Origin of the sequence: Geodermatophilus sp. CPCC 206100, from assembly GCF_048569675.1 — a bacterium.
Lineage (GTDB): Bacteria > Actinomycetota > Actinomycetes > Mycobacteriales > Geodermatophilaceae > Geodermatophilus.
In genome coordinates this window covers 1-56,389 of sequence record NZ_JAQISV010000044.1, presented here as the reverse complement: position 1 = coordinate 56,389, position 56,389 = coordinate 1, and the positions used below count along the sequence as shown (strand labels likewise).

The window sequence follows — 56,389 nt, the reverse complement described above, 5'->3', positions numbered from 1 at the left end:
GCTGACCGGGGTGCCGCGCAGGGACCGGGCCGCGGGCAGCACCTCGCGGGCGAACAGCTCCAGGCTGGCCCGCGCCTGGTCGTAGGGCATCCCGCCGAAGCACGGCGCCACGACCAGCTCGAAGTCGCCCAGCACGTCGCGGATGGCCTCGATCTGGCCCAGGATCCGCTCCGGGTCGCCCCACAGCGCGGTGGCGGCGTAGTCGTCGGCCGCCTTCTCCAGGCCGATCTCGCGCAGGTGGGCCGCGGTGGCCGCGTACCGCTCGTGTCCCTTGGTGGTCGCGAAGTGCTCGCCGGCCATCTCGTAGTGGTCGACGTTGGACATGAAGAACCGGTTGACGTACTCGAAGTGGCGCTCGCGGGCCAGCGCGTCGTCCTCGTGGCAGTACATGTTGACGTTGAGCGAGATGGGCGGGGCCACCCGGCCGTGCTCGGCCTCGAACAGCTCCCGGTAGCGGGTGAAGCCCGGCATGAGGTCGGGCACCGGCCGCACGATGAACGACATCATCTGCGCCTCCAGCCGCGCCGCCATGACCAGCGAGTCCGGCGAGCCGGCGACGACGTAGCGGCGGCCGCGGAAGCCGCCGCGGGGCCGGGGCCGCAGCTCGGCGCGGGGCTGGGGGTAGTAGGGGCCGGCGCCCTCGATGACGCCGGTCTCCAGCGCCTCGAAGATCATCGGCGCGGCCTCGTCGAAGCGGTCGCGGGTCTCGTCCAGCGTGACGCGGAAGGGGACGTACTCGCGGCGCGAGAGGCCGCGGCCCAGGCCGAGCAGTAGCCGGCCGCCGGAGATGGTGTCGAGCATGAGCGCCTTCTCGGCTACCCGGAGGGGGTCGTTCCACGGCACGATCACCGCTCCCGTGCCCAGCTTGACCTGCCGGGTGCGGCCGGCCAGGTGGGCCAGCAGGAGCAGGTTGTCCGGGCAGAGGGAGTAGTCCTCGAAGTGGTGCTCGACGGCCCAGACGCTGTCGTAGCCGAGCTCGTCGGCGCGGACGGCGAGGTCGATCTCCCCGGCGTACATCTCCTCGTCGGTGAGCCCGGGGTCGAGCTTCCCGAAGCCGAGGTTGATCCCGATGCTGAGCTCCACTGCGCCTCCTGGCCGTTCCGGGTGTGACCGGCGTCCACCCGCCGCAGGGGACGCTAGGCGACACCGGGGGGCCCGGCGTCTCAGTTTGAGACGCCGGCCTCCCAGAGGACACCGGGGTTCATGATCCCGAGCGGGTCCACCGCCGCCCGGACCCGCCGGGTCAGGTCGAGGACGTCGGCGCCCACCTGCTCGGCCAGGACGTGCCGCTTGGCGCGGCCGACCCCGTGCTCGCCGGTGACGGTTCCGCCGGCCGCGATCGCGGCCCGCAGGACGGCGGTGAAGGCCGCGTCCGCCCGCCGCCGGGACGCCGCGTCGCCGGCGGTGTAGAGGATCGCCGGGTGCAGGTTCCCGTCGCCGGCGTGGGCGAAGACGGGGATCTCCACGCCGTGCGCGGCGGCGATGGCCTGGATCTCGGCCAGGACGTCGGGCAGCCGGTCGACCGGCACGCAGACGTCCTCGGGGAGCAGCGGCCCGCGGGCGTCGAGGGCGGGGCCGGTCGCCCGCCGCGCCTCGAGGAACGCGTCGCCCTCGGCTGGGTCGTCGGTGGCCAGGACCTCGCGGGCACCGGCGGCCCGGCAGCACTCGGCCATGTGCTCGGCGTCCGCGGCGCGGGCGGGACCCGGCGCGTCGGACTGGGCGATGAGCAGCGCGCCGGCGGTGCGGTCCAGGCCCATCGGGCGGAAGTCCTCCACGGCGTTGACCGCGGCCCGGTCGAGCAGCTCCACCATCGATGGCCGCAGGCGGGCGCCGATGGCCACGACGGCCCGCCCGGCGTCCTCCGGGGTGTCGAACCAGGCGACGACCGTGGCGGCCGGCTCCTGCGCCGGCACCAGCCGCAGGACCACCCGCGTGACGATTCCGAGGGTGCCCTCGCTGCCCACGAACAGCCGCAGCAGCGGCAGCCCCGCGACGTCCTTCACCGTGCGACCGCCGAGGGTGACCAGCCGCCCGTCGGGCAGGACGACGTCCAGCCCCAGCACGTAGTCGGACGTGACGCCGTACTTCACGCAGCAGATGCCGCCCGCGTCGGTCGCCACGTTGCCGCCGATCGAGGAGATGCGGAACGAGCCGGGGTCCGGCGGGTACCACAGGCCATGCGCCGCGGCCGCCTCCTTCACCGCCGAGTTCAGGGCCCCCGGCTCGGCGACCGCGGTGCGGGTGCCGCGGTCCACCTCGATCGCGGTCATCCGCTCGGTGCTCACCACCACGCAGCCGTCGACCGCGGTCGCGCCGCCGGCCAGGCCGGTGCCGGCGCCGCGCGGCACCACCGGCACCCGGTGCGCGCTCGCCCAGCGCAGCGCGACCTGCACGTGGGCGGCGGACTCGGCCCGGACGGCGGCGACGGGCTGCCCCGCCTCGGCGGCGCGGGTCCAGTCGTGCCGGTAGCGGTCCAGGCGCGCGGCGTCGGTGACGACGACGCCCTCCGGCAGGGCGTCGGTGAGCTCGCGGAGGGCGGCGTCGTCCATGTGCCCAGCCAACCACCGGCCGGCCGGCGGGACAGCTCCGATGCGGGCGACTACGCCGCGCGACGCCGCGCGCCCGCCCCGCGGGTTTCCCGATACCGGCCGGTTCCGGCGGCTCCGCAACGCCCCCTAGCGTGCGCGTCGGCCATCGCACTCGGGAGGGGAGTTCCATGGGGACGCTGCGCAGGTGTGCCGTGGGGACCACGGCGTTCGCACTGGTCGTCGCTCCGGCGGCCGTCGCCCAGGCCGGCGGCGAACACGACGGGGGCGGTGGCGTCGTCGAGGTCGCGGCCGGCCTGTCGGGGCCGCGGGGGCTCGCCGACCACGAGGAAGGCGGGCTGCTCGTCGCCGAGTCCGAGACCTCGGAGGTGTCGTCGGTCGACCCGTGGACCGGGGACGTGCAGACCGTGATCCGCGACGTGCAGAACGTGCAGGGGGTCGACTACCGGGACGGGCTCGTCTTCGTCGCCGTCGGGTCCGCGGAGCCCGAGCCGGGTGCGGCTCCGCCGCCGGAGCCGCCGGGGGTCGGCGAGGGCGGGCCCGGACTCCTCGTGTTCGACACCGACGGGCGCGAGCTGCACGAGGTCGACACGCTCGCCTACGAGCTGGCGCGCAACCCCGACGGGCAGGTCCAGTTCGTCGAGGGAGCGCCGGTGGACGCGCTGTCCAACCCGTTCGCGGTCCTCGCCCAGCGCCACCGGGTGCTGATCGCCGACGCCGGCGGCAACGCCGTCCTGGCGGTGGACACGGACGACGGGGAGGTGAGCACGTTCTTCGTGCCACCGACGGTCACCGACGTCGAGGGCTGCGAGAACGCCAACCCGGGCACCCAGGGCTGCGACCCGGTGCCGACGGGCGTCGTCGAGGGGCCCGACGGGCTGATCTACGTGAGCACGCTGGGTGCCGAGGTGCCGGGCGCCGCGCGGGTCTACGTCCTGAGCCCCCGCGGCGACGTGGTGCACGTGATCCCCGGCCTGCACGCCGCCACCGGCGTCGAGGTGGACCGGCGCGGGAACGTCTACGTCTCCGAGCTGATCGAGGGCGCCCCCGAGACCGAGGTGCCACCGCCGGGCTTCGACCTGTCCACCGTGGGCCAGGTCGTGCGCATCGCGCCCGACGGGGACCGCAGCTACGCGCAGGTGCCGCTGCCCACCGGCCTGGCCATCCAGGACGGCGAGCTGTACGCCTCGGCGTGGAGCCTGCCGCTGGACCCGGCCCAGGCCGGCCGGGTGGTCCGCATCGGGGACGACGCCTTCACCGGCTGACCGCTCCCGCTCCCGCACAGGGGGCGCCGGCCCGCGGGCCGGCGCCCCCGTCGCGTGCGGGCCGGGGCCGGCGCGCCGCTACGCTCCCCGGGTGCCGGGCAAGCCGCTGCCGGACGTGATCGCGCCCGGGCTCGACGTGCTGTTCTGCGGGATCAACCCGTCGCTCACCTCGGCGGCGCGCGGGCACCACTTCGCCCGGCCCGGCAACCGGTTCTGGCCGGCGCTGCACCGGGCCGGCCTCACCCCGCGGCTGCTGACCCCGGACGAGGACCGCGAGCTGCTCGCCTCCGGGCTCGGGGTGACCAACCTCGTCGACCGGCCCACCCGGACGGCGGCGGAGCTCTCGCCCGACGAGCTCCGCGACGGCGCGGTCGCGCTCGCCGCCCTGGTCGCCCGGTACCGGCCTGCGGTGCTCGCCGTCCTGGGGGTGACGGCCTGGCGGCAGGCCACCGGCCGGCCGCGAGCGGCGCTCGGGCGGCAGGAGGAGCGGGTCGGGGGAGCGGTGACCTGGGTGGTCCCCAACCCCAGCGGCCTCAACGCCCACCACCAGCTGCCCGACCTCGCCCGGCTCTACCGGCAGCTGCGGCCGGGCTGAGCCGAGCGGCCGCTCCCGGTCAGGCGGGGGCCGGTGCCGGCCGGCGGCGCAGCGGGCCGGCCACGGCGTAGGTGCCCTCCTCCGCCGTCAGGGTGGCGCCGGGCAGCAGCCGCCGGACCAGCCCGACCACGCGGTCGTTGTCGGCCTGCACCGAGGCGGTGACCGTGGTGACGCCGCGGCGGGCGGCGAGCTCGCCGAGCTCGCGCAGCAGCTGGCGGCCGACCCCCACGCCCTGCCAGCCGTCCTCCACGACGACGGCGACCTCGGCGGTGGCCGGGTCCCCGGGCGTCCGGTCGTACCGGGCCACGCCGACGACCTCGCCGCCCACCACCGCGACCAGTGCCTCGCGCCGGTCGTGGTCGACGCTGACCAGGTGGGGGAGCGCGCCGGCCGGGGGCTCCCGCAGCGGGGCGTGGAAGCGGCGGTACACCGTCTCCCGGGACAGCCGGCTCCACAGCCGGCAGAACAGCGGCCCGTCGTCCGGGCGGACCGGTCGGGTGGGGACCCCGATCTCCATTGCCGACCTCCTGGGTTCGAGATGTGAACCCTCCACCCCCCTGCATCGGTTCGTCAAGCGAACCCAGAAAGTTAGACTGGCGTGGTGAGCGAAGCCCTGTGGGACCGGTCGCGGTGCTCGGTCGCCGGCACGCTGGCCGTGGTGGGGGAGAAGTGGAGCCTGCTGGTGCTGCGGGAGGCGTTCCTCGGGGTGCGCCGCTTCGCCGACCTCCAGCGGGTGCTCGGGGCGCCGAAGGCGGTGCTGACCGACCGGCTCCACACCCTGGTCGACCACGGGATCCTGCGTCGGGTGCCCTACCAGGCGGAGGGGGCGCGGCAGCGGCACGAGTACCGGCTGACCGAGAAGGGCCTCGACCTGTACCCGACGCTGGTGGCCCTCATGCAGTGGGGCGACCGCCACCTGGCCGGCCCCGGCGACGTGCCGCTGGAGCTGCGGCACCGCGACTGCGGCGAGCCGGTGCACCTCGCGCTGGTCTGCGCGGCGGGGCACGAGCTGGCCGGCGCCCGGGAGGTCCGCCCCGTGTCGCGGGGCTGACCGGTCGTTCCCGCTGGCGGAAGGCGGCGTGCCCGGCGCCCGCGGGCCCGGACACACTGGCCGCCATGCCGGTCCCGGGGGCCTCGAGCCGCCTGTCCACCCTGTCGCTGCCCCACACCACCGTCGACTCGGTGGTCGACGACCCGGGGGACGACACCACCCCGGCGTCCTGCCGCGTGCAGCTCACCGTCACCCACCCGCCGGCCGGGGACCGGGTCACCGTCTGGGTGCACCTGCCGGCGGAGACGTGGAACGGCCGCCTCCAGGCCCGCGGCGGCGGCGGCTTCCTCGGCGGCTCGCCGGACTCCCTGCTCGAGCCGCTGCGGAACGGGTACGCCTGCGCGGCCACCGACGCGGGGCACCCGGGCCCCTCCGCCGACTTCGCCCTCGACGCCCGCGGCCGGCTGGACTGGCAGGCGATCCGCGACTTCGGCCACGTCGGCGTCCACGACATGACGGTCGCCGCCAAGGCGGTGGTCACCGCCTACTACGGGCAGCCGCCGGCCTTCTCCTACTTCCACGGCTGCTCGACCGGTGGCCGGCAGGGGCTGATGGCGGCTCAGCGCCACCCGGCCGACTACGACGGCGTCCTCTCCGGGGCGCCGGCGATCAACTTCCCGAAGATGCAGGTGGGCCAGATCTGGGGCCAGCTGGTGATGCTGGAGCGGCGCAACCCCGTCTCCGCCGCGAAGTTCGAGGCGGCGCTGGCCGCGATCGTCGAGGCGCACGACCTGGTGGGCGACGGCGTGCGGGACGGCGTCATCGGCGACCCGCTGGCCGTCGACCCCGACCTGGGCGCCCTGGTCGGGCTGCCCACGCCGGACGGCCCGCTGACCGAGACCGACGTCGAGGTCCTCCGGCTGATCGGCCAGGGCCCACGGCGGCGGGACGGCAGCTTCCTCTGGTACGGCCTGGCGCCGGGCGTGCCGTACGCCGGCCTGCACGACACCGCGGTCGTCGACGGCGAGCTCGTCGGGCAGCCGTTCGTCTTCGACCTGTGGTGGATCGGCCTGTTCCTCGAGCAGGACCCCGCCTGGGACTGGCGCACGCTGACCCGCGAGTCGTTCGAGGCCCTGTTCGACCGCTCGGTGGAGATGTACTCCGCCGTGCTGGCCGCCGACGACCCCGACCTCTCGGCGTTCGCCGACCGCGGCGGCAGGGCCCTGGTCTGGCACGGCGCGGCCGACTTCGGCATCCCCTTCCAGGGCACCGTCGACTACTACGAGCGGGTCCGGGCCCGGCTGGGCGCCGAGCGCACCGACGAGTTCCTGCGGCTGTTCCTCGCGCCCGGGGTCGGGCACTGCGGTGGCGGGGGAGGGCCGCAGCCCACCGGGCAGTTCGAGGCCCTGGTCGCCTGGGTGGAGCACGGGACGGCGCCGGAGGAGCTGCTCGCGGTGGGCACCGGAGCCGACGGCGCGGTCCGGCAGACCCGCCCGCTGTACGCCTACCCCGGGGTGGCGCGCTGGACCGGCGAGGGCGACCCCGCCGACGCCGCCGCCTTCACCCGCGCCGAGGGCACCCGGCTGGTCCCGCCCGCCCGCTGACCCGCTCAGTCCACCCCGGCCGCCCGGAGACCGGCGGTGACCGCCGCCGCGGCGAGGACGGCGACCAGCACGTGCGCCCGCCGCCACAGCAGCAGCCCGGCGGTGGCCACCCCGGCGGTGTCGGCGCCGACGTGCAGCTCACCACCGTCGGCCAGGGCCGAGGTGACGACCAGTGCGGCCAGCAGCGCCGAGGAGAGCAGCAGGACCACCCGCACCGCCGCCGGCGGCAGCTCGCGGCCCCCGGTCGCCGCGGGGCCGAGGCCGCGGGTCAGCGCGGTGGTCACCACGCACAGCCCGACCAGCGCCCACCACCCGCCGGCGCTCACCGCGGTGCCCGCAGTCCGGCCAGCGCGGCCGCGGCGGCGACGAGCACCGGGAGACCCGGCGGCGCCACAGGCACCAGCGCGAGGGCCAGCGCCGCACCGGCCAGCGCGACGGCCAGCCGCAGCCGGTCGCGGACCTCGGCGACCAGGAGCGCCAGGAAGAACGCCGGGAAGACCGCGTCCAGCCCGAGCGCGCGGACGTCGAGCTCGGGCACCGCGACCCCGACCCCGGTGCCGAGGACCCACAGCACGTACTGGATCGCGGAGTGGCCGAACAGGTACTCGCGGTCGTAGCCGCCGTCGCCGCGCGCGGCCATCGCCCACGACGCGTCGACCGTGGCCTGCCCCTCCACGGCCCGCCGCAGCCGCCCGCCCCGCAGGGAGGGCCCCAGCGCCAGCCCCATCGGCAGGAACCGCGAGCTGACCAGCGTCGCGGCGCCGACGGCGGCGCCCACCCCGCCCCCGGCGCCGACGATCCCGAGCGCGGCGAACTGGCCCGAGCCGGAGTACACGAGCACCGACATGACGACCACGGCGAGCGTCGGCATCCCGGCGTCGGTGGCCACCACGCCGAACGACGCGGCCAGCACGAACGTCGCCGCGCCGAAGGGGGCTCCGTCCCGCACGCCGTCCCGCCAGCTCCGGCGCGGCTCCGCGCTGTCGTCCACGCACCCTCCCGGTCCCGCGACCCCCGCCGGCCCCTCGCTCGGGCGGCGCTGCCGGGGACGACCCTGCCAGGAGCCGGGAGGCGGGGCAGCGGGCATCCCCCCGCGGCGGACCGCCCGGCCGGACCCGCCACGTTCGGCGGCGGGTCGCCGCGTCCCCTAGCGTCCCGGGACGTGGGCACGCGGGTGGTCGTGGTGGGCGGGGACGCCGCCGGGGGGAGCGCCGCCTCCCAGGCACGCAAGCGGCAGCCGGGGCTCGACGTCGTCGTGTTCGAGCGGGGCCGGGCGACCTCGTACTCGGCCTGCGGCATCCCCTACTGGATCAGCGGGGCGGTCGAGTCGGAGGCGGCCCTGATCGCCCGCACGCCCGAACAGCACCGGGCTGCCGGCATCGACGTCCGGATGCGCACCGAGGTCGTCGGCATCGACCTGGACCGGCGGGTGGTGCACTGGCACGACCTCGAGGGCGGGGGCACCGGGATCGAGCCCTTCGACGAGCTGGTCTACGCCACCGGCAGCGTGCCCATGCGCCCGCCGGTGCCGGGCATCGACGCCACCGGCGTCTACGGGGTGCAGGTCCTGGACGACGGCGTCGCGCTGCGGGCCGAGTTGGACAGCGGGCGCGTGCGGCGGGTGGTCGTGGTGGGCGGCGGCTACATCGGGCTGGAGATCGCCGAGGCCTGCCGGGTGCGCGGGCTGGCGGTCACCGTCGTCGACCGCTCGGCGACGCCGGTGGGCACCTTCGACGGCGACGTCGGCGAGTTCATCTCCGAGGCGGTGCGGGCCGAGGGCATCGAGCTGGTGCTGTCCGATCCGGTGGCGGCCATCGACGTCGGCGCCGACGGCCGGGCGCGGGCGGTCCTCACCCAGGGCGGCCGGGAGCTGCCGGCCGACCTCGTCGTCCTCGGCCTCGGCGTGCGGCCCGCCGTCCGCCTGGCCCAGGAGGCCGGCATCCCGCTGGGCGTGTCCGGCGGGGTCGCCGTCGACACCCGGATGCGCACCGCCGTCGAGGGCGTGTGGGCCGCCGGCGACTGCGTGGAGTCCCTGCACCGGCTCTCCGGTCAGCGGGTCGTCGTCGCGCTGGGCACGCACGCCAACAAGCAGGGCCGGGTGGCCGGGATCAACATCGGCGGCGGGTACGCCACCTTCCCCGGCGTCATCGGCACCGCGATCACCAAGATCTGCGACGTCGAGGCCGCGCGCACCGGGCTGTCCACCGCCGAGGCCGAGGCCGCCGGGTACTCCTTCGTCACGGCCTGGGTGGACTCGACGACGAAGGCCGGCTACTTCCCGGGCGCCGAGCCGATCCGCGTCAAGATGATCGCCGAGCGGCGCAGCGGGCGGCTGCTCGGCGCCCAGATCGTCGGCCGCGAGGGGTCGGCGAAGCGGATCGACGCCCTCGCCATCTGCATCTGGAACGAGATGGGCGTCGACGAGATCCTCTCGCTCGACCTGTCCTACGCCCCGCCGTTCGCCCCGGTGTGGGACCCGGTCCTCATCGCCGCCCGCAAGGCCTTCGAGGCCGTGGAGGCCGACGTCCGCGAGCTGTGACGCCGGCCTCCGGGCCTCGAGGCTCAGATCGGGTCGACGGCGTCGGCCTGCAGGCCGCGCTGGCCCTGGCTGGCCTCGTACTCCACCCGCTGGCCCTCGTCGAGGGTGCGGAAACCGCCCCGGTCGGGGATGGCCGAGAAGTGCACGAAGACGTCGGGGCCGCCGTCGTCGGGCTCGATGAAGCCGAAGCCCTTGTCGGCGCTGAACCACTTCACCGTGCCGGTGCTGCGGTCCCCGCCGCCGGAGCGGCGGGCCGGGCCCCGGTCGCCGCGGTCGCCCCGGTCGCCGCGGTCGCGGTCGCCGCGGTCCCGGTCCCCGCCGCGGGCGTCCCGGCCGCGCGGTGCCCCGCCCCCGCGGCCCTGCTCCAGTGGCTGCACGAAGTCCGCCTGCAGGCCGCGCTGGCCCTGGCTGGCCTCGTACTCGACCGGCTGCCCCTCGTCCAGGCTGCGGTAGCCGCCCTGGTCGGCGATCGCGGAGAAGTGCACGAACACGTCGTCGCCACCGTCGTCCGGGGCGATGAAACCGAAGCCCTTGTCGGCGTTGAACCAGGAGACGGTGCCCGTGGCGCGCGCTCCACCGCGCCCGCCGGACCGGCCGCCGCCCCGGCCCGTGTCCTCGCGGCCGCGGCCGGACTGCTCGCGGCCCCGGCCGGAGCCGTACTCCTCCCGGCGGGAGCCGTACTCCTCCCGGCGGGGGCGCCCCCCGCCCCCGCCGCCGCCGGTGGGCCGCACCGTGTCGGCCTGCAGGCCGCGCTGGCCCTGGCTGGCCTCGTACTCCACCCGCTGCCCCTCCTCGAGGCTGCGGAAACCGCCGTCGTCGGCGATCGCGGAGAAGTGGACGAAGACGTCACGCCCACCCTCGTCGGCCTCGATGAACCCGAAGCCCTTCTCCCCGTCGAACCACTTCACCGTGCCCTGCGGCATCGTGTTGCTCCTGCACTCCTCGGCGTCGGCGGGTCCGTCCCGCCGGCCGTCGCCCCCGGATCGGACCGGTGGCGCACCGCCTCTCAGGGTGCCTTACCTCCGGCGGCCGGGGGCGGGCACTCCCGGCGGCCGGGGCCCGGGGCGCGCCGGCCGGCCGGGAGCGGCCGGCCGGCGCGAGGGGCGACGCGGGTCAGGCCTGGCCGGCGGTGGCCCGCTCCTGGGCGTAGCGGTCCGTGGCCGCCTGGATCGCCGCGCCGTTCTTGGCGTCGAGCTCGCTGTGCTTGCTCCGGGCCCAGCTCTCGGCGGCCAGCAGCCGCTGCTGCGAGGGCTGGAAGACCGGCATGACGTGCCGGGCGAACAGCTCGAAGCTGCGCTGGGTGGCCGCCCAGCCCGCCCAGTCGTGCTGGAGCAGGATGTAGCAGCCGAACCCGCCGTGCGACTGCTCGACCAGCCGCTGGATCTGCCGGATCGCGTCGTCCGGGGTGCCGATCACCCCCCAGCCGCTCTCGTCGAGCCAGGCCAGTCGCTCCTCGAAGGTGTCGCCGGGGATGCGGACCGGCGGCAGCGCCAGCGTCTTCTGGGTGTACTCCACGAAGGCGTCGAAGCCGTACCGGATGTCCTCGACCGCCTGCTCCCGGGTCTCGGCGATGTGCATCGGCCCCATGAGCCGCCACGAGGCCCGGTCGGCGGTGCGGCCGGCCGCGGCCGCCTCGGTCTGCCACACGTCCCAGTGCAGGGCCAGGGCGTCGAAGCCCATCTCGGTCGTCGCCCCGACCGAGAGCATGCCCATCCCGTACTTCCCGGCCAGCCGCGGGCCGGTGGGGGAGGCGGTGGCCGCGACGGCCATCTCGAAGCACGGGTCCTGGTAGGGGGCCAGCTGGCACCGCGCGTCGACCAGCCGGTACCGGTCGGTCTCCACCGTCACCGGCTCGTCCGTGGTCAGCAGCCGGACCAGGACGTCGAGGTCCTCGTGCAGCGCCGGGCGCAGCTGGTCGGGCTCGAGGCCGATCATCGCGGCGTCCGTCGGGAGCGACCCCGGGCCCACGCCCAGCATGAGCCGGCCGCGGGTCAGGTGGTCCACGAGGATCGCGCGGTCGGCCACCCACAGCGGGTTGTGGTACGGCAGCGAGACCACGCCGGTGCCCAGCTTGATGTGCCGGGTGAGCGGCCCCAGGTGGGCGATGAACGTCAGCGGGTCGGCGATGATCTCCGTCGCCGCCGAGTGGTGCTCGCCGACCCACACCTCGTCGTAGCCGAGCCGGTCCAGCAGTTGGACGGTCTCGACGTCGCGCTGCAGCGAGGTCGTCGGGTTCTGGGTGGGCGGGCTGTTGAACGGCGGCATGAACAGGCCGAAGCGCATCTTGCTCACGGGGTCTCTCCTCCGGTTCGACGGTGGACCGAGGGCACGCGGCCGGGGACCGGCTGCGCGCGCGCCGTCGTGCGGCCTCGGCCGCCGACCCGGGCGAGTATGGCCCAGGTCACACCGCGGAGGGCCCGGGGGCACCCCGGCGGGACCTGCCCTCCGGGCACCGGGAGTGGTGGTTGACACACGCGCCGTCCGGGGGTTGGGATCGGTCGAGCAGCGGACAGGTGTCCGCCTCGCGTCTCCCCACCCCCCGGAAGGACATCGATGAGCGCTCCCGCGACGACGGTTCCAGCCACGGGAGGACCGGCCGTCGCGGTCGACGTCCTCGTGGTCGGTTCCGGGCCGGCCGGTGCCGCTGCGGCCCTGTTCCTGGCCACGTACGGCACGTCCGTCCTGCTGGTGACCAAGTACGGCCGGCTCTCGGACACCCCGCGTGCGCACATCACCAACCAGCGCACGATGGAGGCGCTGCGCGACGCGGGCGTCGAGGAGCGGCTCATGCGGGAGGCGACGCCCTGGGAGTACATGGGCAACACGACCTTCTGCACCAGCCTGGCCGGGGACGAGCTGGGCCGGATCCCCTCGTGGGGCACCGACACCGAGCGGCACGCCGACTACGAGCTGGCCAGCCCGACGACGATGCTCGACGCGCCGCAGACGATCACCGAGCCGATCCTCGTGCAGGCCGCCCAGGAGCGGGGCGCGCGGATCCGGTTCGACACCGAGTACCTCTCGCACGTCCAGGACGACGAGGGCGTGACCACCACCGTCCGGGACCGGCTCAGCGGCGCCGAGTACACGATCCGCTCGCGGTATCTCATCGGTGCCGACGGCGCCCGCAGCGCGGTGGCCGCCGACCTCGACCTGCCCTACGAGGGCCCCGGTGCGGTCGCCGGCGCGCTGAGCATCGTCTTCGAGGCCGACCTGTCCCGCTTCGTGGCCCACCGCCCGTCGGTCCTCTACTGGATGCTCCAGCCGGGCGCCGAGAAGGAGGGCGTCGGCCTCGGCGTGCTGCGGATGATCAAGCCCTGGCACGAGTGGATGCTCATGTGGGGCTACGAGGTCGCCGCCGGCCCGCCCGAGCTCACCGACGAGGTGGTCCGGGAGCTCGCCGTCGCGCTGGTCGGCACCGACGACTTCGAGATGACCGTGACGTCGCGCTCGCCGTGGACGGTCAACCACCACTTCGCCACGACGATCGCCAGGGGGCGGGTGTTCTGCGCCGGCGACGCGATCCACCGGCACCCGCCGACCAACGGGCTGGGCTCCAACACCTCGATCCAGGACAGCTACAACCTGGCCTGGAAGCTCGCGCACGTCGTCGCCGGCACCGCCGACCCGTCGCTGCTGGACAGCTACGACGCCGAGCGCGCGCCGATCGCCCGCCAGATCGTCGAGCGGGCCAACCAGAGCATCGCCGACACCGGGAAGATCCTCACCGCGCTGGACCTGGAGCACACCGAGGCCGACGCGCTCGAGCGCCAGCTGGCGCTGTGGAAGTCGCCGGGGCCGGAGGGGGAGAAGATCCGCACCGCGCTGCGCGAGGCGATCGCCTACAAGGCCTACGAGTTCGACGCCCACGGGGTGGAGCACAACCAGCGGTACGCCTCCTCGGCCGTCGTCCCCGACGGGACGCCGATGCCCGAGTTCCGCCGCGACCCCGAGCTCTACGCCCAGGCCACCACCTGGCCCGGGGCCAAGCTCCCGCACACCTGGGTCACCGTGGGCGGCCGCCGCACCTCCACCCTGGACCTGGTCGGGCACGGCCGGTTCAGCGTGGTCACCGGCATCGGCGGCGAGGCGTGGCTGGCCGCCGCCGAGGAGCTCGGCGGCGAGCTCGGGCTGGCGATCACCCCCGTCGCGATCGGGCCCGGCCGACCGGTCGAGGACCCCTACGGCACCTGGGCCGGGCTGCGGGAGATCGAGGACGCCGGCGTGCTGCTGGTCCGCCCCGACCTCTACGTCGCCGCCCGCCACCTCGGTGCGCCGGCCTCGGCGCAGCAGGCGCGGGACTGGCTGGGCGCGGCCCTGCGCAGCGTGCTCGGCCGCGGCTGAGTTCGGCGCCCGGTGCGGCCGGCCGTCAGCGGCCGTACCGGGCGGCGAACTCGCCGGGCCGCATCCCGGTGACCCGCGCGAAGTCGCGGGTCAGGTGCGGCTGGTCGGCGTACCCGAGCAGCGCCGCCACCTCGGCGACCGTCGTGGCGCCGTCCCGCAGCCGCCCGGCGGCCTCCTGCAGCCGGCGCCGCTGGATCAGCCACTTCGGGGTCAGGCCGAGCCGGCGCCGCACCAGCCGCTGCAGTGCCCGCTCGGAGAGGTCGAACTCCGCGCACACGCGGGCGACGCGGACGACGTCCGGCTGGTCCTCGATGAACGCGACGACGCGGTTGACCAGCTCCCCCTCGGGGTCCACGGGCAGCAGCGGGCGCAGGGCGTCCTCGACCGCGCCGGTCGCGGCGCGGTGGGCGGCGGGGGAGTGCGGATCGGGGCCCATCGCGGCCCGCACCCGCTCGACGAGCAGCCGCCCGTCGTCCCCGAGGACGTCGGCGAGGTCGACGGCGCGGTCGGTGTGGGGCGCCATCGAGCCCCGGGCGACCAGCCCGCCGCCGGCCGGGGCGAGCATCACCCCCACCGCCCAGCCCTCCCCGGCGAGGACGGTGGTGGACAGCCCGGACACCACCCCGTAGAAGCGTGCGTAGTCGGACGCGACCACGAGCAGGGCCACCGGGTACTGCAGCACCTTCTGCGGGGCCTCGCGGCCGGCGGGCACCGACCACACCGGGATCCAGAACCGCTGCAGCAGGCCCTCGAAGCCCGGCCCGGGCTCGTAGCGGTACATGACGTGCGAGGCGTCGCCCGGGTCCTTGAGGTGCGCGCGCTCGATCCGGTCACGGGGACCGGTGCTGTCGGTTTTCATCAAGACCCATGGTGCCGGGACTGCCTACGGTTCCTGGCATGACCCGCATCGCCGCCTCGTACGAGTCCGTCAACCGCTCGCTGACCGCCGTCCTGGAGTCCGTCCCCGAGACCGCCTGGGACAAGGACTCGCCGTGCGCCGGCTGGACGGCGCGGGACGTCGTCGCGCACCTGGTGACCACCCAGCGCGAGTTCCTCGCCCAGCACGGCGTGGACCTCGGCGCCGAGCCGGACGTCGCCGCCGACCCGGCCGCCGCCTGGCGGGAGCACTCGGCGCGGGTCCTCGCCGCGGTCTCCGACGAGGCCGTCGCCGAGCGGGGCTTCGACGGGTTCTTCGGGCCGACCACGGTCGGGGCGGCGCTGGAGCAGTTCTACGTCTGGGACATGGTGGTGCACCGCTGGGACGTCGCCCGCGCCACCGGCGGGGACGCCGGCCTGACCGCGGAGGAGCTGGACCGCATCGAGCGCGGCGCGGACGGATTCGGCGAGGCGCTCTACATGGAGGGCATCTGCCGGCCGGCGGTGGAGGTGCCCGCCGACGCGGACCGGGCCTCCCGGGTGCTCGCCCGCCTCGGGAGGCAGTGAGCCGCCGGGCTCAGTCCAGGTTCGTGGTCAGGCGGACGACGACGCCGTCGGGGTCCCGGGTGATGTCGACGTGGTCGCACAGCTGCCGAGCCAGCCACAGCCCCATGCCTCCGCGGGACAGGTCGTCGCCGTGGGCGGGGCCGTACCCGGCGAAGGGGTCGTCGGGGCCGGGGCCGCGATCGCGGATGCGGCAGACCACCGAGCCGCGCGAGATCCACAGGGCGAGGTCGACCGGGGGGCGGCCGTGCCGGACGGCGTTCGACGTCATCTCGTCGACCGCGAGCAGGAAGTCCTCGACGAGGGCCCGGTCGCCCCGGACCCCGCCCAGCTCGGCGGCGACGGCGTGCCGAAGCCCGATGAAGTCGGTGACGCCCCGGACGTCGAGCCGCGGGGGCGTACCCTCCAGCGGCTCGGGCGGCACGGGGAGCTCGCGCAGGTAGCGCGCCGGGTCGACGAAGGCCGGGTTGGGCCGCCGGTCGCCGTCGGAGACGAGGACGGGGTGGGTGGCCAGGACGGACGCCAGCACCGGGTCCGGGAGGCGCCGGCGGTCGAAGACGCACAGGCTCCACAGCGGCCAGTCGGCGAGGGCGTGGTTGAGGGCGGCCTCGTAGCGCTGCCACTCCAGCCAGTCCCGGCCGGTGCGGCCGACGTCGATCTCGCCGACCACCCGGATCCGCGTCACCCCCGCGGCGACCAGGCGGTCGGCCAGCCGGCGGAAGGTGGTGATCGCGGTGGGGGTGCGGCGGGCGGAGGCGTCGGTCCGGTCGACGACCACGAGCCGCGGGTCGTCGCCGACCGCCGCGCAGACCGCGGCGGCGGTCGACGGACCGGCGGCGACCACCGCCGCCTCGCCTGCGTCGAGCCCGGCCCCCAGGAACGGGGCGGTGACGCCGGCCAGCGCGTCGAGCGAGTCGTACAGCAGCGCGTCGTGCCGGTAACGGGAGGCCGGGGCGCTTCCGCAGCCCCCGGACGGCACCTCGCCCACCGCCGCCCTCCCCGCGTCCTCGACCGTTCCGTGCCGGTCCACGGTAGACAGTGCCCAGGGCCGTTCGGCGGGGGGACACGACGCGACGTCGGACACCCCCGCCTCGGCACCGCTACAGCAGGAGGTCGGTCAGCTCCGCCCAGGAGGTCACGACGGCGGCCGCCCCGGCCTCCCGCAGCGCCTGCGCCCGGGCCGCCCGCTCGGGGAGCGGCACGAAGACGAGGGTCCCGATCGTCGGGTGGCCGGCGGCGACGGCCGACAGCGCGCCGTTGACCGAGTCCTCGACGGCGATGCCCTGCTCGGGTCGGATCCCCAGCTGCCGCGCGGCCAGCGCGTAGACGGCCGGGTCCGGCTTGCTGGTGGGCACGGGCAGCGAGTCCTCGGCGCTGAACCGGCGGTCGGCCGGGAACACCGGTGCCAGCCCGGTGACGTCGAGGCACGCGTCCAGCCGCGTCGAGGCGCTGGAGGTGACCGCCGCCAGCCGGAACCGGCCGGCGAGGCGGTCCAGCGCGGTGCGGACGCCGGGATCGGGTCGCAGCACCGTCGACAGGTGGGCGGTGACGACCTCCTTCTCCTCGGCCACCCAGTGCTCGAGGTCGCCGTCGGCGAGGGTGGCGCCGAAGCCCGCCGCGAGCTCGTGCGCGGCCCCCCGGAAGTTCTTGCCGTTGGTCATCCGCTGCAGCTCCTCGGGGGCGAAGGAGCGCTCGGCCCCCAGCCCGGCGAGGAAGCGGTTGGTCACCCCCGCCGACGCGGCGTACGCCGGCTCCTCCGACGGGAACAGGGTGCCGTCGGCGTCGCAGAGCAGGGTGGTCGCGGCGCCGACGTCCACGGGGGCGAACAGCTCGGTCATCGGGCGCCGGCTCCGCCGTCGGCGGCGAGGAACTCCGCGATGACCTCGCGCGGGCCCTGCCGGTCCAGCGCGGTGAGCGCGTGCTGCACGCAGTCGGCGAAGCGGGGGTCCTGGCCGATGGTGTCGAAGACCGACCGCTCGGACAGCAGGGGCGTCGCGTCGCCGCCGGCCTCGCGGGCCATCGGGACGAGGTCGGGACGGGGACCCTCGATGGGCACCTCCTCGCCGGCGTAGTCCTCGCCGCGGAGGAAGCGCAGCCAGCCGGCCACCGCGAGGCACAGCAGGTGGTGCGGGCGGCCCTGCTCCATCGCCTCCCGCACCGACGGGAGCAGGTAGTTGGGGATCTTGGACGAGCCGCGGCGGGCCAGCCGGGCGAGCTGGTCGGCCATCCGGGGGTTGGCCAGCCGGTCGAGCAGGGTGCGCTGGTACTCGGCCAGGTCGACGCCCGGGACCTCCGGCAGGAGGGGCGCGATCTCCTCGGACATCAGCCGGCTCAGGTAGGTGGCGAACACCGGGTCGGCCATGAGCTCGGCGGTCGTCCGGTGACCGGCCAGGTAGCCGAGGTAGGCGATGGCACTGTGCCCGGCGTTGAGCAGCCGCGTCTTCACCGTCTCGTAGGGCGAGACGTCCTCGACGAACTGGACGCCGACCTGCTCCAGCGGCGGCCGGCCGTTGCAGAAGGAGTCCTCGACCACCCACTGGCGGAACGGCTCGGTGAGGACCGGCCAGCGGTCGTCGACCCCGGTCGCGGCCGCGACGGCGTCCCGGTCCTCCGGGGTCGTGGTGGGGGTGATCCGGTCCACCATGCTGCTGGGGAACGCGACGTGCTCTTCGATCCAGTCGGCGAGGTCGTCGTCCCGCAGCCGCGCGAAGGACACCACCGCCGTGCGCGCGGCCGTCCCGTTGCTCGGCATGTTGTCGCAGGACAGCACGGTGAACGGCGGGAGGCCGGCCTGCCGGCGCCGGTCCAGCGCCTCGACCAGGTAGCCGAAGACCGTCTCGGGCGTGCCGGGGTCCTCGAGGTCGCGGGCCACGTGCGGGTCGTCGGCGTCGAACGCGCCGGTGTGGGCGTCGATGCGGTACCCGGTCCCGGTGATGGTGAGGGTCACCAGCCGGGTGCTCTCGTCGGCCAGGGCGGCGAGCACGGCCTCGGGGTCCTCGGGGGCGTAGAGGTAGCGCGTCATCCCACCGACGACGCGGGCGTCGTCGCCGTCGGCGGTCCGTTCGACCACGAGGTAGAGGTGGTCCTGGGCGCTGAGCACCTCGCCGATCTCGCGGCTGTGCAGGCCCACGCCCACGACGCCCCAGTCGGTCTCCCCGCGGCGGGCCAGCTCGTCGAGGTAGACGGCCTGGTGGGCGCGGTGGAAGCCACCGACGCCGATGTGCACGATCCCGGGGCGGAGGGCGGCCCGGTCGTACCCGGGGGGCGAGACAGCGGGCGGGAGGTCGGACAGGGTGCCCTCGGAGAGCGGCACGGAGCGGGCAGGGGCGAGCGTCATCGACGATCCTGAACGGGAGAGGGGGGCGCGGGCCGCCGCTTGGACCACTGCGCCGGGACCGGAGTGCCCACCCCGTCCCGGTGCGGAAACGGAACCGGACCGGATGTGATCGATCCCTCGTCCGGCGGCCGCCGGACCGGTGGCGCACGCTGGTGCGGTGGCGGACCCGGCGACGACGTCCTACGCCGCGCTCGGCGACTCCATCTCGATCGACGAGTACGCCGGCGGTCCCGGGCGGGGCGGGGCCAGCCTGCTCGTCGACAACCGGGACGACGACTTCCCCGAGTGGCGGGGGCGGGACCTGCGGACCGCCGACCCGCGGACGACGTTCGCGCTGCTGGCCGGCGACGGCGCGACCACGCGCACGCTGCTCGACGTCCAGCTGCCCCGCCTGGCCGCGCTCCCGGGCCGGCCGACGCTGGTCACCCTGACCATCGGCGGCAACGACCTGCTCGGCGCCTACGGGGACACCCCGAGGGCGCGCGCCGTCGTCGGCCGGGTGGCCGCCGCCGTCGACCGGGCGCTCGCCGCGGTGCACTCGGTGCTCGCCCCCGGCGGCCGGATCGCCGTCGGCACCGTCTACGACCCCAGCGACGGCACCGGCGACGCCGACCGGCTCGGCCTGCCGCCCTGGCCGGACGCCGTCGCCCTCATCGGCGAGCTGAACGAGGCCCTGCGGCGGGTCGCGAGATCGCACGGAGCCGCGGTGGCCGAGATCGCCCGGGAGTTCTCCGGCCACGGGCTGGCGGCGGGGGACCCCCGGCGTCCGGAGGCGCGCCCCGCGGACCGCGCGCTCTGGTACTGCCGGCTGATCGAGCCCAACGCCTGGGGTGCCGGCGGCGTCCGCGCGGCGTTCTGGGCGGCCCTGCACGGCCCCTGACCGCCGGGGGCCGGCCCGGAACGGCTGACCCGCCGACGGTTGGGCGCCGCCGGTCGTGGACAGGAAGGGGGCGCCGGACCGGCTGGTCCGGCACCCAGCCGGCGCCGTCGGGGACGGCGGCGCCACGGTGTGCCGAGGAGGCCGGATGCGCGCGATGGTCTACCGGGGGCCGTACAAGATCAGGGTCGAGGAGAAGGACGTCCCGGCGATCGAGCACCCGAACGACGCGATCGTGCGGGTGACGCTGGCGGCGATCTGCGGCTCGGACCTGCACCTCTACCACGGGCTCATGCCGGACACCCGGATCGGCCACACGTTCGGCCACGAGTTCATCGGCGTCGTCGACCAGGTCGGCCCCTCGGTGCGCAACCTCTCGGTCGGCGACCGGGTGATGGTGCCCTTCAACATCTTCTGCGGCACCTGCTGGTTCTGCGCCCGCGGCCTGTACTCCAACTGCCACAACGTCAACCCGAACGCGACCGCCGTCGGCGGCATCTACGGCTACTCGCACACGACCGGCGGGTACGACGGCGGGCAGTCCGAGTACGTCCGGGTGCCCTTCGCCGACGTGGGACCGGTGCGGATCCCCGACTGGATGAGCGACGAGGACGCCGTCCTGCTCACCGACGCCGTCCCGACCGGGTACTTCGGCGCGCAGCTCGGCGAGATCGTCGAGGGCGACGTGGTGGTCGTCTTCGGCGCCGGCATCGTCGGGCTGGTCGCCGCGCGGTCGGCCTGGCTGATGGGCGCCGGCCGGGTGATCGTGATCGACCACCTCGAGTACCGGCTGGAGATGGCGCGCAGCTGGGCGCACGCCGAGACGTTCAACTTCGCCGAGTACGACGACATCGTCGTCGAGATGAAGAGGACGACCGGCCACCTCGGCGCGGACGTCGCCATCGACGCCGTCGGCGCCGAGGCCGACGGCAATCTGCTGCAGCACCTCACCGGCGTGAAGCTAAAGCTGCAGGGCGGCTCGCCGATCGCGCTGAACTGGGCCATCGACTCGGTCCGCAAGGGCGGCACGGTGTCGGTCGTCGGCGCCTACGGCCCGATCCCGAACATGGTCAAGTTCGGTGACGCCCTCAACAAGGGCCTCACGCTGCGGATGAACCAGACCCCGGTGAAGCGGCAGTGGCCGCGGCTGTTCGAGCACGTGCGCAACGGCCACCTCACGCCGAGCGAGCTGATCACCCACCGGTTCCCGCTGGAGCACATCGCCGACGGGTACCACGTCTTCTCCGCCAAGCTCGACGGCTGCATCAAGCCGCTCGTCGTGCCGGGCGCGGCCTGAGCGAGGGGAGCCCGACCATGGCCTACACACCGCAGAAGCCGCCGCTGCCGGAGACGTCCGAGCAGCTGCGCGCGCGCATCCCCGGCTGGGGCGTCGACCTGGACCCGAAGGACCGCCCGTCCGTGCCCAAGCTGCAGTTCCAGGAGGACTTCTCGGGCGCGCACTGGGAGTTCCCCGAGCAGCAGCCGGAGAAGGAGCCGCGGGAGCACTCGATCGAGCACGCGTCGGTCACCCCGGTGTTCGGCACCGCCCAGCCGCTGCGCGGCCTGTCCGGGGCGATCCGGCGCCGGGCCTACGCCCGCTACAGCGAGGCCCGGCTGGCCCACTGGCTGCTGCTGGTCCTGGGCGACCGCGTCGACGCCTGGGGCAGCCACCTGCGCTCGTTCGCCACGCTGCGGCCGGACAACCCGATCACGCAGACCGGCGTGCGCGCCGAGTTCACCCACTCCGGGCTGCGGTCCCGGCTGGGCGCCCGGCGGACCGACCAGGTGCACCACCCGCTCGACCCGGTGATCGTGGCCGGGCCGTGGGTGGCCGCGGCGGGGCTGGCCACGGTCGGCGTCCGGAGGGTGGTCCGCGCGCTGCGCCGATGAGTTCGGGGCCGGCCGGGCGTCTGCCCGGTGTGACCGCCTCAGCACCCGCCTCCGCCGCCCGCCGCCGTCCCCGTGTCGCCCGCCTCGACGACGTCCGCGCGGAGCGGCTGTCGCTCGCCGACCTGCTCGACACGCTGTCCGCGCCGGAGTGGGGAGCGCCCTCGCTGTGCGACGGGTGGACCGTGCACGACGTCGTCGCCCACGTCACCCTGTCGCCCCGGCAGCGGACCTGGCCGACCCTGGTCCGGGTGGCCCGCGCGCGCGGCGACTTCGAGCGGGCGGAGGCCGAGCACGCCCGCGAGCGCGCGGCCCGCCACCGGCCCGCGGAGCTGGTGGCGCAGCTGCGGGAGACCGCCGGTGTGGACTCCCGGCTGCGACTGAGCGGGCCGCTGGACCCGCTGGTCGACGTCCTGGTGCACGCCCAGGACATCGCCCGTCCGCTCGGCCGGCACCGGGCGATGCTCCCCGAGCGGGTGCTGCCGGCGCTGGGTCACGTGTGGGCCAGCGCCTTCTACCGCCGGCCGGACCGGCGCTTCGCCGGGCTGCGGCTCGTCGCGACGGACGCGGACTGGTCGGCCGGCGAGGGGCGCGAGGTGCGCGGCCCGGCAGGGGACCTGCTGCTGCTCGCGACCGGCCGCCGGGCCGGGCTCGCGGGGGTCAGCGGAGCGGGGGCCGAGGAGGCGGCCGGCCGGATGGCCTGAGGCCGCTCAGCCGGCGGCGAGGCGGCGGGGCAGCACCCGGCCTACCAGCAGGGTGCCCAGTCCCGCCGCGACGACCACCAGCAGGGCTGCTCGGAGGCTGGTGGCGTCGGCGAGGACGCCGACCAGGGGCGGCGACAGCAGGAAGCCGATCCGCAGCAGCCAGTTGACGACGGCCAGCCCCAGCCCGGCGGGCAGGCCCGGCAGCTCGTCCGCGGCGCCGTAGACGGCCGGGACCAGGGTGGCCACGCCCAGGCCGACGAGGGCGAAGCCGGCCAGCGCCGCGGGGACCGACGGGAACGCCAGGGCCAGAGCCATCCCGGCCGCGGTGAGGGCGCCGCCGACCCGGGCCACCCGGCGCTGCCCGAACCGGTCGACGGCGCGGTCGCCGGTCAGCCGGCCCACCGTCATCGCCACCGACAGGGCGACGAAGCCCAGCCCCGCGGTGGCCGCGCCGGCGGCCAGCTCACCGCGCAGGTACAGCGCGCTCCACGAGGCCCCGGCGTCCTCGACGACCGCGCCGAAGGTGGCCAGCGCCCCGAGGGCGGCCAGCGCGGGGACGGCGTCCCGCCGGCGCACCCGCCGCCCGCCTGCGGAGGTCGCCGGGACGCGGTCGGCGTCGTCGGGACCGGGCAGGAGCGCGCGGGAGCCGGCCAGCGCGAGGCCCGCGGCGAGCACGGCGACGACGGCGAGGTGGACGCCGAGCGGGACGCCCAGCCCGGTCGCGGCCGAGCCGAGCAGCCCGCCGGTGACCGCGCCGATGCTCCAGACGCCGTGGAAGGCGTTGAGGATCGACCGGTCGTAGGTGCGCTGCACCCGCAGCCCGTGGGCGTTCTGGGCGACGTCGACGACGGCGTCGAGCGCACCGGCGACCAGCAGCGCGGCCGCCAGCGCGCCCCACGAGGGCGCGACCGCCACCGCCCACACCGCGCCGGCGAGCAGGACCAGCCCGGCGGTCACCAGGCGCGCGGAGCCCACGCGCCGCAGCAGCCAGGCCGCGGACAGCCCGGCCAGCAGGGCGCCGAGCGGCATGGCGGCCAGCGCGGCGCCGAGAGAGCCGTTGCTCAGGCCCAGCCGGTCCTTCAGCTCGGGGAGCCGCGGCACGAGGTTGGCGTAGAGGACGGCGTTGAGGAAGAACGCCAGCCCGACCGCGGCCCGGGCCCGGCGCAGGTCCGGGCCGACCGCGGTCACGCGGCGGCCATGCGGGAGAGAGCGTGCGCGATCTGCTCCCGGTCCATCGGCTCGGTGGACAGCGCGCTGTGCAGCACCAGGCCCTCGACCAGGGCGTCGACCTCGCGGGCGGTGACGGGGTCCAGGTGGTGCTCGAGGCTGCGCCGGCTGCGCGCCATCCAGTCCTGGGTGACCGCGCGCAGGGCGGGGGTGCGGGCGGCGGCGACGTAGAGCTCGACGGCGAGCACCAGGTCCCGCGGCGAGCCCAGCAGGTCCCCGGTGACGTGCCCGACCAGCGTCTCCAGCGCGGCCGCCCGGTCGGGTGCCGCGCGCATGCGGTCCTCGAAGCGCGCCGCCACCGCCTCCACGTGCCGGGTGAAGGCCGCGGCCAGCAGCTGGTCGAGGCTGCGGAAGTGGTAGGTCAGCGACCCGAGGGGGACGTCGGCGGCCCGGGCGATGGCCCGGTGGGTGGCGGCGGCGACGCCCCGCTCGGCGATGACGTCCAGGGCCGTGTCCACCAGCCGGTCCCGCCGGCCGGGGTCGTGCCGGCGGGCGCGCCGTGGCGCGGTCACGACGCGGTGCCGTCCAGCCGCGTGACGACCCGCGCGGGGTTGCCGACCGCCACCACGCCGGCGGGCAGGTCCCGGGTGACCACGGACCCGGCACCGACCACCGTGTCGTCGCCGATGGTCACCCCCGGCAGCACGATGACGCCGCCCCCGAGCCAGACGTTGTCGCCGATGGTGATCGGCGCGGCGGCCTCCCACTTCTCGCGGCGCGGCCCGGGCTCGACCGGGTGGGTGGGGGTGAGCAGCTGGACGTGGGGACCGATCTGGACGTCGTCCCCGATCGTGATGGCCGCGACGTCGAGGGCGACCAGCCCGAAGTTGGCGAAGCACCGGGCGCCGAGGCGCAGGTGGGTGCCGTAGTCGACGTACAGGGGCGGCCGGATCTCGGTGCCCTCGCCGACGGACCCCAGCAGCGTCTCGAGCAGCTCCCGGCGCAGCGGCCCCTGTCGCGCCGACGTGGCGTTGTAGGCGTCCATGAGGTCGTGCGCGACGGCGGCGTCCTCGGCGATCCGGGGGTCGTCGGCGATGTAGGGGTCGCCGGCCAGCATCCGCTCGTGCATGGATCGGGGGTCGGCGTCGGGCGCGATCATGAGAACAAGCGTACACATCGGCGGGGGGCCGCCCCGAGGGTCAGCCGCCGAGGTGCGCGCGGATCGCGGCGACCACCATGCGGTGGTCGTCGAGCTGGGGGAGCCCGGACACGACGACGGCGCCGACCGGGCCCACCGAGCGCACCAGGACGGGGAAGGCGCCCCCGTGGGCCGCGTACCGCCGCGGGTCCAGCCCGAACTCACCCTCGAACGTGGTGCCGCGCTCGATCGAGGCCTGCCGGACGTAGAGGCTGCTGTGCCCGAAACGGTGCACCACGCGGGTCTTGCGCTCGATCCAGGCGTCGTTGTCCGGCGTCGCGCCGGTCAGCGCGGCGGAGAACAGCCGGGAGCCGTTGCGGACCACGGCGACGGCGATCGGCGCCCCGTCCCGGCGTCCGGACGCGACCAGCGCCGCGCCGAGGTCCCAGGCGTCGTCGTTGGTGAAGCTGGTGAACTGCAGCTCCCGCTCCTCGGCGGCGAGCTCAGCGAGGGCGGGGAAGGCGTCGTCCATCGGTCCTCCCTACCAGGGGGCGGCCCCGTTCACGGCGCCGCGGTGGACGGGGCCCGGTCCGGGGTAGGGGTCGCCCGGCCGAGCCGAACAGAGGTGGGCGATGTCGATCGCAGGGCGGGTGGACCGGTTCCAGCGGCGGCACCGGTGGGCGGGGTTCCCGATCGCGGTGCTCTACAAGTTCATGGACGACGACGCCCACTTCCTCGCCGCGCTCATCACCTACTACGGCTTCCTGGCGCTGTTCCCCGTGCTGCTCCTGCTCGCCACCGTCCTCGGCCTGGTGCTGGCCGGGAACCCGGAGCTCCAGCAGCGGCTGCTGGAGTCCGCGCTCGCGGAGTTCCCGGTCATCGGGCCGCAGCTGGGCACGCCCGAGCGGCTGGGCGGCGGGTTCACGGGAGTGGTGGTCGGCGGGCTGGTCGCGCTCTACGGGGCCCTGGGCCTGGGGCAGGCCATCCAGCACACGATGAACACCACGTGGTCCGTGCCCCGGCACAGCCGCCCCGACCCGATCACCTCGCGGGGACGCGGCCTGCTGCTGCTGGGCACGCTCGGCCTGCTGGTCCTGGGCAGCACGGTGCTGTCGGCCGTCGGCAGCGGCGCCGCGGCCTACGGCGGCTTCAACGTCGTGGTCCAGGTCGTCGTCATCGGTGGGTCGGTGCTGGTCAACGCGGCGGTCTTCGTGCTCGGCTTCCGCATCACGACCGCGCGCCGGCTCAGCACCCGCGACGTGCTGCCGGGGGCGTTGTCCGCCGCGGTGGTCTGGCAGCTGCTGCAGTCCTTCGGCGGGATCTACGTGGCGCGGGTGGTCGCCAACGCCAACGCCGTCGACGCGGTGTTCGCCCTCGTGCTCGGCCTCATCGCGTTCATCTACCTGGCGGCCACAGCGCTCGTGCTGTGCGTCGAGGTCAACGTCGTCCGGGTCGACCGGCTCTGGCCGCGGGCGCTGCTCACGCCGTTCGTCGACCACGAGGACCTGACCGAGGGCGACGAGCGGGTGTACGCCGACTCCGCCCGCGCCCAGCGCGCGGTGCGCCACCAGCGGGTCGATGTCTCGTTCGAGGGCGAGGGCGAGGGCGAGGGCGAGGGCGAGGGCGAGGGCGCGGGCCGGGGAGAGGCTGCGGGCCAGCGTGGGGGACCGGAGGACGGCGCCGGGTCAGCCGCTGAGCCCGCCGTCGACGACGAACGTGGTCGACGTGATCATGGCGCCGGCGTCTGAGGCCAGGTAGAGGACCGCCTGCGCGATCTCCTCCGGCGTGGTGTGCCGGCCGAGCGGGATCATCCGGTCGAAGGCCTGCGCCGCCTCGGCCTGGTCCAACCCCGTCGCCGCCATCTCGATCTCGTCCTGGAACGGCGTCGAGGTGGGCCCGGGGTGCAGCGTGTTGACCCGGATCCGGCGGGCGGCGACCTCGGCCGCCGCCGCGCGCATCAGCCCGACCTGGCCGTGCTTGGCCGCGACGTAGCCGCTGGAGCCGGGGAACCCCTTGAGCCCCGTCACGCTCGACATGATCACCGCGCAGCCGCCGTCGGGCAGGCGGGGCAGCCCGTGCTTGAGCACGTGGAACGCGCCGCCCACGTGCACCGCGAGCGTGTGCGCGAAGACGTCAGCCGGGTAGTCGGGGATCGGCGCGCTGGCGCCGCTGGTGCCGGCGTTGCTCACCAGCACGTCGAGCCGGCCGAAGTGCCGGTACCCGGCCTCGACGGCGTCCCGGACGGCGGCCTCGTCGGTGACGTCGGCCCGGGTGCCGAGCGCGGCCCCCGCGCCCAGCTCGGCGACGGCGGCGTCCAGCGCGTCCTGCCGGAGCCCGACCAGGTGGACGCGGGCCCCCTCGCGGACGAACAGCCGGGCGGTGGCCAGGCCGATCCCGCTCTCGCCGCCCGTGATCAGCGCGACCCGGTCCTGCAACTGGCCCATGCCCTGCACCTCCCCGTCAGAGGAACGTGACGCCGCCGTCGACGACGACCGTCTGCCCGGTGATGAACCCGCTGCCCCGCGAGCACAGGAACGAGACCGCGGGGCAGAGGTCGCCGGGCACCATCCCGCGGGCGACCGCCCGGCCCTGCGCCGCCGTCGCGACGTAGGACGGGTCGTTGAGCGCGAAGGTCGCCTCGGTCTCGACCAGCCCCGGCGAGATCGCGTTGACCGTGATGCCGTCGCGGCCGACCTCGCGCGCCACGCTGCGGGTCAGGGCGATCACCGCGCCCTTCGAGGCGGTGTAGTGCGCGAAGTACGGCACCCCCATGTGCACCGTCGAGGAGGCGATGTTGACGATCCGGCCGTACCCCTGCTCCTGCATCGCCGGGTGCACCGCGCGCATCCCGAGCCACACCCCGCGGGTGTTGACGCCCATCACCCGGTCCCACTCCGCGACGGAGATCTCGGTGAACGGCGTCTTCGCGCCGAGCCCCTGGTACACCGCCGCGTTGTTGACCAGCGCGTCGACCCGGTCGTGCCGGTCGAGCGTCGTGGCCACCAGGCGGGCCCACGCCGCCTCGTCGCCGACGTCGGTCGGCACGGAGCTCACCGTGTGCCCCGCCTCGATCTGCTCGGCGACCAGCGGCGCCGCGTCGCCGACGTCGGCCACGACCACGGCCGCCCCCTGGGCCGCCAGCGACCGGCACAGCTCGGCGCCGATGCCGCGGGCGCCGCCGGTCACGATGACGACGGTGCCGGGCTCGACGGTGTTCACCGGGGCGCTCACGCCGACCGCCCCGCGACCAGCCCGGCCGCGCCGACGGAGGCCCGGACGGCGGGCACCACCTCGTCGCGGAACAGCCGCAGCGACTCCAGCACCGCGGCCAGGTCGAGCGACCCCCACGCGAACGCCCCGGCGAGGTGGTCGACCTCCCCGACGGTCACCGCCTCGGCCACCCGCGCCGCCACGGTCTCCGGCGAGCCGACGAACACCCTGCCCTCGGCGACCAGCCGGTCGAGGTCGGCGGGCCCGGAGTGGCGCTCGCTGCCGGCCCGGCGCCACAGGTGGGTGAAGCTGGCGTGGTGGTCGGCGAACGCCGGGCGGGCCAGCGCGAGGGCCTCCTCGTCGGTCCGGGCCACCAGCACGTGGCGCATCATGCCGAACCGCGGTCTCCTGCCCGGCAGCCCGTAGCGGACGGCGCCGCGCGCGAGCGCCTCGCGGTGCCGCGCGCGGAACACCCGGCTCTGCTCCCGGACCACGTCCAGCGGCGGCGAGACGAACGCGAACCCGAAGAGCACGTCGAAGCCCTCCGCGCCCAGCCGCGGGATCGAGTCCGGGTTCGAGGTCGGGTACCACAGCGGCGGGTGCGGCCGCTGCACCGGCGGCACGTGCAGCTCGACCGGTTCGGCGGCCGGCCCGGACGGCGCCCCCACCGCGGGCGGGCGCCGGAACACCCCCGTCTCCAGCGCCTCGACGACCGCCGGCAGGTGCGCCTCGAACACCTCGGCGGCCCGCGGGCGGTCCACCCCGTACATGGCCGCCTCGATCGGCGAGGAGCCCTTCCCGACGCCGACCTCCAGCCGCCCGTGGCTCAGCTGGTCGAGCATGCCGATCTCCTGCACCAGCCGCAGCGGGTCGTACAGCGGCACGATGAACGTCGTCGCGGCCAGCCGGATCCGCGAGGTGACCCGGGCCGCCGCCGCGAGGAACACCGCGGGCGACGGCGCGAGCCCCAGCGGCGTGCCGTGGTGCTCGGCGAGGTGGTAGGTGCTGAACCCGCCCCGGTCGGCCTCCGCCAGCACCCGCAGCCGGTCGTCGTAGACCTCGGCCACCGACCGGCCCGGTCGCGCGTCCACCCAGTCGAACAGGCCGAACTCGATGTCTCCGGGGGCTTCGGTCATGGGCGTCGGCACCTCGTCTCGCCGTGGGGTGGTCCCCCCGACCTCATCTCACCGGTGCCGTCGGCGGCAACTCGGTGGCCGGCCGGCCGGTGCGCGGCCGGCTGCTGCCGAGCAGGACCCCGGCGACCACCGCCGCGCCGCAGGCCAGCTCCACGACGTACACCGGCTCGCCGAACGCCAGCCACGACGCCGCGATCCCCACGACGGGGACCAGCATCGAGAAGGGCGCCACCGTGCTGGAGGGGTGCCGGCTCATCAGCGCCGTCCAGATCCCCGACCCCACCACGGTCGCGATCAGCACCGTGAACGCCAGCCCGGCGAGGGCGAGCGCGCCGCGGGCGCCGGCGAGCGTGCTCAGCGACGTCCCCACGGCTCCGGGGCCCTCCACGAGCAGCGACACCGCGAGCATGGGCACCGGGGGCACCACGGTCATCCAGAGCATCAGCCGGAACGGCTCGGTGGTCCGGGCGCGCCGGTTGGCCAGGTTGCCCAGGGCCCAACCCATGCCCCCGCACAGCGTGAGCACGACCGGCAGGAGCGTCGCGCCGCCGCCGAGCTCGGCGCGGTGCAGCGCGATGCCGGCGAGCCCGGCGACCGCGACGGCCACCCCGGCCGCCTGCCGGGCGGTCAGCCGCTCCCGCAGCAGCAGCCCGGCCAGCACCACGGTGAACGGCGCCGAGGACTGCAGCACCAGCGAGGCCAGCCCGGTGGGCATCCCGGTGTCCATCGCCAGGTACAGGAAGAGGAACTGCAGGACGCCGAACCCGGCTCCGTAGCCCAGGACCCAGCGCCACGGCACCGCCGGGCGCGGCACCAGCAGCAGCGTCGGGACGGCGATCACGCCGAACCGCAGCGCGACGAGGAAGAACGGCGGGAACTGCGCCAGCGACAGGTGGATCGCCGGGAAGTTCAGCCCCCAGATCACGGCCACGGACAGGGCGAGGAGGCGGTCGCGCAACGGCACGGGGCCCAGCCTGACCGGTCGGGACGCTCCACCGCCTCCCGACCGAGCGGCACCGACGTCGGAGCGTCACCGCCGCGAACGGCAGTCGCCGGCGGGCGTCCGGGCCGGGCCGGTCGCCCACGCGGCGGTCAGCGGCGCGCCCGGGGCCACTGTGATCGCGGTCTCCGTTTGACGGGCCCGGGCGACGGCGAGAGGCTCGGTCCGTACCCGTGCCGGAATCGCCGCACCGCCGTTCCGACCTGGGCACACGCCGGACCCGCACCCGCAGCAGGAGGCTCCCCGTGACAGCGACGCAGGCATCCCCGGCACGGACCGGGGACAAGCTCCAGGGCCGGGTCGCCTTCGTGACCGGCGGCACGCGCGGCATCGGCGCGGCGATCTGCCGCAGCCTCGCCGCCCAGGGCGCCGCCGTCGCCGCCGGCTACAGCGGCAACACCCAGGCCGCCGAGGCGTTCTGCAAGGACGTCGGTACGGCCCACCCCGACAGCAAGGTCACCGTGCACCGCGGCGACATCGGCAACGCCGACGACTGCCGGCGCACGATCGCCGAGGTCATCGAGCAGCACGGCCGGCTCGACATCCTGGTCAACAACGCCGGGATCACCGCCGACAAGACAGTCCTCAAGATGACCGACGACGACTGGCGCCGCGTCATCGACGTCAACCTCTCCGGCGCCTTCTACCTCTCCCAGGCGGCGCTCAGCCACATGGTCGAGCGCGGCACCGGCCGCATCGTGATGATCTCCTCGGTCATCGGCGAGACCGGCGGCATCGGGCAGGTCAACTACTCCTCGGCGAAGTCGGGCCTGTTCGGGTTGACCAAGACCCTCGCCCGCGAGGCCGCGATGCAGGTGCAGCGCCAGGGCCTGGCCGATGGCGTCGGGATCACCGTCAACGCGGTCACCCCCGGCTACACCGCCACCGAGATGCTCGAGACCGTGCCCCAGAAGGTGCTCGACGGCCTCAAGGCGAAGATCCCGCTGGGCCGGCTCGGGCTGCCCGAGGAGGTCGCGCGCGTCGTGCACTTCCTCGCCGCCGACGCCTCGTCCTACATCACCGGCCAGGTCTGGGGCGTCAACGGCGGCCTGGACATGTAGCTCCGACGGTCCGCCGCTCCGTGCGGCGCTCAGCCTCACGATCCGACTCAGAGGGGTGCACACCGGTGTTCAGCCGCATCGCCGTGGTCAACCGGGGCGAGCCCGCCATGCGGCTCATCCGCGCCGTCCGGGAGCTCGACGCCGAGCACGGGACGCGGACTCGGGTCCTCGCCCTGCACACGGAGGCCGAGCGGCGCGCGGGCTTCGTGCGCGCCGCCGACGAGGGCGTCCTGCTCCGTGAGACGGGGGCCGGCAACCCCTACCTCGACCACGCCGAGCTGGCCCGGGCGCTGCGCACCAGCGGCGCGGACGCCGCCTGGGTGGGCTGGGGCTTCGTCGCCGAGGACCCCGCCTTCGCCGAGCTGTGCGCGGACCTGGGCGTCACCTTCATCGGGCCACCGCCGGAGTCGATGCGGCTGCTGGGCGCCAAGATCGAGGCCAAGGTGCTGGCCGAGCAGACCGGCGTGCCCGTGGCCGCGTGGAGCGGTGGCCCGGTCGAGACGCTGGACGACGGCCGCCGGCACGCCGCGACGATCGGCTACCCGCTGATCGTCAAATCCCGCAGCGGCGGGGGTGGCCGCGGCATCCGCGTGGTCCGCAGCGAGGCGGAGCTGGAGGAGGCGCTCAGCCGCACCCAGGCCGAGGCGCAGCGGACCTTCGGCGACCCCGTGGTGTTCATGGAGCGGCTGGTCGAGGGCGGCCGGCACGTCGAGGTGCAGGTGATCGCCGACAGCCACGGCACGGTGTGGGCGCCCGGGGTCCGGGACTGCTCGGTGCAGCGGCGCAACCAGAAGGTGCTGGAGGAGTCCAGCTCGCCGGCGCTGAGCCCCGAGCAGGCCGCCACGCTGAAGAGCTCGGCGACCGCGCTGGTCAAGGCGGCCGGGTACGTCGGCGCCGGGACCGTCGAGTTCCTCTACCAGCCCGAGGAGCAGCTGTTCACCTTCCTCGAGGTGAACACCCGCCTGCAGGTCGAGCACCCGGTGACCGAGGAGGTCACCGGCCTGGACATCGTCAAGCTCCAGCTGCACGTCGCCGCCGGCGGCCGGCTGGAGGGCGAGCCGCCGGCCGAGAACGGGCACGCGGTCGAGGTCCGGCTCAACGCCGAGGACGCCGAGGCCGGGTTCGCCCCCTCGCCCGGCCGGGTCGAGCTCATGCGGCTGCCGGCCGGCCCCGGGATCCGGGTGGACACCGGCATCGGCGTGGGCGACGTCATCCCGCCCGCCTACGACTCGATGGTCGCCAAGGTCATCGCGTGGGGCCGCGACCGGCCCGAGGCGCTGGCCCGGCTGCGCTGCGCCCTCCGCGAGACCACCGTGGTCCTCCGCGGCGGCACCACCACCAAGTCGTTCCTGCTGGACCTGCTCGACCGCCCGGAGGTCGTCGCCGGAACCGCCGACACCGGCTGGCTGGACCGGACGGGCACCGCAGCGCCCACCGCCCCCGCCGAGTCGGCCTGGGTCGCGCTGGCGCAGGTGGCGATCGACGTCTCCGACGCCGAGGAGGCCTGGGAGCGGGCGGCCTTCCTGGCGTCGGCCCGCGGCGGGCGGCCGCGCGCCCCGCACGAGGTCGGCCGCACCGTCGACCTCGGCCTGCGCGGCGAGGTGTACCGGCTCACCGTCGCGCGCCTGGGCGGGGACCGGTACCGGGTCGGCCTCGACGGCCGGCACGTGGACGTCGAGGTGGACCGGCTGAGCCCGCTGGAGAGCCGGCTGGCCGTCGGCGGCCGGCGGTTCTCCGTCGTGTCGGTGACCGCGCCCGGCTCGCACCTGGTCGAGGTGGACGGCGTCACCCACCGCGTGGGCCGGGACGCCGGCGGCACCGTGCGCGCCCCCGCCCCCGCGGTGGTCGTCGCCGTCCGCGTGCAGCCGGGCGAGGAGGTCGAGGCCGGCCAGACGGTCGCCGTCCTCGAGAGCATGAAGATGGAGACCGCGGTGCGCGCGCCCTTCGCCGGGCGCGTGCGCGAGGTGCTCGGCGCGGTCAACGCCCAGGTCGACGCCGGAGCCGCGCTGATCACGCTCGAGCGCGCCGGGGAGGACGCCGCCGCCTCCACGGGCGAGCGGGTCACCTTCCCCGAGGCGGACGGCGCCGCGCGCGCGGGCGAGCCCCGGGAGCGGGCCCTGGCGCTGCTCGGCGCGATCGAGGCCCTCGTCACCGGCTACGACGTCAGCGCCGGCCACGGCCGCCAGCTGGTCGAGGAGTACGGCCGGGTGCGCGGCGAGCTGCCGGTCGACGACCCGGAGGTGGTGCACCGCGAGCTCGAGGTGCTCACCACCTTCGCCGACCTCGCCGAGCTGTCCCGCAACCGCCCGGCCAGCGAGGAGGAGGAGGCCGACGCGCAGGTGCACAGCCCGCGCGAGTACTTCCACACCTACCTGCACTCCCTCGACGTCGAGCGCGAGGGCCTGCCGGAGAGCTTCCGGGCCCGGCTGGGCCGCGCGCTCCGGCACTACGGCATCGAGGACATGGAGCAGGCCTCGGCGCCCGACGGCGGGGCGTCGGGCCTCGAGCTGCAGGCGGCGGTGCACCGGATCTTCCTGGCCCAGCAGCGGGTCAACGACCAGCTGCCGGCCGTCCTGGCGCTGCTCGACCGGTGGCTGACCGCCCCGGCGATCCCGCCGGACCCGCTGCGCGGCGAGGTCGGGGAGGTCCTCGACCGGCTGGTGGCCGCCACCCAGCTGCGCTACCCCGCCGTGGGCGACCTGGCCCGCGCCGTCCGCTTCCGGCACTTCGAGGAGCCGGTGATCCGCTCGGCGCGGCAGGACGTGCTCGACGAGGCCGACCGGCTGCTGGCCGAGGTCGCGACGGCGGAGGAGCACGACGAGGGCCTGGCCCGCATCGAGGCCCTCGTGGCCAGCCCGGAGCCGCTGATCCGGCTGCTGGCCCAGCGGTTCGGGCGGGAGACCACCGTGCCCGACCCGGTGCTCGAGGTGCTCACCCGCCGCTACTACCGCAGCCGCGACCTGGAGGGCCTGCGGTCGTTCCTCGTCGACGGCCTGTCCTGCGTGGCCGCCGACTACGAGCTGGCCGGGGCCCGGCTGCACCTGCTCGCGGTCATGCTCGAGCGCTCCGACCTGCCGGGGGCGCTGGGGTCGCTGGCCGCGACTCTGGCCGACGTCGCCGACCCGGGGAACCTCGTCGTCGACCTCTACCTGTCCTGGCCGGACCGCCCGGCCGACACCGACGCGGTGGCCGAGGAGCTGCGCGGCATGCTCGGTGAGGCGCCGCCGCTGTGCGCCGGCCGCCGGGTGACCGTCAGCGTGTGCACCCCGGACGGCGAGACCGAGGCGATCACCTTCCGGCCCGCTCCGGAGGGCGGCCTGGCGGAGGAGCGGATCATCCGCGGCCTGCACCCGCTGACGGCTCAGCGGCTGAACCTGTGGCGGCTGAAGAACTTCGACGGCGTCCGGCTGCCCTCGCCCGAGGACACCTTCCTGCTGCACGTGCGGGCCAAGGAGAACCCCGCCGACGAGCGGCTGATCGCGATGGCCGAGGTCCGGGACGTGACGCCGGTGCGCGACGCGAACGGCGCGATCCTCGGGTTCCCGACCTTCGAGCGGCAGCTCACCGCCTGCCTGGAGGGGCTGCGCCAGGCCCAGTCCCAGCGCCCGTCACGCCGGCGGCTGGAGCACAACCGGATCTTCCTCTACGCCTGGCCCGACATCGAGGTGCCGCTGTCGCAGATGGCCGGCTTCGCCGGCGCGACCGCGCCGCTGACCGCCGGCGCCGGCCTGGAGGAGGTCGTGCTGTACGCCCGGCTGCAGGAGCAGGAGGGCCGCCCGCCCCGCGAGGTGGCGCTGCGCTTCGCCCACCTGCCGGGCACCGGGGTGCAGATGCGCGTCACCGACCGCCCCACCGAGCCGATGCGCCCGCTGGACGCCTACACCGAGAAGGTCCTGCGCTCCCGCGCCCGCGGCACCGTCTACCCCTACGAGCTCGCCTCGCTGCTGGCCGGCCCGAGCGGCACCTTCGTCGAGCACGACCTCGACGACACCGGCCGGCTGGTGCCGGTCGACCGCGCCCCGGGCAACAACAAGGCGGGCCTCGTCGCCGGCGTGGTGAGCACGCCGAGCGACCGCTACCCCGAGGGCGTCACCCGCGTGGTGCTCATGGGCGACCCCACCAAGCAGCTGGGCACCGTCTCCGAGCCCGAGTGCCACCGCGTGGTGGCCGCCCTGGACCTGGCCGAGGCGCGCGGCATCCCGGTCGAGTGGTTCGCGCTGTCCTCCGGCGCGCGCATCTCGATGGACAGCGGCACCGAGAACATGGACTGGGTCTCCCGCGCGCTGCGCCGGATCATCGAGTTCACCCAGGCCGGCGGCGAGATCAACGTCGTCGTCGCCGGGATCAACGTCGGCGCCCAGCCCTACTGGAACGCCGAGGCGACGATGCTCATGCACACCAAGGGCATCCTGGTGATGACGCCGGACAGCGCGATGGTGCTGACCGGCAAGCACTCGCTCGACTACTCCGGCGGGGTCTCGGCCGAGGACAACTTCGGCATCGGCGGGTACGACCGGGTCATGGGCCCCAACGGGCAGGCGCAGTACTGGGCGCCGAACCTCACCGCCGCCCACGAGCTGCTGGTGCAGCACTACGAGCACGCCTACCGGGCGCCGGGGGAGCGGTGGGCCCGGCCGGCGCCGACGTCGGACCCGCGCGACCGCGACGTGCGCGAGTTCCCGCACCAGCACCCGGCCAGCGACTTCACCACCGTCGGGGACATCTTCTCGGCCGAGGCCAACCCGGACCGCAAGAAGCCCTTCGACATCCGCACGGTCATGCGCGCGGTCGCCGACGCCGACCACCCGCCGCTGGAGCGCTGGGCCGGCATGGCCGACGCCGACACCTCGATCGTGTTCGACGCCCACCTGGGCGGCCGCCCGGTCACGATGCTGGGCATCGAGTCGCACCCGATCCCGCGCCGCGGGGCCTACCCGACCGACGGGCCCGACCAGTGGACGGCGGGCACGCTGTTCCCCCGGTCGTCGAAGAAGACCGCGCGGGCGATCAACGCGACCAGCGGCAACCGGCCCCTGGTGGTGCTGGCCAACCTGTCGGGCTTCGACGGCTCCCCGGAGTCCCTGCGCAACCTGCAGCTGGAGTACGGGGCCGAGATCGGCCGGGCCATCACCAACTTCGACGGCCCGATCGTCTTCTGCGTGGTGTCGCGCTACCACGGCGGCGCCTTCGTCGTCTTCTCCGGTGTCCTCAACGACAACATGGAGGTCCTCGCCGTCGAGGGCTCCTACGCCTCGGTGCTGGGCGGGGCCCCGGCCGCGGCGGTGGTCTTCACCCGCGACGTCGACCAGCGCACCGCCAAGGACCCCCGCGTCCAGGAGCTCGAGGCCGCCATCGCCGCCGCCGAGGGCGTCGAGGCCGCGCACCTGCGGGTGGAGCTCGCCGCGCTGCGGACCACCGTCCGGTCCGAGAAGCTCGGCGAGGTCGCCGCCGAGTTCGAGGCCATCCACGACATCGAGCGGGCCCGGCAGATGGGGTCGGTGCACGCCATCATCCCCGCCGCCGAGCTCCGCCCCCGCCTCATCGACGCCGTCGAGCGGGGCATCGACCGCGCCGGCGGACAGCCGTAGCCCACGAGCTGAGAGGACCAGCATGAACGCGTTCGTCCTGAACCGTCACGGCCGCATGGTGTTCCCGTCCAACATCGTGCCGGAGCTGGACTTCTCCACGGTCGAGACGCTCGACCAGCTGGACGAGGTCATCCGCCGGGACTTCGAGACCAAGGCGCCGAGCGGGACCGACATCCTGGAGCGGGTGCGCACCGGCGACTACGCGACGAAGTACGCGCTGATGCGCGACCTCGCGCTCAACCTGTTCTGGGCCAACCGCTTCTCGATCACCATGTACGAGAAGCGGCCGATGCGGTGGGCCGACGTGCCGCGGCACCGCTCCGACGTCTTCCTCCCGGTGGTGGAGCCGTGGGAGGAGGGCGAGACCAAGGTCGCCGCCGTGCAGGAGGCCTACCCGACGCTGCCGGCGCAGTGGGACGCTGAGGTCGAGGACCGCATCTTCGGCGTCCTGTTCGACGTCTTCGCCAACCGCAAGCACCACGCCACGACCCTGCCGGCGATCAAGCCGACGGTCGCCGAGTTCCTGGACGAGCCGGACAGCCTCACCTTCCGGCTGCCGTCCTACGACCCCGACTACCCGGTCTACGACTACCGCGACATCCTCGACTGCGACGAGGACGTGCCGGAGCTGGAGTCGCTGCACCGCTGGGCGATGGTGCTGCACAACCAGTACCCGTGGGAGCGGGCGCAGCTGGAGCTGGCCACCGCCGACCAGCTGTCCGACGACGACTACGTGGTCGTCTTCACGCCGCGGGACAAGTCGGTGCGCGACTTCCTCCGCCGGCTGGACGACGACGCCCCGGCCGCGCCGGCCCCGCAGCCGCGCGAGTCGCGCCAGCCGATCCGGCCCTACCGCGAGATCGACGTCCGCCGCGACTTCCGGGTCATGCCGCGGCTGGAGGCGCTGTCCGCGGTGCACGGCGACCAGGTCTGCAGCAACGACGACCTGATCCGCAACACCGCCTACAACTGGTCGCCGATGAGCGCCGAGGAGATCCGGCAGAAGACCGGGATCGAGCAGCGCCGGTACAGCTCGGTCAGCCTCGAGCAGCTGGCACTGCAGGCGGCGGAGGCGGCCCTGGAGAAGGCCGGCCGCGGGCCGGAGGAGTTCGGCGGCGTGTTGGTCTGCACCTGCACCAGCTCCCGGCTGATCCCGTCGCTGGCCACCTACCTGTGCGGCCAGCTCGGCATGTACCAGGTCGCGGCGGCCTACGACATCATCGCCGCCTGCGCCGGCATGCCCTACGGCCTGGCCGAGGCCACCCGGCTGCTCCAGGAGGTGGAGCGGCCGGTGCTCGTGGTCTGCGTGGAGAAGTTCTCCGACAAGATCGGCAACGTCCGCACCTCGCGGATGATCTTCGGGGACGGCGCGTCGGCGATGGTCGTCGGCGTCGCGCCGGGCGGCGCGGAGCCCGACCTGCTGGTCATGAAGACCTACGCCAGCGGGCCGGCCAGCCAGGTCAACTCGATCCTGTGGCCGAACCCCGAGTTCGACAACAACATCACGGTGTTCGGTCCCGAGGTGAAGGCGCTGGCCGGCCGGTACCTGGGGCAGATGATCGAGGAGCTCTCGGCGCTGCCGGACCCGGACGGGCGCGCGGCCTCGCTCATGGAGAGCGTCGACCTCATCGTCCCGCACCAGGCCAACAAGACGATGGTCATCCAGCTGGCCGAGCGCGCCGGCCTGACCGCCGACCAGCTCTACTTCAACATCGAGGACGTCGGCAACACCTCCTCGGCGAGCATCCCGCTGGCCATCCACGACGCGGTGCGGGACGGCGTCCTCACCGAGCCGCAGCGGATCTTCGCGCCGGGCTTCGGCGCCGGGGCGGTCGCGGGCTACGCGATCATGCGGCTGGACCCGTCCGTGGTCGCGGTCCAGACCACGTCCGGCGCCGGCCCGGCGGCCGAGCAGCCCGCGGTGCCGGGCGCCCCGGCCGAGGCGGGGGACCGCCCGACGCCGTCGGACGACGTGGGGGTCGCCTTCGCCTGATCCTCACCTCTTGACCTCGAGCGCGCTCGAGGTCCGACGCTGGGTCATCGGCCGCCTCCGAGGAAAAACCGGTGGCGGCCGATGACCCAGCGGCCCAGATTCGGTCAGTGGGTCGAGAGATGCTGCGACCGACTCCGAGGTGAGGACAACGCGATGACGGCAGACCCACCCCTGGCCATCGAGGCGACCGGGCTGACGAAGTCCTTCGGCGACACCCGCGCCGTGGACGGTGTCGACCTCGCCGTCCCGGCGGGGGCGATCTACGGCGTCCTGGGGCCGAACGGGGCCGGCAAGACCACGACGATCCGCATGCTGGCCACGCTCATCGCCCCCGACGCCGGCAGCGCCCGCGTGCTGGGGCACGACATCGTCGCCGAGGCCGACGCGGTGCGCGGGCTGGTCAGCCTGACCGGCCAGCTGGCGTCGGTGGACGAGGAGCTCACCGGTCGGGAGAACCTGGTGCTCCTGGGCCGGCTGCTGGGCCACCGGCGGGCCGCCGCCCGGGCCCGCGCCGACGAGCTGCTGGAGGCGTTCGGCATCGCCGACGCCGCCGGCCGGCTGGTCAAGCACTACTCCGGCGGCATGCGCCGGCGGCTGGACATCGCGGCCAGCCTCGTGGTCACCCCGCAGCTGGTGTTCCTGGACGAGCCGACGACCGGGCTGGACCCGCGCTCGCGCAACCAGGTGTGGGAGATCGCCCGCGCCCTCCAGGCCGAGGGGACGACGATCCTGCTCTGCACCCAGTACCTGGAGGAAGCCGACCAGCTCGCCGACGGGATCGTGGTCATCGACCGCGGCCGGGTCATCGCCGAGGGCACCCCGGGGCAGCTGAAGTCCTCGGTCGGCACCGGCACCCTGCACGTGCGGCTGCTCGACCCGGAGGGCCGCGCCGACGCGGCCGCGGTCCTGGAGCGGGCGGTCGGTGCGGTGGTCCTCGAGGCCGATCCCGCCGCGCTGTCGGCAGCCTGCTCCGACGCCGAGCGGGCCGCGTTCGGTGTCGGCGAGCTGGCGCGGGCCGGCGTCGGCATCGCCGACTTCTCCCTCGACCAGCCCAGCCTGGACGAGGTCTTCCTCGCGCTCACCGGACACGCGGCCGATGACGCCGCCCGCACCCTCGAGGAGCAGTCGTCATGACCGCCACCACGACCCCGACCGGCGCGGCCGACACCCTCGCCGTCCGCCGCGCCATCGCCTCCACCGCCCGGCCGCCCCGGCCGGGGCCGCTGTCGACGGCGCTGACGTTCGGCTGGCGCGGCATGCTCAAGGTCAAGCACGTGCCCGAGCAGCTGCTCGACGTCACGGTGACCCCGGTGATGTTCCTGCTGATGTTCACGTACCTGTTCGGCGGCGCCATCGCGGGCTCGACCAGCGCCTACCTGGACTACACCCTCCCCGGGCTGCTGGTCATGTCGGTGCTGTTCACGACCGTGTACTCCGGCGTCAGCCTGAACACCGACCTCACCAAGGGCGTGGTCGACCGGTTCCGCTCGCTGCCCATCTGGCGGCCGGCGCCGCTGCTCGGGTCGCTGCTGGGCGACAGCGTCCGGTACGTGGTGGCCGGCACGGTGATCATCGTCGTCGGCCTCGCCCTGGGGTACCGCCCGGACGGCGGGTTCCCCGGGGCGGTCGGGGCGCTGGCGCTGGTCGTCGTGTTCTCGTTCGGGCTGTCCTGGGTGTTCTGCGTGCTCGGGCTGCTGCTGCGCTCGCCGAACGCGGTCATGAACGCCGGGTTCATGGGCATCTTCCCGTTGACGTTCCTGTCCAACGTCTTCGTCGACCCGGCCACGCTGCCCGGGCCGCTGGAGGCGTTCGTCGACGTCAACCCGATCTCGCTGCTGGCCACGGCGTCCCGCTCGCTCATGGCCGGCACGCCGGACGGAACGGCGATCGGGGTGTCCCTCGCGGTGGCGGTCGCGCTGGCGGCGGTGTTCCTCCCGGTGACCACCCGGCTGTACCGCAGCAGGTGACCCTCCCGGGCCTCGCAGGGCGGGCTACGTTCGGAGGATGACCAGCGCGGAACACGACCCCTCGCGGTCCGTGCGGCCGATCGAGAGGTCGATCCGCACGGACCTCCGGGGCGACCTGACCTACGCGGGCTACCTGGAGCTGGACGCCCTGCTGTCCGCGCAGCACCCGCGCAGCGAGCCGGTGCACCACGACGAGCTGCTGTTCATCGTCCAGCACCAGACCAGCGAGCTGTGGTTCAAGCTCGTGCTGCACGAGCTGCGCGCCGCCTGCCGCTACCTGGCCGGGGACGAGCTCGCGCCGGCGCTGAAGTGCCTGGCCCGCGTGAAGCACGTCCAGCGGACGCTCATCGAGCAGTGGTCGGTGCTGGCCACCCTGACGCCGCGGGAGTACGTCCAGTTCCGGGGGGCGCTGAGCAGCGCGTCGGGCTTCCAGTCGCACCAGTACCGCGCAGTGGAGTTCGTGCTGGGCAACAAGAACGCCGGGATCCTCCCGGTGTTCGACGGCGAGCCGGCGGCCCGGGCGATGCTGGCCGAGCTGCTGGCGGCGCCCACCCTCTACGACGAGTTCCTGCGCCACCTGGCCCGGCTGGGCCTCGACGTCCCCCGGGAGGTCCTGGACCGCGACGTGCGCGAGCCCTGGGCCTTCTCCCCAGGGCTGGTGCCGGTGTTCCGCCGGGTCTACGAGTCCGAGGACACCCCGTGGGGCGTCTACGAGGCGTGCGAGAGCCTGGTGGACGTCGAGGACGCGTTCCAGCTGTGGCGGTTCCGGCATCTGCGCACGGTGCAGCGCACCATCGGCTTCAAGACCGGCACCGGCGGCTCGTCGGGGGTCGGCTTCCTCCGCCGGGCCCTGGACCTGACCTTCTTCCCGGAGCTCTACGCCGTCCGCACCGAGATCGGCAGCTGAGGGGCTTGTCCCCGGCGACGGCCGGGGACGACCATGGCCCCGCCGTCCACCGCGAGGAGGCCGCCATGACCCAGGACCCCCAGGAGCTGTCGGGCGACTACGGCTACGACATGGCGCACGAGGGGAGCCCCGGCCGGGCCGCGCCGGCGGCGCCGCGACCGCCGCGGCCGGCGCCGTCGCGCCCGGAGGACCAGGCCGGCGACATGGCCTACGACGAGGCGCACGACTTCTGACCCGCCGGTCCGAGTACCTGACCCGCCGGGCCGGGTACCTGGCCCGGCGTGGTGGGAACCGGACAGGGGTTGCTGGGGGCGCTGCTCGGCCGGGGTCGGGGGCGCCGGCTGGAGCTGCGCACCGACGAGGGGCGGTCGGCTTCGCGCCTGGAACTGTTCTTCGACCTCGCCTTCGTGCTGGTCGTCGCCGAGCTGGCGATCCACCTGCGGGCCGAGGTGACCTGGCAGGGGGAGCTGGAGTTCGCCGGGCTGTTCACCACCGTGTGGTGGGCGTGGGTCAGCTCCACGCTCTACGCCAACCGCTTCGACCACGACGACGTCGTCTACCGGTTGTACAAGCTCGCCGGCATGGCGGCCGTCATCGGGATGGCCGCCACGGCGACCGAGGCGACCGGGGAGCGCTTCGGGCTCTTCGTCGGCTGCCAGGTGCTGCTGCGGGCGATCCTGCTCCTGCAGTACCACCGCGCCTACCGGCACGTGGCGCAGGCCCGCCCGGTGGCGCGGCTGTACATGGCCGGCGCGGCGGCAGGGGCGCTGCTGTGGGTGGTGTCGCTGGCCGTGCCCCGGCCGCTGGGGTTCGCGCTGTGGGGCGCGGCCGTGCTGGTCGAGGCGCTGGTGCCGCTGCTGGCCACCCGGTCCTCGGCCGACGTCCCGCTGCACGTCGAGCACCTGCCCGAGCGGTTCGCGCTGTTCGTCATCCTCGTGCTGGGCGAGTCGGTGGCCGGCATCGCGCACGGCCTCGCCGACGCCGCGTGGTCGGCGAGCGCCATCCCGGTCGCCGTCCTCTCCTTCGTCCTCGCCGCGGGGTTGTGGTGGAGCTACTTCGACCTGGCCGGCGCCCGGGCCAAGCGGCTGCTCGACGAGGCCGGCGCCAGCAGCAGCTCGCACGCCCACGACGCGTACGTGTTCGGCCAGCTGCCACTCACGCTCGCCCTCGCGACGGTCGGCGCGGGGGTGGAGCTGGCCGTCGTGCAGAGCGCCGAGGGCGAGGTGCCGGCCGGGACGCGGCTGCTGCTCGGCGGCGGGGTCGCCGTCTACCTGCTGTCGGTGTCCCTCACGACCGCGGGCATGGCACGGGGCTCCCGGCGCGGCTGGTGGTGGCCGGCGGGAGCGGCCGTCGTCGCCGGTCTCGACGCCGCCCTGGAGCTGCCGGCCGGAGTGGTGGTCGGCGCCCTGGCGGCGCTCGTGGTCGCGGTGGTGATCGGGGGGATGGCGCAGCGGGCCGCCGGCCGCCTGGACGTCGAGGAGGTCTGACCCCGGGAGCTCAGGGCGCCGTGACCCGGTCCGCCCGGGCGGCCAGCTCCCGCACGACCTCCCCGGCCGTCGCGTGGCGGACGCCGAGGAGCCCCGCCTCCTCCAGGTGGGAGCCCCGGACCCCGGAGATCGCGTCGGAGACCAGGAGCACCCGGTAGTCGCGCTCGCTGGCGCCGTAGACCGTGGCCCGGGGGCAGTTGGGGTAGTTGCAGCCGGCCAGGACGACGGTGCTGACACCCTGCCCGCGCAGCTGCTCGTCGAGCCGGGTCCGGTGGAACGACCCCCAGCGCGGCTTCCAGATCGCCCACTCCCGGTCGGCGAGGACCTGCAGCCCGCCGCCGAGCAGCAGGTCCGGGTCGAGGTCCGGGGCGCCCGGGGGACGCAGGGCGGGGACGATCTGCGAGCCGGCCGAGCCCGGGCGCACCAGGGGCGAGCCCGCGGCGACCAGCGCGCGCCGGGGGAGGTCGACGTCGTCGCCGGTGTACAGGCGGACGACGTGGACGACCGGCAGCGCGGCCGCCCGGTAGGCCCGCAGCAGCGTCCCGATCACGGGCACCACCTGGGTCGTGCCGGGGACGGGCGAGGCGCCGCCGTCCACGAAGTCGACCTGGGTGTCGACCACGACCAGCGCCGAGCGGTCGAGCTCCGGTGCGGTGTGCGGATCCGGGTCGCCCGGCCAGGTCCCCACGACGATCTCCCTCCGCTGCGGGCCGGACGGTGTCCCGTCCCTCCGCGGAACCGTCCCCCGTCCGGGCGATGGGGGCAACCCCTCCTTGACCGAACCGTTCCGGATCGCCACGATGCCGACGTGACCCAGATCACGCTCTCGGCCCGCCCGGACGGCCCTCCCGGGGCCGCGCGATGAGACTCGTGTCCTTCTCCTCCTCCTCCTCCCGCGACGGGTCGGTGCGGCTCGGCGTCGACACCGCCGCCGGCGTGGTGGAGGTGCCGGAGGGTTCCGGTGCCCCGGTCACCGTCCGGGACCTGCTCGCGGCCGGTCCCGCGGGGCTGGACCGGGTGCGGGCGGTCGTGGCCGACGCCGACGGCGCCGTGCCCCTGGAGTCGCTGCGCCTCGCCCCTGCGGTCCCCGACCCCGCCAAGATCATCTGCGTCGGGCTGAACTACCAGAAGCACGCCGCCGAGGGCGGCATGCCCGTGCCCGAGCAGCCCATCTACTTCGCCAAGTTCGGCAACAGCCTCGCCGGGTCCGGCGCGGACGTCGTCATCCCCGCCGCCACGCGCAGGGCCGACTACGAGGTCGAGCTGGTCGCGGTCGTCGGCCGGCGGACGCGCGGGGTGTCGGTCGAGGCGGCCCTGGACTCGGTGTTCGGCTACGCCACCGGCAACGACCTGTCGGCGCGCGAGCTGCAGATGCGCAGCAGCCAGTGGACGTACGGCAAGGCGATCGACGGCTTCGCGCCCCTGGGGCCCTTCCTCGTGACGGCCGACGAGGTCCCCGACCCACAGGCCCTCGACCTGCGGTGCTGGGTCAACGGCGAGCTCCGGCAGGACTCCAACACCCGCGACATGGTCTTCTCCGTCGCCGAGTTGGTCAGCGACCTGTCCCAGATCATGACCCTGGAGCCCGGTGACGTCATCTACACCGGCACGCCGGAGGGCGTGATCCTCGGCATGGCCGACCCCGTCTGGCTGCAGCCGGGCGACGAGGTCGCCTGCGAGGTCCAGGGCCTCGGGCGCCTGGTGACGCGGCTGGTGGCCGACCCGACCTGACCGCCCGGTCGCCCCACCGCGGCCCGCCGGGGGCGGCGGCGCCCGGTCCCGCACCACCCCCGTCGACGAGGAGAGTCCGTGGAACCGTCGCTGTTGTCCCTGCTGCCGCCGCTGGTCACGATCGTGCTGGCGATCACGACCCGCCGGATCCTCATCTCCCTCGGGGTCGGCATCGTCCTCGGCGCGCTCCTGGCCAGCCAGTGGGACGTCGTCGCCGCCGGCCGGCTCGTCCTCGACACGGCGGGCGGGCTCATCGTCGCGGAGGGGGCCGTGGCCGAGGAGGTCTACATCCTCGCCGCCGTCGTCCTCATCGGGGTGCTGACGTCGTTCATCTACGTCTCCGGCGGGCTGGTCACCTTCGCGTCCTGGGCCATCAGCAGGGTGCGGACCCGGGTGCAGGCACAGTTCGTCCCCGTCCTCACCGGCATCGTGATCTTCTTCGACGACGCCTTCAGCAGCCTCGTCGGTGGGACGATCAGTCGGCCCATCACCGACGAGCACCGCATCTCCCGGGCCAAGCTGTCCTACTTCGTGGACTCCACGGCCGCCCCGGTGATCATCCTGGTCCCGATCTCCGGCTGGGCCGCCTTCATCGCCGCCACGATGGCCGGCATCCTCGACGAGAACGGCGTCGAGGGCATCAGCGGCTACGAGGCCTACCTGCAGTCCATCCCCGCGATGCTGTACCCGATCACCGCCCTGCTGCTGGTCATCGCGGTCGCCTACTTCACCATCGACTTCGGGCCGATGCGCCGGCACGAACGCGCCGCCGTCGAGCAGGGGAAGCTGTTCGACGACTCCCGCGGGGCCGTGCCGGGGGAGACCGACCGCAACCTGCCGGTCCGCAACGACGGGCGCATCGGCGACCTCGTGTGGCCGGTGGCCACGCTCATCGCGGTCACGGTGGTCGGAGCCCTCTGGATCGGCATCGCCCGGGCCGAGGGCTCGCTCGCCCCCATGGACATCCTGGCCAACACCGACGTCATCCTCGCGCTGTTCATCGGGACCGTCGCGGCCTGCCTGCTGGGAGCGGCCATCCTGATGCGCCGCGGGGTCGGGCCCGGGCTGCTGGGCCGCGCCGCCGTCTCCGGCGTCCGGTCCATGCTCATGGCCGCGGCGGTGCTCTTCCTCGCCTGGATCACCGCGGAGATCATCGGCGAGCTCGGGATCGGCGAGTACCTGGCCGGCGTGATCGACGACGCCCTGCCCGTGGCCCTGCTGCCGGTGATCCTCTTCCTGCTCGCCTCGTTCATCTCGTTCTCCATGGGCAGCACCTTCGGCACCTTCGGCCTGCTGCTCCCGATCGCGGCGGAGATCGCCGTGTCCCTCGACTCCGGCCTGCTGATCCCCGTCTTCGGCGCGGTGCTCGCCGGGGCGATCTTCGGGGACCACACGTCACCGCTGTCGGACACCACGATCCTGTCGTCCATCGGGTCGGGGGTGCACCTCATCGACCACACGACGACGCAGCTGCCCTATGCCCTCGTCGCCGCCGCCGCGTCCGCCGTCGGCTTCGTCGTGACCGGCGTGACGGAGAGCACCGGCCTCGGCCTGCTCGCGGCCGTCGTCGCCCTCGCTGCGGCGGTCGCCGTCCTGCGCGTCCGCTCGCGGCCGGTGTCGGAGGTCGCCCAGCCGGGCCGGGTGGAGGGCACCGACTCCGTCAGCGGGTGAGCCGGGACCGGCGCCCTCGTCGGGAGGGCGCCGGTTCGGGCACCATCGCTCCCGCACCGACGCAGCGGAGGACGGGAGAACCGGGTGGACGGCGTCCTCGTGGTCGATGCCCTGGTGGCGGTCCTCGCCGTCGCGCTGCTGGCTCCGCTGGCGGTGGGGCTGGTGCCGCGGCTCCCCGTCCCGCAGGTGGTGCTGCTGCTGGGCGGCGGGATCCTCATCGGCCCGCAGGTGCTCGGCCTCAGCTCGCCGTCGGGCGTCCAGGTGCTCGCCGACGTGGGCCTCGGGTTCGTGTTCCTGCTCGCCGGCTACGAGGTGGACCTGCGGCTGGCCCGCGAGGACGCCGGACGCCGGGCCGTCGTGGCGTGGGCGGTGTCGCTCGTCCTCGCCATCGGGGTGGTGGGGGTGCTGGCGGCGGCGGGGCTGGTCCGCGCGTTCGTGCCGGTGGCGCTCGGCCTGACCACCACCGCCCTCGGGACGCTGCTGCCGGTGCTCCGCGAGAACGGCCTGCTCCAGGGCCGGCTCGGGCGGTACCTGCTGGCCGCCGGCGGGGTGGGAGAGCTGTTCCCGGTCCTGGCGATCGCGCTGTTCCTGGGGTCGCAGAACCGGCTCACCGCGCTGGCGTCGCTGGCCGCCGTGGCGGTGCTCGCCCTGCTGCTCGGGCTGGCCCGTCGGGTGGTGCGGGAGGGCGGGCGGCTGGCCACGGTGATCGACCGGGGCCAGCACGAGACCGCGCAGATCACCCTGCGCGCGACGATCCTGCTGCTGATCACGCTGATCGCCGTCACCGACGAGTTCCACCTGGACGCGGTCCTGGGCGCCTTCCTGGCGGGCGTGGTGCTCCGGCGCTGGGTGGGGGAGGCCTCGCCGGCGCTGGAGTCCAAGCTCGACGCGGTCGGCTACGGCTTCTTCATCCCCATCTTCTTCGTGTACTCGGGGATGAGCCTGGACCTGCACTCGATCGCGGAGGCGCCGCTGCGGGTCGCGCTGTTCCTCGTCCTCCTGTTGGCCGTCCGCGGGGCGCCGGCGCTGCTGGTGTACCGGGGGGTGCTGTCCTGGCGGGAGCGCGGCCAGACGGCGCTGGTGACGGCCACCGCGCTCCCGGTGCTGGTGGCGCTCACCGAGATCGGGCTGCGCAACGGCACGATGCTGCCGCAGAACGCCGCGGCGCTCGTCGGGGCCGGCGTGCTCACCGTGCTGCTGTTCCCCGCGCTGGCGCTGGCCCTGCGCGAGCGCCGGGAGGAGCCCGGCGGTCAGCCCCGTCCACCGGCCGGCCGGGGGAACAGGCGCCGCTCCAGCGGCGGGGTGAGGAAGAGCAGGAAGAGCGCGTAGTAGTTGACGCCGGGCACGAGCACGCCGAGCAGCAGCGCCAGCACGAAGGTGCCCGTGGTGACCAGCCCCGCCCGCGGGTCCACGGGCGGGGTGCCGGGGCGCTGCAGGGCCGGGCGGCGCCGGATGAGCAGGGTCAGCGCGGTGAGCAGGGCCGAGCTCGCCGCCATGGTGCCGATGTAGAGCCCCACGGCCGGGCGGGCCGCGCCGTAGACGGCGACCACCTGCGTGGCGAAGGGCAGGACGACGATCGTCAGCAGCCAGGCGAAGTTGACCAGGACGAAGGCGTGGTCGTAGGCGCCCACCTGCTCGACGAGCCGGTGGTGCACCAGCCACAGGCGGGCGATGACGGCGAAGCTGAGGAGGAACGCCCCGAACTGGGCGGCGTCCGCGCGCAGCACCTCGGCGAGGTCGTCGGCCGGCGCGACGTCGGCCAGGACCTCGACCAGCGGCAGCACCAGCAGGGTGATGGCGATGGCCACGACGGCGTCGAGGAACGTGACGAGACGGTCGAGGCCCCGTTCGGTCCGCACGGTCGGCAGGCTAGGCGACGGCCCGGCCGCGCTCACCGGTCCGCGCGCGGGGCGCCGACCACCACGCCGGGCCGGACGGGGTGCGGCGCGCTCGCGAACAGGTCGACCAGCGCGTCCCACGAGGTCCGCCGGCCGGGCGGGAACCGGCGCTCCGAGCGGTGCCGGCGCGGCGAGTCCGCCGGGTACCGCCGGACGGCCCAGAACGACTGCGGCCGCGCCAGGCGGACCGCGGCGACCGCCGCCACCACCGGGACGAACACGCCCACCACGCCGAGCACCGTGCGGCCCTTGAGGACGGCGACGATCGCGAAGGCGAGGTTGACCGCCACCGTGATCGCCAGCGGCACGTCAGCCGGCAGCTCCTGGGCGTCGAACGGGTTGGCGCCGACCAGCAGCAGCCCGCCCACCACCAGCGCGATGAGCACCGCGTCGATGGAGCTGCGGCCCTCCCGCGACCAGTACACGTCCTCCAGGTGCAGCCACAGCGCGAACTCGTCGAGGGTCAGCGCGGCGCCCACCCCGAACAGCACCGCCAGGATCGGCCGCCCGGCACCGTCGGGACGGTAGGTCAGCTCCACGAGCCCGGTGCCCAGCAGCAGGAAGATGCCGTACACCTCGTGGTGCAGGTGCACGCCGCCGACGCTCGCGTCCCGGAACGGGCCCCGGCCGGTGCGGATGGCCCGCGTGATGAACCGGGTGGTCAGGAAGGTCAGCAGGAAGGCGCCGAGCATCCAGGCCACCACGACGCGGCGGCCGGCGAGGACGGGCAGCAGCTCCAGTTCGATGCCCACTGCGTCTCCCGCGCGCCCGAGGTCTCCGGCCGGCCCGATCGTCGCGCCGCTGTCAAGGCCGGGCCGTCTCCCGGTCTCCCAGGCGGGGTAGGGGCGGGGCATGGACGACGGACCGCGCGAGGGCACCCTGCGGCTGGCCGACGGCCGGGTGCTCGGGTACGCCGAGTACGGCGACCCGCGGGGGCGGGTGGTGCTCGGGTGTCACGGGTCCCCCAGCTCCCGGCTGGAGCGGCACGTCGAGGACGCCGCCGACTACACGCGCTGGGGGATCCGGTTCGTCGTCCCCGACCGGCCCGGGTTCGGCGGCTCCGACCCGCAGCCGGGCCGGCGGGTGACCGACTGGCCGGCCGACGTCGCCGCCCTGCTCGAGTCGCTGGGGGTCGACCGGTTCAGCGTGCTCAGCCTCTCCGGCGGCGCGGCCTACGCCCTGGCGTGTGCGCACGTCCTCGGCGACCGGGTGCTCGGGGTGGGGGTGCTGGGCGGCGCGCCGCCGCCCGACGTCCCGTGGCCGTGGCCGGACTGGGTGCCGCACCGGGTGCGCTCGGCCGTGCACCGGCCGGTCCCGGGTGCGGCGGCGCTGCTCAGGCCCGTGTTCGCGCCCGCCGCCCGACGCCCGCAGCTGATCCCGCGGTACCTGCAGGCACGGCTCAACCCGACCGACCGGCGGGTGCTCGCCCGCCCCGCCGTCCACCGGCTGCTCGCCGCCACCTTCACGGAGGGGCTGCGGCAGGGGCCGGGCGGGCTGGCCGCCGACCGGGCGCTGCTCCTGCGGCCGTGGGGCTTCCCCGTGGGGGAGGTGCGCCAGCACGTGCACGTGTGGCACGGCACCCAGGACTGGCAGGTGCCGGTCGCGCTGGGGCGGGTGCTCACCGCCATGCTGCCCCGCGCGACCGGGCACTGGCTGGGCGGCGAGGGCCACTTCGCCGTCTTCGACCACGCCGCGGAGGTGTACGCCGCCCTCCGGCCCTGACGCCGTCCTCGCTCGGCGTGTTTGAGCCATCGGCGTGTCGGGAACCCCGCGGGCAACCGGCCCCGGCGTGGTCGTGAAATCCCCGCGCCGGGGCCGTGGCGCCTCCGCGGCCGGGAGCCGCCGCGCCCTCAGCGCCCCGCGGTCAGGACGCCGATCGCGGTGACGGGCAGCGGGAGGGACGTGGCGGTGCCCACCGGGACCGGCACCTCCTCGGGGGAGGTGAACGGCACCTCCTGCGGGCAGACCGTCCCCTCGGGCGGCAGCGTGCCCGTCACCAGGTAGCTGTCGGTCGCGCTGTCGATGCAGGCGGAGTTTCCGCCGTAGGCGGTGTGCCCGTCGCCGTCCATGGTGATCAGCCGGGCGTTGCCGAGCTGCTCGGTCAGGGCGACGGCGCCGGAGTACGGCGTCGCCGGGTCGTGGGTGGTGCCGACGACCAAGACCGGCGGCGCCGAGGGGTCGGCGACGAACGGGCCGCTGAACGCGTCCTCGTCCCGCACCGGCCACAGCGCGTGGAAGAGGAGGTTGTGGCTGCCGAGGAGGCGCCAGAAGTGCGGGAACTCGACCCACTCCTGCGCACTGCGCCGCAGGTAGGGGTCGCGGTCGGCCGGCCACTGCTGGTCGGCGGCGGTGATGGCGGCCAGCGCGTCGCCGGTCGGGGCGTTCGCCGCCGCGAGCAGGGACGACAGTGCCCGGACCAGCGAACCGTCGCCGTCCTCGGCCGCGGCGAGAGCAGCGGCGAGCACCCCCCACGCCTGCTTGGCGTAGAGCAGCTGGAACGTCACCACGCGGATCTCGTCGCCGACGACCGGTGTCGGGTCCTCGGGGAACCCGGGAACGGGCAGCGGGGTCGCGTCCGCCGTCGCCAGCAGGGCGTCGAACGCGGCGTGCGGGTCGCTCCCGCCGAAGCCGGAGCAGGCGACCTGGTCGGCGGCGCAGGCGTCGAGGAAGCGGTCGAGGGCGTCCTCGAAGCCGCCGAGCTGGAGGGTCCGCAGCGCCAGCGGGTCCTCGACGTACAGGTCCGGGTCGACCCCGCCGTCGAGGACCAGGGCCCGGTACCGGTCGGGGAACAGGCTGGCGTACGTGGCGCCGAGGAAGGTGCCGTAGGAGAAGCCCAGGTAGCTCAGCCGCTCCTCGCCGAGGGCGGCGCGCAGGACGTCCATGTCCCGGGCGACGTTCGCCGTCGACAGGTGCTCGAGGATCGCGCCGTTGTTGGCCCGGCAGGCGTCCACGTAGCGCTGGAAGACGGCGACCAGCGCGTCGACGTCGAGCCCGAAGGGGTCCGCCGCCGGGGTCAGGGGCTCCGGCGGGGCGTTGCACGCGACGGCCGGGGTGCTCTGGCCCACCCCGCGCGGATCGAACCCGACGATGTCGAAGCGCTGGTTGAGCGCACCGAACAGGACGGGGCCCAGGGTCTGCAGGACCTCCACGGAGGGCCCGCCCGGGCCGCCCAGGTTGAAGAACAGCGACCCGATCCGGTTCGCCGGGTCCGTCGCGGGGATCCGGGCGACGGCGATCTCGACCTGCTCCCCGGCGGGGTCGTCGTAGTCCATGGGCAGCGGTGCGCGGGCGCACTCGACGCCGGCCGCGGTGGCCTCGGGCGTCGTTCCGCACGACGCCCACGCCAGCACGGGGACCGCCACCGGCTCGGTCTCCGGCTGGGCGCCCGCGACCGCCGGCGTGGCGCCGACCAGCAGGGCGACCAGCCCGCCGACGACGGTGCTGCGACGACTCGGCATGGGACACCGACCCCTCCGGGAGAGGGCACGGCGACGTGCCCGATGCGTGGTCGCGGGCAGTCAACCGGGACGCGGGGCCGGGCGTCACCGGTCCGGGGTTGAGTTCTCCGCGAGTTCCGAAACGGCTGTCGCGTGCCGTCACGGTGCGGGTGCGAGCCCTGACCGCCAGGCCGCGGCGGCCGCGTCAGCCAGCCGGCCGCCAGCCCAGCGCCGGGCCGAGCCGGGTCGCGACGTCGGTGAGGATCTGCTCGTAGTCGGCGTCGGCGAAGCTGAACGGCAGTGCGAAGACCACCTCGGTCACCTCGCGGAAGCCGGCGTGGGCGTACAGCGCCTCGGCGATCTCCTCCGACGTGCCCAGCAGGTCGCGGGCGAACAGCAGGCCGGCCGGGCCCTGCGGAGCCGCGGTCCGCGGCGTGCGGGCCGCGACGTAGGCGGCGTACCGCTCCCGCTGGTCCGGGGAGGCGCTGTCGGTGGGGATGACCACCAGCCCCTGCGAGACCCGGGCCGCGGCGCCGTCGGGGTGCGCGGCACGGAAGGCGCGGATCTGCGCGGCCTGGATCGCGGCGAAGTCGGTCGACCCGTCCTCGGCCCTGACCACGCTGCTGGTCAGGAAGTTCATGCGCTGCTGCCCGGCCCACTGGGCCGAGCGCAGGCTGGCGCCGCCGTACCAGATGCGCGACCGCAGGCCCGGGGAGTGCGGCTGCACGCGATCGGAGAACTCCTCGACCACGCCCTCCCGTCCGGCGACGCCGGCCCGCTCGCCCGCGACCAGCCGCAGCAGCCGCGACACCCGCTCGTAGGAGAAGTCCTCGGCGTCGGCGGTGTCCGGGTAGAGCGCTTCCCGGACGTCGTCCCAGCGCATCGGCGGGCCGACGCTCACCCCGGGGTGCAGGCGCCCGCCGGAGAGGACGTCGACGGTGGCGAGGTCCTCGGCCAGGCGCAGCGGGTTCTCCCAGCCGAGCGGGATGACCGCGGTCCCCAGGGCGATCCGGCGGGTGCGCTGGGTGGCCGCGGCGAGCACGGCCACGGGGGAGGAGATGCCGTACTGGAGGTGCCGGTTGCGCAGGTACGCGCTGTCGAGACCCAGCCGCTCACCGAGCTCGATCACCCGCAGCGTCGTCTCGTGCCCGGGCCCCGGGTCGGCGCCGTCGAACAGGCCGATGGTGAGGAAGCCGAGGCGCTGCAGGGGCACCGTGGGGGGAGGCACGGGTCGATTCTCGCCGACCCGCCCTCGAGGGCCGCCGGGTGTCGCCGGTCGCCGCCGTGGGCACCGCGGCTGGCGACGGCGACCCACGCGAGGAGGACCGGTCATGAGCGAACGGGACGACGAGTACCCCGCCGGCGGGCGGGCGGCCGACGGGCCCCGGGCGCCCACCACCCCGGCCGAGGCGGTGCCGCCGGACCCGCCGGTGGCGCGCGGGGTCCCGACCCGCGGCGACACCGACGCCCCGGCGGAGGAGACGCCTCGCCCGGAGGGCCCGGCCGACCCCTACGACGACCCGGTGCAGGGCGGCGCCGGCTGATCGCATCAGCCTTGACTCATATAAGCTATCACTTCTAGAGTACGGCCGTGCACGCGTTCGACGTCCTGGGTGACCCGGTCCGCCGGCGCATCCTCGAGCTGCTGGCCGACGGCGAACAGCCCGCGGGGGCGATCGCGGCCGTCGTCCAGGCGGAGTTCGGCATCTCCCAGCCGGGGGTGTCCCAGCACCTGCGGGTGCTCCGGGAGAACGGGTTCGCCCGGGTCCGGGCCGAGGGCGCCCGGCGGCTCTACGCCGTCGAGGCCGCGCCGCTGCAGGACGTGGACCGGTGGCTGGACCGCTTCCGCCGGGCCTGGGAGCAGCACCTGGACGCCCTGGCGACCGAGCTGGCCCGCGGCGAGCGCGCGCGACGCACCAGCGCCGCGACGGACCCGGGCGCCGGGTCGGCGGCCGGACCGGAGGAGGACACGTGAGGGACATCCTGGAGGAGGTCGCCGCGGCGGCGCGCTCGGTCGCCCGGCGGGGGACCGGGGACGACGAGCAGGTCGCCGTCACCGTCCGGCGCACCTATGGCGCCGCGGTCGAGGACGTGTGGGACGCCGTCACCGACCCCGACCGGCTGGGCCGCTGGTTCGCCCCGGTCACCGGGGACCTGCGCGACGGCGGGGCGTTCCAGGTCGAGGGCAACGTCGGCGGCGACATCGTGCGCTGCGAGCGCCCGCACCGGCTCACCCTGACCTGGGGCGGCCCGGTCAGCGTCGTCGACGTGCGGCTGCGCGCGGACGGCGACCGGGCGACGACCCTCGAGCTCGAGCACACCGTGCCCGTCGCGATCGCCGGCAGCGGCGCCGGTGCCCTCTACGTCGGCCCCGGGTGGGACGTCGGCGTGCTCGGCCTCGGGCAGTACCTGGACGGCGTCGTCGTCGCCGACGTCCCGGCCTGGGAGGGCTCCGCCGAGGTGCAGCGCTTCACCGAGCGCGCGATCGCCGCGTGGGTCGAGGTGGTCGCCGGCAGCGGGACCGCGAGCGGGGAGGAGACCGCCGCCGCCGCGGAGGTCGCCCGCGCCCAGTTCACCCCCGACCTGCTCGCCGGGACCGCCCAGGAGTAGCCGCGGGGTACCTGGTGCCGGCCCGCGTGCTACCGCAGGGTGACGCGCCGGCCCGGGTGCCCGTCCTAGGGTCGCCGTCGTGGCAGGGACCGTCTCGGCGCCGGAGCGGACCGCCCGGTGGGAGCGCCCGCTCCTCGCCGCGGGGCGGGCGGCCGCCGACGTCCTGTGGGCGGCGGTCCCGGACCCGCCCTGGCAGCTGCGACGCGGGCGGTGGACGGCGCTGCTGGTCTGGGCGGCGGTGCTCTACGGGCTCGTGGTGGCCCTCACCGCGGCCAGCGTGGTCATCAACGACAGGAACCGCATGGTCGGCGGGCTGGCCTTCCTGCTGGTGCTGCCGTCGGTGCTCGCGCTGGCCTCCGCGGTGCACCGGCCCCTGGACGGCTGGCGCCTGGGCACGCTGTGGCTGCTGGTCGTCCCGTACCTGCTGCGCCCGCCGAGCGGGCTGGTGCCGCCGCTGGAGCCCTGGCAGTGGTGCCTCTGGTGCCCGGTCCTGCTGGCCGCGGCCTGGGCGGCGACGCCGCGACAGGCCGCCGCCCTGGCCGGCCTGTCGGCTCTCGCCGTCGGGGTCTCGACCCTGCTCTCGCCGTGGCCGGTGCACGGCGGGTACCTGGTCGTGTCCCTGATCGGCGCCCTGGTCCCGATCGTGGTCGGCGCCAGCCTGGGCGCCCGGGGCCGGGCCCGGCGGGCGCTGGCCGAGGAGCAGGCCCGGGCCGCGGCGACCCAGGCCGCGCGGGGCGCGCTGGCCGAGCGGGCCCGGATCGCCCGGGAGATGCACGACGTCGTCGCCCACCACCTGTCGCTGATCGCGGTCCGCTGCGAGACCGCGCCCTACCGGCTGGCGCCGCTGCCCGAGCCGGCCGGCGGGGAGCTGGCCGAGGTCGCCGCCGCCGCCCGGTCGGCGCTCACCGAGCTGCAGCGGGTGCTCGGGGTGCTGCGCACCGAGGACCAGCAGGCCGAGCGGGCGCCGCAGCCCGGGCTCGGCGCGCTGCCCGGGCTGCTGGCCGCGGCGCGCGACGCCGGCACCGACGTCTCCTGGCAGCTGACCGACGGCGAGGTCGAGGACACCGTCGGCCTGTCGGTGTTCCGCATCGTGCAGCAGGCGCTGGCCAACGCCGTCCAGCACGCCCCCGGCGCGCCGGTGCGGGTGTCGGTGCTCCGGGACGGCGGCGCCCTGCGGATCGAGGTGACCAACGGGCCCGGCCGGGGCGGCGGCACGCCCGGCGCGGGGCTCGGCCTGGCCGGCATGCGCGAGCGGGCCGAGGTGCACGGCGGGTGGCTGGACGCGGGGGCCTGTCCCGGCGGCGGGTTCCGGGTGCTCGCGCAGGTGCCGGCCGACGGGGACGGCGGCCGGTGATCCGGGTGCTGCTGGTCGACGACCAGCAGCTGGTCCGGGAGGGGTTCGCCGCGCTGCTCGACGCCCAGCCCGACATCGAGGTCGTGGGCACGGCCGGGGACGGCGCCGCCGCGCTCCGCGTGCACGACGAGCTGGTCGCGGCCGGGCGCGGGCCCGACGTGGTGCTCATGGACGTGCGGATGCCGGTCCTGGACGGGCTGGCGGCGACCCGCGCGCTCCTGGCACCGCCGTCCCGGGCCGACGGCGGGCCGCGGGTGCTCGTCCTGACCACCTTCGACCTCGACGACTACGTCTACGACGCGCTGCGCGCCGGGGCGAGCGGCTTCCTGCTCAAGCACGCGACGGCCGGCGAGCTGCTGCACGCGGTGCGGGTCGTCGCCGCCGGAGACGCCCTGCTGGCCCCCGCGGTCACCCGGCGGCTGATCGCCGACTTCGTCGCCGCCCGGGCGGTGCCGCCCCCCGGCCGGCCGGACGGGCTGCGGGCACTGACCGAGCGGGAGACCGAGGTGCTCGGCTACGTGGCGCGCGGCTGGTCCAACGCCGAGATCGCCGGCCACCTGGTGCTGGCCGAGCAGACGGTCAAGACCCACGTCAGCCGGGTCTTCACCAAGCTGGGCCTGCGGGACCGCGCGCAGGCCGTCGTCCTGGCGTACGAGTCCGGGCTGGTCACGCCGGGGACCTGACCCTCCGGTAGGGGGTCGAGGACGGCTCCGCAGGGCGACGCCGCGGACCGCGGCCGTGCCTAGCGTCGGGCGACGTGATCTCCCGGTGGACGACGCGGTCGGCGGCCGCGCTGCTGGCCCTGGCCCTGCTCGGCGGCCCGGCGCGGGCGCCGGTGCCCGGCCCGGTCGCCCGCGACCCCGGCTGCGCCGCCGCGCTGGCCGCGCGCACCGGCGCCACGGTGC

Annotated in this window: 53 protein-coding genes and 2 pseudogenes (1 of these 55 cut by a window edge); 29 read left to right on the top strand and 26 right to left on the bottom strand. The window is 75.4% G+C overall.

Annotated elements, in window-relative coordinates; all coding sequences use genetic code 11:
* Together PGN05_RS19490 and PGN05_RS19485 are read right to left on the bottom strand one after the other, a co-directional pair.
* Positions 1-1,083: the 5' portion of an LLM class flavin-dependent oxidoreductase gene (locus PGN05_RS19490; RefSeq protein WP_419754226.1), read on the bottom strand. 12 nt of this gene lie to the left of the window's left edge; only the first 1,083 of its 1,095 coding nucleotides appear in the window; the start codon lies at positions 1,081-1,083; its stop codon lies off the left edge, out of view.
* 80 nt (positions 1,084-1,163) lie between these two features.
* Entirely contained in the window at positions 1,164-2,549 is a 1,386-nt protein-coding gene (locus PGN05_RS19485) for an FAD-binding oxidoreductase (protein ID WP_419754225.1), read from the bottom strand.
* A 191-nt stretch (positions 2,550-2,740) separates the two neighbouring features.
* Between PGN05_RS19485 and PGN05_RS19480 the strand changes: the two genes are divergently transcribed.
* The gene (locus PGN05_RS19480) at positions 2,741-3,811 is read left to right on the top strand and encodes a ScyD/ScyE family protein (RefSeq protein WP_419754224.1); all 1,071 of its coding nucleotides are present in this window, start codon (positions 2,741-2,743) and stop codon (positions 3,809-3,811) included.
* Positions 3,812-3,902: 91 nt separating this feature from the next.
* Positions 3,903-4,406, top strand: a complete 504-nt coding sequence (mug, locus tag PGN05_RS19475) for a G/U mismatch-specific DNA glycosylase (protein WP_419754223.1) — start codon at positions 3,903-3,905, stop codon at positions 4,404-4,406.
* A 19-nt stretch (positions 4,407-4,425) separates the two neighbouring features.
* Here the strand turns inward: mug and PGN05_RS19470 are convergent, their stop codons facing one another.
* Entirely contained in the window at positions 4,426-4,923 is a 498-nt protein-coding gene (locus tag PGN05_RS19470) for an N-acetyltransferase family protein (RefSeq protein WP_419754222.1), read from the bottom strand.
* An 84-nt stretch (positions 4,924-5,007) separates the two neighbouring features.
* Between PGN05_RS19470 and PGN05_RS19465 the strand changes: the two genes are divergently transcribed.
* Together PGN05_RS19465 and PGN05_RS19460 are read left to right on the top strand one after the other, a co-directional pair.
* Positions 5,008-5,457 (top strand): winged helix-turn-helix transcriptional regulator, encoded by a 450-nt coding sequence (locus tag PGN05_RS19465; RefSeq protein WP_419754221.1) that lies wholly within the window; start codon positions 5,008-5,010, stop codon positions 5,455-5,457.
* A gap of 65 nt (positions 5,458-5,522) precedes the next feature.
* Complete coding sequence (locus PGN05_RS19460) at positions 5,523-7,001, top strand: tannase/feruloyl esterase family alpha/beta hydrolase (RefSeq protein ID WP_419754220.1); 1,479 nt, start codon at positions 5,523-5,525, stop codon at positions 6,999-7,001.
* Positions 7,002-7,006: 5 nt separating this feature from the next.
* On the opposite strand, the gene PGN05_RS19455 is transcribed toward PGN05_RS19460, so the two are convergent.
* Together PGN05_RS19455 and PGN05_RS19450 are read right to left on the bottom strand one after the other, a co-directional pair.
* Positions 7,007-7,327 carry an AzlD domain-containing protein gene (locus PGN05_RS19455; RefSeq protein ID WP_419754219.1) on the bottom strand — a complete coding sequence of 107 codons (321 nt, stop codon included), beginning with the start codon at positions 7,325-7,327 and terminating at the stop codon, positions 7,007-7,009.
* Positions 7,324-7,992: an AzlC family ABC transporter permease gene (locus PGN05_RS19450; RefSeq protein ID WP_419754218.1), complete on the bottom strand. Its 669-nt coding sequence runs from the start codon at positions 7,990-7,992 to the stop codon at positions 7,324-7,326. The genes PGN05_RS19455 and PGN05_RS19450 overlap by 4 nt, the downstream gene beginning before the upstream one ends.
* Before the next feature lie 171 nt (positions 7,993-8,163).
* On the opposite strand from PGN05_RS19450, the gene PGN05_RS19445 reads away from it, so the two are divergent.
* A complete protein-coding gene (locus PGN05_RS19445) occupies positions 8,164-9,540 on the top strand; it encodes an FAD-dependent oxidoreductase (protein ID WP_419754217.1) in 1,377 nt (458 codons plus the stop codon).
* Positions 9,541-9,563: 23 nt separating this feature from the next.
* On the opposite strand, the gene PGN05_RS19440 is transcribed toward PGN05_RS19445, so the two are convergent.
* The 4 genes and pseudogenes from PGN05_RS19440 to PGN05_RS19425 form a co-directional block, all read right to left on the bottom strand.
* Positions 9,564-9,755, bottom strand: coding sequence for a cold-shock protein (locus tag PGN05_RS19440; protein WP_419754231.1), 192 nt, complete (start codon positions 9,753-9,755; stop codon positions 9,564-9,566).
* Between the two features lie 153 nt (positions 9,756-9,908).
* A pseudogene (locus PGN05_RS19435) lies at positions 9,909-10,106 on the bottom strand (cold-shock protein); the annotation flags it as partial.
* Between the two features lie 156 nt (positions 10,107-10,262).
* A pseudogene (locus PGN05_RS19430) lies at positions 10,263-10,463 on the bottom strand (cold-shock protein); the annotation flags it as partial.
* A 190-nt stretch (positions 10,464-10,653) separates the two neighbouring features.
* Positions 10,654-11,823, bottom strand: coding sequence for an LLM class flavin-dependent oxidoreductase (locus tag PGN05_RS19425; protein WP_419754230.1), 1,170 nt, complete (start codon positions 11,821-11,823; stop codon positions 10,654-10,656).
* Between the two features lie 270 nt (positions 11,824-12,093).
* Here PGN05_RS19425 and PGN05_RS19420 point away from each other — a divergent pair, with 270 nt between their 5' ends.
* The gene (locus PGN05_RS19420; RefSeq protein ID WP_419754216.1) at positions 12,094-13,884 is read left to right on the top strand and encodes an FAD-dependent oxidoreductase; all 1,791 of its coding nucleotides are present in this window, start codon (positions 12,094-12,096) and stop codon (positions 13,882-13,884) included.
* 25 nt (positions 13,885-13,909) lie between these two features.
* On the opposite strand, the gene PGN05_RS19415 is transcribed toward PGN05_RS19420, so the two are convergent.
* A complete protein-coding gene (locus tag PGN05_RS19415) occupies positions 13,910-14,743 on the bottom strand; it encodes a helix-turn-helix domain-containing protein (RefSeq protein WP_419754215.1) in 834 nt (277 codons plus the stop codon).
* 38 nt (positions 14,744-14,781) lie between these two features.
* On the opposite strand from PGN05_RS19415, the gene PGN05_RS19410 reads away from it, so the two are divergent.
* Positions 14,782-15,327 carry a TIGR03086 family metal-binding protein gene (locus PGN05_RS19410; protein WP_419754214.1) on the top strand — a complete coding sequence of 182 codons (546 nt, stop codon included), beginning with the start codon at positions 14,782-14,784 and terminating at the stop codon, positions 15,325-15,327.
* Positions 15,328-15,337: 10 nt separating this feature from the next.
* On the opposite strand, the gene PGN05_RS19405 is transcribed toward PGN05_RS19410, so the two are convergent.
* From PGN05_RS19405 to PGN05_RS19395, 3 genes are all read right to left on the bottom strand, one after another.
* Positions 15,338-16,312, bottom strand: coding sequence for an anti-sigma factor RsbA family regulatory protein (locus PGN05_RS19405; RefSeq protein WP_419754213.1), 975 nt, complete (start codon positions 16,310-16,312; stop codon positions 15,338-15,340).
* A gap of 112 nt (positions 16,313-16,424) precedes the next feature.
* Entirely contained in the window at positions 16,425-17,162 is a 738-nt protein-coding gene (locus tag PGN05_RS19400) for an HAD family hydrolase (RefSeq protein WP_419754212.1), read from the bottom strand.
* Positions 17,159-18,661, bottom strand: coding sequence for a mannitol dehydrogenase family protein (locus PGN05_RS19395; protein ID WP_419754211.1), 1,503 nt, complete (start codon positions 18,659-18,661; stop codon positions 17,159-17,161). The genes PGN05_RS19400 and PGN05_RS19395 overlap by 4 nt, the downstream gene beginning before the upstream one ends.
* A 157-nt stretch (positions 18,662-18,818) precedes the next feature.
* Between PGN05_RS19395 and PGN05_RS19390 the strand changes: the two genes are divergently transcribed.
* From PGN05_RS19390 to PGN05_RS19375, 4 genes are all read left to right on the top strand, one after another.
* The gene (locus PGN05_RS19390) at positions 18,819-19,541 is read left to right on the top strand and encodes an SGNH/GDSL hydrolase family protein (RefSeq protein WP_419754210.1); all 723 of its coding nucleotides are present in this window, start codon (positions 18,819-18,821) and stop codon (positions 19,539-19,541) included.
* Positions 19,542-19,686: 145 nt separating this feature from the next.
* Complete coding sequence (locus PGN05_RS19385; RefSeq protein ID WP_419754209.1) at positions 19,687-20,835, top strand: zinc-dependent alcohol dehydrogenase; 1,149 nt, start codon at positions 19,687-19,689, stop codon at positions 20,833-20,835.
* A gap of 17 nt (positions 20,836-20,852) precedes the next feature.
* The gene (locus tag PGN05_RS19380; RefSeq protein WP_419754208.1) at positions 20,853-21,428 is read left to right on the top strand and encodes a hypothetical protein; all 576 of its coding nucleotides are present in this window, start codon (positions 20,853-20,855) and stop codon (positions 21,426-21,428) included.
* Positions 21,429-21,457: 29 nt separating this feature from the next.
* Entirely contained in the window at positions 21,458-22,129 is a 672-nt protein-coding gene (locus PGN05_RS19375) for a maleylpyruvate isomerase family mycothiol-dependent enzyme (protein ID WP_419754207.1), read from the top strand.
* A gap of 6 nt (positions 22,130-22,135) precedes the next feature.
* On the opposite strand, the gene PGN05_RS19370 is transcribed toward PGN05_RS19375, so the two are convergent.
* The 4 genes from PGN05_RS19370 to PGN05_RS19355 are packed head-to-tail and all read right to left on the bottom strand — an operon-like array spanning position 22,136 to position 24,966.
* Positions 22,136-23,317: an MFS transporter gene (locus PGN05_RS19370; RefSeq protein ID WP_419754206.1), complete on the bottom strand. Its 1,182-nt coding sequence runs from the start codon at positions 23,315-23,317 to the stop codon at positions 22,136-22,138.
* The gene (locus PGN05_RS19365) at positions 23,314-23,868 is read right to left on the bottom strand and encodes a TetR/AcrR family transcriptional regulator (protein ID WP_419754205.1); all 555 of its coding nucleotides are present in this window, start codon (positions 23,866-23,868) and stop codon (positions 23,314-23,316) included. Before PGN05_RS19365 ends, PGN05_RS19370 begins: the two co-directional genes overlap by 4 nt.
* Positions 23,865-24,455, bottom strand: a complete 591-nt coding sequence (locus PGN05_RS19360) for a sugar O-acetyltransferase (RefSeq protein WP_419754204.1) — start codon at positions 24,453-24,455, stop codon at positions 23,865-23,867. The genes PGN05_RS19365 and PGN05_RS19360 overlap by 4 nt, the downstream gene beginning before the upstream one ends.
* A gap of 40 nt (positions 24,456-24,495) precedes the next feature.
* Positions 24,496-24,966 (bottom strand): heme-degrading domain-containing protein, encoded by a 471-nt coding sequence (locus PGN05_RS19355; protein WP_419754203.1) that lies wholly within the window; start codon positions 24,964-24,966, stop codon positions 24,496-24,498.
* Positions 24,967-25,066: 100 nt separating this feature from the next.
* On the opposite strand from PGN05_RS19355, the gene PGN05_RS19350 reads away from it, so the two are divergent.
* Entirely contained in the window at positions 25,067-26,182 is a 1,116-nt protein-coding gene (locus tag PGN05_RS19350) for a YihY/virulence factor BrkB family protein (RefSeq protein ID WP_419754202.1), read from the top strand.
* On the opposite strand, the gene PGN05_RS19345 is transcribed toward PGN05_RS19350, so the two are convergent.
* Genes PGN05_RS19345 through PGN05_RS19330 form a run of 4 tightly spaced genes read right to left on the bottom strand, consistent with a single transcriptional unit; the run spans position 26,120 to position 29,744 of the window.
* Complete coding sequence (locus PGN05_RS19345) at positions 26,120-26,878, bottom strand: SDR family NAD(P)-dependent oxidoreductase (protein WP_419754201.1); 759 nt, start codon at positions 26,876-26,878, stop codon at positions 26,120-26,122. The two genes, PGN05_RS19350 and PGN05_RS19345, sit on opposite strands and share 63 nt — an antisense overlap.
* A 16-nt stretch (positions 26,879-26,894) precedes the next feature.
* The gene (locus PGN05_RS19340; protein ID WP_419754200.1) at positions 26,895-27,665 is read right to left on the bottom strand and encodes an SDR family NAD(P)-dependent oxidoreductase; all 771 of its coding nucleotides are present in this window, start codon (positions 27,663-27,665) and stop codon (positions 26,895-26,897) included.
* Positions 27,662-28,780, bottom strand: coding sequence for an LLM class flavin-dependent oxidoreductase (locus PGN05_RS19335; protein ID WP_419754199.1), 1,119 nt, complete (start codon positions 28,778-28,780; stop codon positions 27,662-27,664). Before PGN05_RS19335 ends, PGN05_RS19340 begins: the two co-directional genes overlap by 4 nt.
* A 43-nt stretch (positions 28,781-28,823) precedes the next feature.
* Positions 28,824-29,744 carry an EamA family transporter gene (locus PGN05_RS19330; RefSeq protein WP_419754198.1) on the bottom strand — a complete coding sequence of 307 codons (921 nt, stop codon included), beginning with the start codon at positions 29,742-29,744 and terminating at the stop codon, positions 28,824-28,826.
* 281 nt (positions 29,745-30,025) lie between these two features.
* Between PGN05_RS19330 and fabG the strand changes: the two genes are divergently transcribed.
* From fabG to PGN05_RS19290, 8 genes are all read left to right on the top strand, one after another.
* Positions 30,026-30,841 carry a 3-oxoacyl-ACP reductase FabG gene (gene fabG / locus PGN05_RS19325; RefSeq protein WP_419754197.1) on the top strand — a complete coding sequence of 272 codons (816 nt, stop codon included), beginning with the start codon at positions 30,026-30,028 and terminating at the stop codon, positions 30,839-30,841.
* A gap of 65 nt (positions 30,842-30,906) precedes the next feature.
* Positions 30,907-36,429, top strand: coding sequence for a carboxyl transferase domain-containing protein (locus PGN05_RS19320; RefSeq protein ID WP_419754196.1), 5,523 nt, complete (start codon positions 30,907-30,909; stop codon positions 36,427-36,429).
* Between the two features lie 22 nt (positions 36,430-36,451).
* Positions 36,452-38,422 carry a 3-oxoacyl-ACP synthase III family protein gene (locus PGN05_RS19315; protein WP_419754195.1) on the top strand — a complete coding sequence of 657 codons (1,971 nt, stop codon included), beginning with the start codon at positions 36,452-36,454 and terminating at the stop codon, positions 38,420-38,422.
* Between the two features lie 153 nt (positions 38,423-38,575).
* The gene (locus tag PGN05_RS19310; protein WP_419754194.1) at positions 38,576-39,556 is read left to right on the top strand and encodes an ATP-binding cassette domain-containing protein; all 981 of its coding nucleotides are present in this window, start codon (positions 38,576-38,578) and stop codon (positions 39,554-39,556) included.
* Positions 39,553-40,389, top strand: coding sequence for an ABC transporter permease (locus PGN05_RS19305; protein WP_419754193.1), 837 nt, complete (start codon positions 39,553-39,555; stop codon positions 40,387-40,389). Before PGN05_RS19310 ends, PGN05_RS19305 begins: the two co-directional genes overlap by 4 nt.
* A gap of 37 nt (positions 40,390-40,426) precedes the next feature.
* Positions 40,427-41,296 carry a tryptophan 2,3-dioxygenase gene (locus tag PGN05_RS19300; RefSeq protein WP_419754192.1) on the top strand — a complete coding sequence of 290 codons (870 nt, stop codon included), beginning with the start codon at positions 40,427-40,429 and terminating at the stop codon, positions 41,294-41,296.
* Between the two features lie 65 nt (positions 41,297-41,361).
* A complete protein-coding gene (locus PGN05_RS19295) occupies positions 41,362-41,529 on the top strand; it encodes a hypothetical protein (protein WP_419754191.1) in 168 nt (55 codons plus the stop codon).
* A gap of 48 nt (positions 41,530-41,577) precedes the next feature.
* On the top strand, positions 41,578-42,783 hold the full coding sequence (locus tag PGN05_RS19290) for a low temperature requirement protein A (protein ID WP_419754190.1): 1,206 nt from the start codon (positions 41,578-41,580) through the stop codon (positions 42,781-42,783).
* Positions 42,784-42,793: 10 nt separating this feature from the next.
* On the opposite strand, the gene PGN05_RS19285 is transcribed toward PGN05_RS19290, so the two are convergent.
* Positions 42,794-43,471, bottom strand: coding sequence for an isochorismatase family cysteine hydrolase (locus PGN05_RS19285; protein ID WP_419754189.1), 678 nt, complete (start codon positions 43,469-43,471; stop codon positions 42,794-42,796).
* A 173-nt stretch (positions 43,472-43,644) separates the two neighbouring features.
* Here PGN05_RS19285 and PGN05_RS19280 point away from each other — a divergent pair, with 173 nt between their 5' ends.
* From PGN05_RS19280 to PGN05_RS19270, 3 genes are all read left to right on the top strand, one after another.
* The gene (locus PGN05_RS19280) at positions 43,645-44,514 is read left to right on the top strand and encodes a fumarylacetoacetate hydrolase family protein (RefSeq protein ID WP_419754188.1); all 870 of its coding nucleotides are present in this window, start codon (positions 43,645-43,647) and stop codon (positions 44,512-44,514) included.
* Positions 44,515-44,592: 78 nt separating this feature from the next.
* On the top strand, positions 44,593-46,185 hold the full coding sequence (locus tag PGN05_RS19275) for a Na+/H+ antiporter NhaC family protein (protein ID WP_419754187.1): 1,593 nt from the start codon (positions 44,593-44,595) through the stop codon (positions 46,183-46,185).
* An 84-nt stretch (positions 46,186-46,269) separates the two neighbouring features.
* Positions 46,270-47,514 carry a cation:proton antiporter gene (locus PGN05_RS19270; protein WP_419754186.1) on the top strand — a complete coding sequence of 415 codons (1,245 nt, stop codon included), beginning with the start codon at positions 46,270-46,272 and terminating at the stop codon, positions 47,512-47,514.
* Here the strand turns inward: PGN05_RS19270 and PGN05_RS19265 are convergent.
* Positions 47,436-48,044: a TMEM175 family protein gene (locus PGN05_RS19265; RefSeq protein ID WP_419754185.1), complete on the bottom strand. Its 609-nt coding sequence runs from the start codon at positions 48,042-48,044 to the stop codon at positions 47,436-47,438. The two genes, PGN05_RS19270 and PGN05_RS19265, sit on opposite strands and share 79 nt — an antisense overlap.
* A 32-nt stretch (positions 48,045-48,076) precedes the next feature.
* The gene (locus PGN05_RS19260) at positions 48,077-48,835 is read right to left on the bottom strand and encodes a hypothetical protein (RefSeq protein WP_419754184.1); all 759 of its coding nucleotides are present in this window, start codon (positions 48,833-48,835) and stop codon (positions 48,077-48,079) included.
* A gap of 100 nt (positions 48,836-48,935) precedes the next feature.
* Between PGN05_RS19260 and PGN05_RS19255 the strand changes: the two genes are divergently transcribed.
* Positions 48,936-49,805 (top strand): alpha/beta fold hydrolase, encoded by an 870-nt coding sequence (locus tag PGN05_RS19255; protein WP_419754183.1) that lies wholly within the window; start codon positions 48,936-48,938, stop codon positions 49,803-49,805.
* 128 nt (positions 49,806-49,933) lie between these two features.
* On the opposite strand, the gene PGN05_RS19250 is transcribed toward PGN05_RS19255, so the two are convergent.
* On the bottom strand, positions 49,934-51,541 hold the full coding sequence (locus tag PGN05_RS19250; protein ID WP_419754182.1) for an alpha/beta hydrolase: 1,608 nt from the start codon (positions 51,539-51,541) through the stop codon (positions 49,934-49,936).
* Positions 51,542-51,725: 184 nt separating this feature from the next.
* Positions 51,726-52,748: an LLM class flavin-dependent oxidoreductase gene (locus PGN05_RS19245; RefSeq protein WP_419754181.1), complete on the bottom strand. Its 1,023-nt coding sequence runs from the start codon at positions 52,746-52,748 to the stop codon at positions 51,726-51,728.
* A gap of 103 nt (positions 52,749-52,851) precedes the next feature.
* Here PGN05_RS19245 and PGN05_RS19240 point away from each other — a divergent pair, with 103 nt between their 5' ends.
* The 5 genes from PGN05_RS19240 (at position 52,852) to PGN05_RS19220 (ending at position 56,167) form a co-directional block, all read left to right on the top strand.
* On the top strand, positions 52,852-53,064 hold the full coding sequence (locus PGN05_RS19240) for a hypothetical protein (protein WP_419754180.1): 213 nt from the start codon (positions 52,852-52,854) through the stop codon (positions 53,062-53,064).
* A gap of 47 nt (positions 53,065-53,111) precedes the next feature.
* Entirely contained in the window at positions 53,112-53,495 is a 384-nt protein-coding gene (locus PGN05_RS19235; RefSeq protein ID WP_419754179.1) for an ArsR/SmtB family transcription factor, read from the top strand.
* Positions 53,492-54,130, top strand: a complete 639-nt coding sequence (locus tag PGN05_RS19230) for an SRPBCC family protein (RefSeq protein ID WP_419754178.1) — start codon at positions 53,492-53,494, stop codon at positions 54,128-54,130. The genes PGN05_RS19235 and PGN05_RS19230 overlap by 4 nt, the downstream gene beginning before the upstream one ends.
* A 79-nt stretch (positions 54,131-54,209) precedes the next feature.
* Positions 54,210-55,484 carry a sensor histidine kinase gene (locus PGN05_RS19225; protein WP_419754177.1) on the top strand — a complete coding sequence of 425 codons (1,275 nt, stop codon included), beginning with the start codon at positions 54,210-54,212 and terminating at the stop codon, positions 55,482-55,484.
* On the top strand, positions 55,481-56,167 hold the full coding sequence (locus tag PGN05_RS19220; protein WP_419754176.1) for a response regulator: 687 nt from the start codon (positions 55,481-55,483) through the stop codon (positions 56,165-56,167). The genes PGN05_RS19225 and PGN05_RS19220 overlap by 4 nt, the downstream gene beginning before the upstream one ends.
* The last annotated feature ends 222 nt before the right edge of the window (positions 56,168-56,389 follow it).

Excerpts from the sequence above, each read along its gene's own strand:
- PGN05_RS19485 (WP_419754225.1), bottom strand. The coding sequence starts at position 2,549 with ATGGACGACGCCGCCCTCCGCGAGCTCACCGACGCCCTGCCGGAGGGC.
- PGN05_RS19470 (WP_419754222.1), bottom strand. The coding sequence starts at position 4,923 with ATGGAGATCGGGGTCCCCACCCGACCGGTCCGCCCGGACGACGGGCCG.
- PGN05_RS19460 (WP_419754220.1), top strand. The coding sequence starts at position 5,523 with ATGCCGGTCCCGGGGGCCTCGAGCCGCCTGTCCACCCTGTCGCTGCCC.
- PGN05_RS19425 (WP_419754230.1), bottom strand. The coding sequence starts at position 11,823 with ATGCGCTTCGGCCTGTTCATGCCGCCGTTCAACAGCCCGCCCACCCAG.
- PGN05_RS19420 (WP_419754216.1), top strand. The coding sequence starts at position 12,094 with ATGAGCGCTCCCGCGACGACGGTTCCAGCCACGGGAGGACCGGCCGTC.
- PGN05_RS19415 (WP_419754215.1), bottom strand. The coding sequence starts at position 14,743 with ATGAAAACCGACAGCACCGGTCCCCGTGACCGGATCGAGCGCGCGCAC.
- PGN05_RS19410 (WP_419754214.1), top strand. The coding sequence starts at position 14,782 with ATGACCCGCATCGCCGCCTCGTACGAGTCCGTCAACCGCTCGCTGACC.
- PGN05_RS19400 (WP_419754212.1), bottom strand. The coding sequence starts at position 17,162 with ATGACCGAGCTGTTCGCCCCCGTGGACGTCGGCGCCGCGACCACCCTG.
- PGN05_RS19395 (WP_419754211.1), bottom strand. The coding sequence starts at position 18,661 with ATGACGCTCGCCCCTGCCCGCTCCGTGCCGCTCTCCGAGGGCACCCTG.
- PGN05_RS19385 (WP_419754209.1), top strand. The coding sequence starts at position 19,687 with ATGCGCGCGATGGTCTACCGGGGGCCGTACAAGATCAGGGTCGAGGAG.
- PGN05_RS19380 (WP_419754208.1), top strand. The coding sequence starts at position 20,853 with ATGGCCTACACACCGCAGAAGCCGCCGCTGCCGGAGACGTCCGAGCAG.
- PGN05_RS19360 (WP_419754204.1), bottom strand. The coding sequence starts at position 24,455 with ATGATCGCGCCCGACGCCGACCCCCGATCCATGCACGAGCGGATGCTG.
- PGN05_RS19355 (WP_419754203.1), bottom strand. The coding sequence starts at position 24,966 with ATGGACGACGCCTTCCCCGCCCTCGCTGAGCTCGCCGCCGAGGAGCGG.
- PGN05_RS19350 (WP_419754202.1), top strand. The coding sequence starts at position 25,067 with ATGTCGATCGCAGGGCGGGTGGACCGGTTCCAGCGGCGGCACCGGTGG.
- PGN05_RS19345 (WP_419754201.1), bottom strand. The coding sequence starts at position 26,878 with ATGGGCCAGTTGCAGGACCGGGTCGCGCTGATCACGGGCGGCGAGAGC.
- PGN05_RS19335 (WP_419754199.1), bottom strand. The coding sequence starts at position 28,780 with ATGACCGAAGCCCCCGGAGACATCGAGTTCGGCCTGTTCGACTGGGTG.
- PGN05_RS19315 (WP_419754195.1), top strand. The coding sequence starts at position 36,452 with ATGAACGCGTTCGTCCTGAACCGTCACGGCCGCATGGTGTTCCCGTCC.
- PGN05_RS19310 (WP_419754194.1), top strand. The coding sequence starts at position 38,576 with ATGACGGCAGACCCACCCCTGGCCATCGAGGCGACCGGGCTGACGAAG.
- PGN05_RS19305 (WP_419754193.1), top strand. The coding sequence starts at position 39,553 with ATGACCGCCACCACGACCCCGACCGGCGCGGCCGACACCCTCGCCGTC.
- PGN05_RS19300 (WP_419754192.1), top strand. The coding sequence starts at position 40,427 with ATGACCAGCGCGGAACACGACCCCTCGCGGTCCGTGCGGCCGATCGAG.
- PGN05_RS19295 (WP_419754191.1), top strand. The coding sequence starts at position 41,362 with ATGACCCAGGACCCCCAGGAGCTGTCGGGCGACTACGGCTACGACATG.
- PGN05_RS19280 (WP_419754188.1), top strand. The coding sequence starts at position 43,645 with ATGAGACTCGTGTCCTTCTCCTCCTCCTCCTCCCGCGACGGGTCGGTG.
- PGN05_RS19255 (WP_419754183.1), top strand. The coding sequence starts at position 48,936 with ATGGACGACGGACCGCGCGAGGGCACCCTGCGGCTGGCCGACGGCCGG.
- PGN05_RS19250 (WP_419754182.1), bottom strand. The coding sequence starts at position 51,541 with ATGCCGAGTCGTCGCAGCACCGTCGTCGGCGGGCTGGTCGCCCTGCTG.
- PGN05_RS19240 (WP_419754180.1), top strand. The coding sequence starts at position 52,852 with ATGAGCGAACGGGACGACGAGTACCCCGCCGGCGGGCGGGCGGCCGAC.